At 57.4% G+C, this 57,671-nt stretch carries 38 protein-coding genes and 1 pseudogene; 23 read left to right on the forward strand and 16 right to left on the reverse strand.

Annotated features, from left to right (window positions below; translation table 11 throughout):
- Positions 1–604, forward strand: a pseudogene (locus AEAC466_RS44785) (ISNCY family transposase); the annotation flags it as partial.
- A gap of 29 nt (positions 605–633) precedes the next feature.
- Here AEAC466_RS44785 and AEAC466_RS38840 read toward each other — a convergent pair.
- The gene (locus tag AEAC466_RS38840) at positions 634–1,035 is read right to left on the reverse strand and encodes a DUF4279 domain-containing protein (protein WP_023459326.1); all 402 of its coding nucleotides are present in this window, start codon (positions 1,033–1,035) and stop codon (positions 634–636) included.
- Between the two features lie 642 nt (positions 1,036–1,677).
- Here AEAC466_RS38840 and AEAC466_RS45240 point away from each other — a divergent pair.
- The 7 genes from AEAC466_RS45240 (at position 1,678) to AEAC466_RS38875 (ending at position 11,298) form a co-directional block, all read left to right on the forward strand.
- Positions 1,678–2,211, forward strand: coding sequence for an IS30 family transposase (locus tag AEAC466_RS45240; RefSeq protein WP_162148963.1), 534 nt, complete (start codon positions 1,678–1,680; stop codon positions 2,209–2,211).
- 107 nt (positions 2,212–2,318) lie between these two features.
- Entirely contained in the window at positions 2,319–3,224 is a 906-nt protein-coding gene (locus AEAC466_RS38850) for a BadF/BadG/BcrA/BcrD ATPase family protein (RefSeq protein WP_023459329.1), read from the forward strand.
- On the forward strand, positions 3,221–3,994 hold the full coding sequence (locus AEAC466_RS38855; RefSeq protein WP_023459330.1) for a copper homeostasis protein CutC: 774 nt from the start codon (positions 3,221–3,223) through the stop codon (positions 3,992–3,994). Before AEAC466_RS38850 ends, AEAC466_RS38855 begins: the two co-directional genes overlap by 4 nt.
- Positions 3,995–4,520: 526 nt before the next feature.
- Positions 4,521–5,258 carry a GntR family transcriptional regulator gene (locus AEAC466_RS38860; RefSeq protein ID WP_023459331.1) on the forward strand — a complete coding sequence of 246 codons (738 nt, stop codon included), beginning with the start codon at positions 4,521–4,523 and terminating at the stop codon, positions 5,256–5,258.
- Positions 5,259–5,430: 172 nt separating this feature from the next.
- Positions 5,431–7,518, forward strand: a complete 2,088-nt coding sequence (locus AEAC466_RS38865; RefSeq protein ID WP_023459332.1) for an alpha-L-fucosidase — start codon at positions 5,431–5,433, stop codon at positions 7,516–7,518.
- A 110-nt stretch (positions 7,519–7,628) separates the two neighbouring features.
- Positions 7,629–9,761, forward strand: a complete 2,133-nt coding sequence (locus AEAC466_RS38870; RefSeq protein ID WP_162148964.1) for an endo-beta-N-acetylglucosaminidase — start codon at positions 7,629–7,631, stop codon at positions 9,759–9,761.
- Between the two features lie 25 nt (positions 9,762–9,786).
- Positions 9,787–11,298, forward strand: a complete 1,512-nt coding sequence (locus AEAC466_RS38875) for a tryptophan halogenase family protein (protein WP_023459334.1) — start codon at positions 9,787–9,789, stop codon at positions 11,296–11,298.
- 52 nt (positions 11,299–11,350) lie between these two features.
- Here AEAC466_RS38875 and AEAC466_RS38880 read toward each other — a convergent pair whose 3' ends face one another.
- The 10 genes from AEAC466_RS38880 to AEAC466_RS38925 form a co-directional block, all read right to left on the reverse strand.
- A complete protein-coding gene (locus AEAC466_RS38880) occupies positions 11,351–13,570 on the reverse strand; it encodes a hypothetical protein (RefSeq protein ID WP_235074327.1) in 2,220 nt (739 codons plus the stop codon).
- Between the two features lie 37 nt (positions 13,571–13,607).
- Positions 13,608–14,621, reverse strand: a complete 1,014-nt coding sequence (locus tag AEAC466_RS38885; RefSeq protein ID WP_023459336.1) for a N(4)-(beta-N-acetylglucosaminyl)-L-asparaginase — start codon at positions 14,619–14,621, stop codon at positions 13,608–13,610.
- Between the two features lie 10 nt (positions 14,622–14,631).
- Positions 14,632–16,923: a GH92 family glycosyl hydrolase gene (locus tag AEAC466_RS38890; RefSeq protein WP_023459337.1), complete on the reverse strand. Its 2,292-nt coding sequence runs from the start codon at positions 16,921–16,923 to the stop codon at positions 14,632–14,634.
- A gap of 9 nt (positions 16,924–16,932) precedes the next feature.
- A complete protein-coding gene (locus tag AEAC466_RS38895; RefSeq protein WP_031239230.1) occupies positions 16,933–18,363 on the reverse strand; it encodes a glycoside hydrolase family 125 protein in 1,431 nt (476 codons plus the stop codon).
- A gap of 9 nt (positions 18,364–18,372) precedes the next feature.
- The gene (locus tag AEAC466_RS38900; protein ID WP_031239232.1) at positions 18,373–20,235 is read right to left on the reverse strand and encodes a glycoside hydrolase family 35 protein; all 1,863 of its coding nucleotides are present in this window, start codon (positions 20,233–20,235) and stop codon (positions 18,373–18,375) included.
- Positions 20,236–20,247: 12 nt separating this feature from the next.
- Entirely contained in the window at positions 20,248–22,842 is a 2,595-nt protein-coding gene (locus AEAC466_RS38905) for a glycoside hydrolase family 3 C-terminal domain-containing protein (protein ID WP_031239233.1), read from the reverse strand.
- Positions 22,842–25,478 (reverse strand): beta-mannosidase, encoded by a 2,637-nt coding sequence (locus AEAC466_RS38910; protein WP_031239235.1) that lies wholly within the window; start codon positions 25,476–25,478, stop codon positions 22,842–22,844. The genes AEAC466_RS38905 and AEAC466_RS38910 overlap by 1 nt, the downstream gene beginning before the upstream one ends.
- A 9-nt stretch (positions 25,479–25,487) precedes the next feature.
- The gene (locus tag AEAC466_RS38915) at positions 25,488–27,812 is read right to left on the reverse strand and encodes a beta-N-acetylhexosaminidase (protein WP_023459342.1); all 2,325 of its coding nucleotides are present in this window, start codon (positions 27,810–27,812) and stop codon (positions 25,488–25,490) included.
- 83 nt (positions 27,813–27,895) lie between these two features.
- Positions 27,896–29,518 carry an alpha-L-fucosidase gene (locus tag AEAC466_RS38920; protein WP_023459343.1) on the reverse strand — a complete coding sequence of 541 codons (1,623 nt, stop codon included), beginning with the start codon at positions 29,516–29,518 and terminating at the stop codon, positions 27,896–27,898.
- A 357-nt stretch (positions 29,519–29,875) separates the two neighbouring features.
- Positions 29,876–32,746 (reverse strand): TonB-dependent receptor, encoded by a 2,871-nt coding sequence (locus AEAC466_RS38925; RefSeq protein WP_023459344.1) that lies wholly within the window; start codon positions 32,744–32,746, stop codon positions 29,876–29,878.
- Positions 32,747–33,308: 562 nt separating this feature from the next.
- On the opposite strand from AEAC466_RS38925, the gene AEAC466_RS38930 reads away from it, so the two are divergent.
- The 4 genes from AEAC466_RS38930 to secB all read left to right on the forward strand — a co-directional run bounded on the left by AEAC466_RS38930 (position 33,309) and on the right by secB (position 36,748).
- Positions 33,309–34,904 carry a tetratricopeptide repeat-containing sulfotransferase family protein gene (locus AEAC466_RS38930; protein WP_155913772.1) on the forward strand — a complete coding sequence of 532 codons (1,596 nt, stop codon included), beginning with the start codon at positions 33,309–33,311 and terminating at the stop codon, positions 34,902–34,904.
- On the forward strand, positions 34,901–35,617 hold the full coding sequence (locus AEAC466_RS38935) for a hypothetical protein (RefSeq protein WP_023459346.1): 717 nt from the start codon (positions 34,901–34,903) through the stop codon (positions 35,615–35,617). Before AEAC466_RS38930 ends, AEAC466_RS38935 begins: the two co-directional genes overlap by 4 nt.
- Before the next feature lie 79 nt (positions 35,618–35,696).
- Positions 35,697–36,305, forward strand: coding sequence for an aspartyl/asparaginyl beta-hydroxylase domain-containing protein (locus AEAC466_RS43890; protein ID WP_023459347.1), 609 nt, complete (start codon positions 35,697–35,699; stop codon positions 36,303–36,305).
- A gap of 41 nt (positions 36,306–36,346) precedes the next feature.
- Complete coding sequence (secB, locus tag AEAC466_RS38940) at positions 36,347–36,748, forward strand: protein-export chaperone SecB (protein ID WP_023459348.1); 402 nt, start codon at positions 36,347–36,349, stop codon at positions 36,746–36,748.
- Between the two features lie 90 nt (positions 36,749–36,838).
- Here the strand turns inward: secB and AEAC466_RS43895 are convergent, their stop codons facing one another.
- Both AEAC466_RS43895 and AEAC466_RS38945 read right to left on the reverse strand, forming a co-directional pair.
- On the reverse strand, positions 36,839–37,192 hold the full coding sequence (locus AEAC466_RS43895; RefSeq protein ID WP_155913774.1) for a hypothetical protein: 354 nt from the start codon (positions 37,190–37,192) through the stop codon (positions 36,839–36,841).
- Positions 37,193–37,220: 28 nt separating this feature from the next.
- On the reverse strand, positions 37,221–38,018 hold the full coding sequence (locus AEAC466_RS38945) for a DUF4982 domain-containing protein (RefSeq protein ID WP_081714695.1): 798 nt from the start codon (positions 38,016–38,018) through the stop codon (positions 37,221–37,223).
- Between AEAC466_RS38945 and AEAC466_RS38950 the strand changes: the two genes are divergently transcribed.
- Entirely contained in the window at positions 37,993–39,048 is a 1,056-nt protein-coding gene (locus tag AEAC466_RS38950) for a glycoside hydrolase family 92 protein (RefSeq protein WP_235074328.1), read from the forward strand. The genes AEAC466_RS38945 and AEAC466_RS38950 overlap by 26 nt on opposite strands.
- A gap of 103 nt (positions 39,049–39,151) precedes the next feature.
- Here the strand turns inward: AEAC466_RS38950 and AEAC466_RS38955 are convergent, their stop codons facing one another.
- Positions 39,152–40,132, reverse strand: coding sequence for a carbohydrate porin (locus tag AEAC466_RS38955; RefSeq protein WP_023459352.1), 981 nt, complete (start codon positions 40,130–40,132; stop codon positions 39,152–39,154).
- Between the two features lie 348 nt (positions 40,133–40,480).
- Between AEAC466_RS38955 and AEAC466_RS38960 the strand changes: the two genes are divergently transcribed.
- The 3 genes from AEAC466_RS38960 to AEAC466_RS38970 all read left to right on the forward strand — a co-directional run bounded on the left by AEAC466_RS38960 (position 40,481) and on the right by AEAC466_RS38970 (position 44,185).
- Positions 40,481–40,852, forward strand: coding sequence for a hypothetical protein (locus AEAC466_RS38960; protein ID WP_155913775.1), 372 nt, complete (start codon positions 40,481–40,483; stop codon positions 40,850–40,852).
- An 82-nt stretch (positions 40,853–40,934) separates the two neighbouring features.
- Positions 40,935–42,977: a methyl-accepting chemotaxis protein gene (locus tag AEAC466_RS43900; protein ID WP_023459354.1), complete on the forward strand. Its 2,043-nt coding sequence runs from the start codon at positions 40,935–40,937 to the stop codon at positions 42,975–42,977.
- A 245-nt stretch (positions 42,978–43,222) separates the two neighbouring features.
- The gene (locus AEAC466_RS38970) at positions 43,223–44,185 is read left to right on the forward strand and encodes an alpha/beta hydrolase (protein WP_031239245.1); all 963 of its coding nucleotides are present in this window, start codon (positions 43,223–43,225) and stop codon (positions 44,183–44,185) included.
- A 76-nt stretch (positions 44,186–44,261) separates the two neighbouring features.
- On the opposite strand, the gene AEAC466_RS38975 is transcribed toward AEAC466_RS38970, so the two are convergent.
- A complete protein-coding gene (locus tag AEAC466_RS38975) occupies positions 44,262–45,833 on the reverse strand; it encodes an alpha-N-arabinofuranosidase (protein ID WP_023459357.1) in 1,572 nt (523 codons plus the stop codon).
- A gap of 74 nt (positions 45,834–45,907) precedes the next feature.
- Positions 45,908–47,845: an NPCBM/NEW2 domain-containing protein gene (locus tag AEAC466_RS38980; RefSeq protein WP_023459358.1), complete on the reverse strand. Its 1,938-nt coding sequence runs from the start codon at positions 47,843–47,845 to the stop codon at positions 45,908–45,910.
- Positions 47,846–48,297: 452 nt separating this feature from the next.
- Here AEAC466_RS38980 and AEAC466_RS38985 point away from each other — a divergent pair, with 452 nt between their 5' ends.
- The 7 genes from AEAC466_RS38985 (at position 48,298) to AEAC466_RS39015 (ending at position 57,660) form a co-directional block, all read left to right on the forward strand.
- The gene (locus tag AEAC466_RS38985; RefSeq protein ID WP_023459359.1) at positions 48,298–48,951 is read left to right on the forward strand and encodes a response regulator transcription factor; all 654 of its coding nucleotides are present in this window, start codon (positions 48,298–48,300) and stop codon (positions 48,949–48,951) included.
- Positions 48,952–48,986: 35 nt separating this feature from the next.
- Positions 48,987–50,309, forward strand: coding sequence for an ATP-binding protein (locus AEAC466_RS38990; RefSeq protein WP_023459360.1), 1,323 nt, complete (start codon positions 48,987–48,989; stop codon positions 50,307–50,309).
- A gap of 317 nt (positions 50,310–50,626) precedes the next feature.
- Positions 50,627–52,915: a TonB-dependent receptor gene (locus AEAC466_RS38995; protein ID WP_023459361.1), complete on the forward strand. Its 2,289-nt coding sequence runs from the start codon at positions 50,627–50,629 to the stop codon at positions 52,913–52,915.
- A gap of 55 nt (positions 52,916–52,970) precedes the next feature.
- Positions 52,971–53,717, forward strand: a complete 747-nt coding sequence (locus AEAC466_RS39000; RefSeq protein ID WP_023459362.1) for an acid phosphatase — start codon at positions 52,971–52,973, stop codon at positions 53,715–53,717.
- A 109-nt stretch (positions 53,718–53,826) separates the two neighbouring features.
- A complete protein-coding gene (locus AEAC466_RS39005; protein WP_081714688.1) occupies positions 53,827–54,441 on the forward strand; it encodes a PepSY-associated TM helix domain-containing protein in 615 nt (204 codons plus the stop codon).
- On the forward strand, positions 54,441–56,633 hold the full coding sequence (locus AEAC466_RS39010) for a TonB-dependent receptor domain-containing protein (RefSeq protein ID WP_081714689.1): 2,193 nt from the start codon (positions 54,441–54,443) through the stop codon (positions 56,631–56,633). Before AEAC466_RS39005 ends, AEAC466_RS39010 begins: the two co-directional genes overlap by 1 nt.
- Before the next feature lie 22 nt (positions 56,634–56,655).
- A complete protein-coding gene (locus AEAC466_RS39015; RefSeq protein ID WP_023459365.1) occupies positions 56,656–57,660 on the forward strand; it encodes a YncE family protein in 1,005 nt (334 codons plus the stop codon).
- Positions 57,661–57,671 lie beyond the last annotated feature (11 nt).

Here is a 57,671-nt window from a genome sequence, read left to right on the forward strand (position 1 = left end):
GCTGAAGGCTCTGACGATCGAGATCATCTGTGCCAACTCCAGTCAGGCCAAGGGCCGTGTCGAGCGCGCCAACAAGACCCTGCAAGATCGGCTGGTGAAGGAGCTTCGGCTCGCCGGCATCAGCACCATGGAGGCTGGTAACGCCTTCCTGCCGACCTTCATGGCCGACTACAACAAGCGCTTCGCCAAAGCGCCGTTCAACGACAAGGATCTCCATCGGCCTATGACGCCCAGGGATCGGCTCGACGAGGCCTTCACCTGGCGAGCCGAGCGAACCCTTTCGCAGTCCTTGACGCTACAATACGACAACATCCTCTTCATGATCGAACCGTCGGAGTTTGCTCAGGCAGCGATCGGCCAACGGGTCGAGGTTGTGGACTTCCCCGATGGTCGATTGGAGGTCCGCTACAAAGGCCGGAGCATGCCCTACCGCACCTTCGACAAACTGCGCCGCGTTACCGAGACTGCCGTGCTCGAGAACAAGCGCCTGGGCGGCCTCCTCACCCTGATCCGGCAGAGCCAGCAGTCTGAGCCACCTGGCATGCGCACTAGCAAAGGCCCGAAGCGACGCGACCAGACCAAGCACATGTTCAGCGTGGGTTGATTGACTCTGCCCTGACCGGCTGACTTCGATCAGCTCAGCATTGTTGCCTCGAATAGATCGAGACCCCAGCCAATGCCACACGCCGCTAGGACAGCCATTTGGTCAGGGTCAAGCCAAACGCCCTGCTGTTCGTCTGAGACATAGAAGCCGCCGTAGATCGATATGCTTGCAGGCCTGAGCGTCTTGGCGAGTTCCGCGAAGAGGTGTTCGCGTCCTTTAAGTTGGTCGATCAGCGTACCGACTGCGTTCGCGTGCTCACGGCCATCGACGAGCGGCGCTGCATGCAATTCAAGATTCCACATGTTGAAATCATGCAGTCGCCCAGTCGGCCTGGGCTCACCACGCCTTGCAACTGATGTAGGTGTCAGGCCGAGAAGATTGGTGACCATGTCTGGGTCAGCGTCGAAGCGGGCGATTGTTAGAGTAAGCATGGAGGCGAACTTGGCACTTCACGCCGTGCTATCCAAGTCCGAAAACCACACTATTCTCTGATCTTTGGAAAGTCCGCAGCCGGCGCGCTCGGAAACCAAAGAGGCAACTAACCTGCCTGTGCGTCGGTCGGCGGTTGGGCGCTGCGCTCGCTTGAAAAGCTACGCGCCCGCCCGCCGCCCTACTCCACAGCCGGGGCCAGTGACATTTCTATCTGGCACAAACCGCGACATTTCTATTCGGGCTAGACAAAATGTGTAGCCGGGTGGATTCCAGGTTGAAGTGCGACTTGTCATAGATTTCAATGCCCTGCGGGTATGAAAGGACAAGCGCTATGGGAGCCTGTTATACGCATATCGACTTCAAGGAACGCGTGAAGCTGTTCGATCTTGCAGGTCTGGCATTTTATCCGTCACTGAACTTGCAAGGATGTTAGGTCGACATCGCACCACCGTCGATCGAGAAATCAGTCGGAATTTTCAAAACAATGTTTATGCGGAATTCCGTGGTTGGTTTCAGATCAATGCAGACATGCGGGCGCGTCGTCGCAGACGTAAGACGGCTAAGCCGGTGCGATACAGGGCTTTGCGAAGTTACGTGTTCGCCAAGCTCAAACTGGGCTGGTCCCCCGAGCAAATTGCGGGTTGCCTAACGCTAGATGTGAGCATCCGAGATTTCCCATAATTGGCTATGAAGCCATTTATCAGTTCATCTACTCGCGCGCGGGCCAGTCGTTAGACCTATATAAGCTCTTGTATCGGCATCGCCGCCGGCGACGCAAACGCGGTGGTCGGAAACCGGCAGGATCACACATCCCGTTGTATTGTAACATAAAACATAGACCTGAAAATATCGCTAAGCGAGACTCCTTCGGTCATTGGGAAGGCGATTTGATCATCTTTAAGCGCGAGCACGGGAAGAAAAATCTCACAAGCCTGGTCGAGCGAAAAACGCGTTTCCACATACTTTTGCCCAATCTGGACCGTAAGTCTGTCGATATCATCTTGAATATTGCGGAGCACCCGTCCCCCACCCCACATGGGCGCCAAACCATGACTTTCGACCGCGGGACCGAATTGATACCTTTGTGGCAAAGTGTGGTTACGTCCTCGGCCATGCAAGAACCGACGTTATTTTGCAACCAGTACGTTTTTCGTGGACAAATGGCTTTAGGTTGAATTATTTGATATGACAACAAACTAAATTGGTTAGCACTAATGCGCTTTCGTGGTGAGCAGAGGTGCCGCAAAATTATCCTAATTCCATCCTGACAATAGACATTGGCATGACGCAAGATTTTCCCGGTATCCTTTATCTTGGTGTGGACGGCGGAGGCACCCGCTCACGTGCCAGGCTTCAAGACTCAGACGGTAAAATACTGGGTGAAGGTCAAAGTGGGCCCGCCAATATCCGCCTCGGGCTCGACCTGGCATGGAACAATATTCTGGCAGCTATAGATGTTGCGCTCACAGTAGCTGGGTTGGACAGGAGCGTCTTATCCAGGACAGTCGCCGTCTTCGGCCTCGCGGGTATTGTCACAGAGGACGACGTGATCAGGGTCAAGGCACGCGCGAACATATTCAACACCATCGCAATATGGCCCGATTACCACATCGCCGCTATTGGCGCCTTTGAAGGCGCCGACGGGGGCGTGCAAATTGCGGGCACCGGCAGTTCGGGCTATGCGGTAATCGACGGTAAGGGACATACGCTGGGAGGCTGGGGGTTTTCTCTCAGCGAGAAGGGATCCGCGGCAGCTCTGGGGCGGGACGCCATTCGGACGGCACTCGAAGCCTCGGACGGGCTGGTCACACAAACGCCTTTCACCAAGGCTGTAATCGCCCATTTTGGCGATCCGGCCGCGATAGTCGACTGGTCGGAAACCGCCTTGCCGATGGACTATGGCGCGCTGTCCCCCTTGGTTTTCCGCTACGCAAAACTGAGGGATCCGGTTGCAACATCATTATTAAGGCATTTGGCTGCCGATTGCGGACGTTTCATTCAACAGTTGGTGTACATCGGCGCGCCTAAGGTTTGTTTTATGGGCGGCTTGGCGTCGCTGATCCGGCCATGGCTGCCGCAGACGGCGATTGACTGCCTGACCGAACCCAAGGGGGACGCCCTCTCGGGCGCCTTGCATCTGGCGAAGCAGCTTAGCCATGTTCACGCCGCACAGACGGTGGACGCATGACGCGCGCCATTCGACTGGAAGTTTGCGTAGACACGGCCGAAGGACTGGATATCGCGACAAAGCACGGTGCGGACCGGATCGAGCTTTGCGCCAGCCTCAGTGTCGGTGGCCTTACCCCCAGCGTAGGAATGATGCATCTGGCTGCGCAGTCCCAATGCCTGACGCGTGCCATGGTGCGACCGCGTGAGGGAGATTTCGTTTATGACGATGTCGAAGTCACATTAATGATGCACGACATTGACGCGGTCGCCGCAGTTGGGCTCAATGGGGTGGTGTTGGGCGCGAATAGGGCGACGGGCGAACTGGATGAACGTGTCCTTGGCAAGCTCATCGAACACGCAAAGTTGGCGGGACTTCAGATTACCCTCCATCGCGCTTTTGATGTGGCACCCGATTTGCCGGCCGCATTGACAATGGCCCAGTCATTGGGCATCGACAGTATTCTGACCTCCGGCGGTGCGGTTAATGCCCTTCAAGGCGCCGAGACCATTCGCAGACTTGTCCAATTGGCTGGTGCATCACCTTCGACTCGTGGCATCGAACTTATGGCTGGCGTGGGCGTCAGTGCGACCACCGCACCGGAAATTGTAACCCGTTCAGGCGTCCGTTGGCTTCATGGATCCTGTAGTATGCCGCGCTCAATTGACTCATCGGATGCAGCGCGCCTCGGATATAGCCTGCCTACTCATCGTCGTACTGACGCTGGAGCGATCGACCAACTCCGCGACGTCCTGGGGCACCTGGCACGCGACGCCGTCGCGATAGATTGACGGTCGGCACTGTCGTATTTTTTTGACCTTGCCCCCAGTTACGCAAGAGTAGGCCCATTCATTTTGGACGGAAGATTGTACTATAGCAACGCCCTGCCCTATCGAGCGCGATATGGTTTAAGGATAAATGATCTCTCGCTCGGCAATGTAAAGGCCCTGTCCAATCTCTAAAGCGAGGGGTTTCCGACGCAGCGTGAATATGCCAGATTCACGGTGGCGTTGCTGTCCCGATCGCTCAGGTCTTTGTAAAAAGCTGTGACCCGGTTCCATAGGCCCATATTTCGTTTCCTGTCTCTGTTTAAAGCGCTTGTCTAAAACGCGCCTTCCACTTCTTAATAAACGCAACAAATTACCTCACACACCTCCGAAAGCGATTTCCAACTCGAAATAAATCCGTGCGGCTTACCACGCTTAATGCCAGACAATTGGATTTGACGCGCTAGTCCATTCTCATATATGAAAACTGATCAACCCAAGGGTTGTTATTACGTTTCATTGCGATTGCTATGGGTGGGATGCGCATTATATGGCTGCGAGCAAGGAAGTTTCCCCGGCGGGAACCAAGTCGACTGTCCTTTACATGCAGTTGCAAAAATGGCTTCGCAACGCCATAAATGAGCGCGAGCTGGCTCCCGAAGATGCTATCCCCACCGAACGAGAGCTTGCGGAAAAGTTCAACGTTTCACGTATTACGGTCCGGAAAGCTGTTGATGGACTCGTCTACGAAGGCTTACTTACGCGACGTCAAGGGGCGGGAACGTTCGTTGCCGCCCGGGTGGAAAAGAGTTATTCCAAAATGTCTTCGTTTACGGAGGACATGATCTCGCGGGGTCGCGTTCCCAGCAGCAAATGGCTCTCGAAAACCTCAGGGACCGTAAACCCGCAGGAGGCCCTTTCGATGGGCCTTTCGCCGGGAACAGTCGTTTATCGGTTTAACCGTATGCGCTTCGCTGACGGCTTTTCCATGGGGCTCGACTATGCCACCGTGCCTGCCGATTGCCTGCCGTCTCTCGAAGCGGTCAATGACTCGCTGTATGAAGCTCTTGAGAAAAATGGCACGCGCCCAGTGCGTGCGCTGCAAAGGTTGAGAGCCGTGGCCTTCAATACCGAACAGGCGAAATTGCTCGACATCGCCGTTGGAGCGCCAGGATTGCTGATTGAACGTCGCGGTTTTCTGGCCGATGGACGGCCAGCAGAGTTTACGCAGTCATATTATCGCGGCGATGCCTACGACCTAATGTCCGAACTCACTCACAATTCCTGAAATTTTTACCAGGAAAATCATTTTTATCGTTGCCAATCCGAGTTGCGGATATAGAGTTGTCATAACAACTGTCTCGTAGTTTGGTTTCGCTTGCGTCGCACCGCCCTGCCCGGCCAATTCAGCCCACTCTGCCAGACCGAGACGACAAGCTGCAGAAGGAAACGACGCGAAGATGATCAATCGCCGATATCTTATTTCAGCCGGTGTAGCGGCAGCCTCCCTGACTGCGGCCGGGACCTCGGCGCTTGCCAAATCCGCTCCCTCTCCTTTCGGCGCAACACCATCGACGCGTCAACTGAGGTGGCACAAACGCCTTGCTTACGCCTTTATGCACTTCACCATAAACACCTTCACCGACCGTGAGTGGGGATATGGCGATGAAGCGGAATCCTTGTTTAATCCGTCCGATTTCAGTGCCGATCAAATCGTCGGAGCCGCGCGAGCGGGCGGTTTGACGGGTTTGATTCTGACCGCCAAACATCATGATGGCTTTTGCCTGTGGCCAAGCGCCTACACTGAGCACTCTGTCAAAAATTCCCCCTACAAGAACGGTAAGGGCGATATCGTCCGGGAAATGGCCGACGCATGCCGGCGTCAGGGGCTTAGTTTTGGGGTCTATCTGTCGCCATGGGATCGCAACCACGCTGAATATGGCCGCCCCGCCTATGTGACCTATTACCATAACCAGCTTGAGGAATTGACCACGCAGTATGGTCCGTTGTTTGAAGTCTGGTTCGACGGCGCCAACGGCGGTGATGGCTACTACGGTGGCGCCCGTGAAACCCGCCGGATCGACGGTCATACCTATTATCAATGGGATACGGTGCGCGCGATCGTCCGCAAGAATCAGCCGGATGCCGTCATGTTCGCCGACGCAGACATGGATATCCGCTGGGTGGGCAATGAAGAAGGTGTCGCCGGCGATCCTTGCTGGCCGACTGTCGATGCCACGCCCTATACTCAGGAAAAGGGCAATCACGGCGTGCGCGGCGGGCCAATCTGGAATCCGGCGGAAACCAATGTCTCCATCCGCCCAGGCTGGTTCTGGCATAGCGATGAGAAGCCGCGTTCGCCAGCCAATCTGACACGGATCTATTTTGAATCTGTCGGCCGCGGCACCACGCTTCTTCTCAACCTGGCCCCCGACCGGCGTGGTCAAGTGCCCGCAGAAGATGTTGCCGCCCTGAAGGCCTGGAAAGGCATACTCGACGCCGGTTTTAAAACCAATTTGGCGACAGGTGCCACGGTCCGCGCGAGCAGCGTCTTCAATACTGAATATAGCGCCCAAAATCTATTGTCCCTATCCGCTTTTTGGGCCGCGAAAGAGACCGATCGGGCCGGCGCATGGATTGAAGTTGCATTGAAAGGGCCAAAAACCTTCAATGTCATCGCCTTCTCAGAAGACATCGCACGAGGCGTGCGCGTTGATGATTACGCTGTCGACATCTGGCAAGACAATAAATGGCAAGAGGTGTCCCGCCACACCTCTATCGGCCCCCAAAGGCTGATCCGGCTGGAAGCGCCCGTCACAACGCAACGGGTACGTCTGCGCATACTGACCGCTGCCGCATCTCCTATTCTGAACGGATTTGGCCTGTTCCGCCTGGCAGATATCCTGGAAGAACCCGGCATTGGTCGAGATGCGAAAGGCATGGTTTCTCTGAGTCCGCCGGAGAAGGGACTAGAAATCCGGTACACGCTTGACGGTTCCACACCAAATGCTGGGTCCAAACTGTACACGACGCCCTTCCCGCTTCTGGATGGCGGCGTTGTCAAGGCGATAGCTCGAAACGCAGACTCAAACGTGTCCAGCAGCATGACGACCCGTGAGTTCGATGTATCACCTGCCGATTGGACATTGATCGCAGCAAATGGGGAACCGGCCGAAGCCCTGTTCGGCAACGGTCTGTTTACCGGGCACAGTGGAGAACCGGTAGACGTCACTATTGATCTTGGGCGCTCATACAGCCTGCAAGGGTTTACCCTAAAGCCCGCTGGCCAAAACATCTCGCTAGGGGTTGATGTCATAGCTCGAATTGGTCCGCCCGCAGGGTATGAGGTCTGGGTCAGTGCTGACGGTAAAACTTGGGGTGAGCCGATTGCCACCGGCGAATTTTCAAACATCGCGGCGAGCCGTGCGGAACAAAGGGTCCGGTTCAATAAGCCCTACCAAGCCAAGTTCCTGCGGCTGCGTTTTGCGCACGCCGTGCAGAACAAACCCATGATCGTCATTGGCGGTCTGGGGATCATTACTCGCTAGGCCGTAGGCCGTCATTCTTTGAATTCTTAGCAGACTGTTTTATCATGCACAGCCGCCGAAATTTTTTTGCTCTGACTGCTTCTGTTTCCTTGCTAGCTCTGGCGCCACATGTGGCTGCGGTCGCTCAGGCGCCGCGCGATATGGCGCCGCAATACCCCTTCTCCGGTCCGAAGGATCATTGGGAGGCGTTCAAGGCTTACGACCCGGTCAGCGACCCTGACGCACCGCATTTTCGGTCACATGTACCGAGAGCAAAGCGTATAACGCCTTTTTCGGCTACTCAGGCGCATCCGCGCCTGGATGCTGCCGTGTCCGGCGCCACACTGCTTGCCGCCTACCTGACTCTCAGCGATACCGATATTGATCTGAACCGCACGCGTTACGCCGTTGGCAGCCCAGATTGGGTCCACGTCGAGCGCTTCTGGCAGTTTCAGGACGTCGTTGTCGGATGGAATACAACCGGCCTTGTTCCAAATCCCTCTCTGATCGATGTCGCGCATCGCAACGGTGCCAGATGTCTGGGGACTATGTTCCAGCCCGATCCGCGTTTCTTCAATGAGGCCGAACTGTCCCGGCCGGCTGTTGCCGGTAAGCTGGTTGATTTGGCGAAATACTTCGGCTTCGACGGCTATTTCGTGAACTTCGAAGGCTATACAGAAAAGGACGCTTCGGCCGTCCAGGATTTGATTGCCGACATGCAGAAGGCGGCAAGACAGGCCGGATTGGTCGATTTCCATATTCAATTTTATAACGGATACACCGACGCACGCGATGTGTGGCCGGGCTTTCCTCATCCGAACGGTACGCCCCGCGGGGCGTCCGAAGATCGCGCCAACTCCATGATGATTGATCAGGGGTGGAGCAATTACGCCATGACTCGCGGATGCTGTTCGGGGCCACCACTGGCAAATCTGCCAACACCGACGGAGCTGGGTCAGAACTACAATCCCTTCGACGTCTACTATGGCCTGCAACTGTACCCCGGTCCCGGATATCTAGGACTGATAGGGCCGACGGTTATCGAGCCGAACGGCGGTAAAGCGTCGGGCGGGCTGCAGATCTACAGTGTTGAGGATGGTTTGCGTAAAATGCGTCGCGCCAGACTGGATGCGTTACGCGCAGCAGCGCCGACCGAGACCGTACTGGCGGAGATAAAGCATCTTACGAATACCGCTACGCGGCGATCGGCGTGGTATGATCTTCATCGTAAATTCTGGTCCGGAAAATCGGGCAATCCCGCCATGGACAATGCGCCCACTGCCGCCGAACAGGCTATTTATGGTCCCGCCGCCGCACGCAAGCTATACACGGATTACCAGGCACCGGGAAAAGAGACAGACCAGATTCGTCTGCCTATCACCTACGGGGTCGCCAACTTCATCGCCGAGCGTTCCGTGATCGGTAGCCTACCGTTCGTCAGCCATTTCAATACCGGCGATGGCGATCGTTTCTTCGTTGGCGGCGTCAAGGTGGCTGAAACGCCGTGGTATAACCTGGGCATCCAGGATATTTTGCCAACTTGGACGTGGTGGAAACAACCAATGCAGGGCGGTAACACCGATACACTGCTCGACGTCGACTACGACTTTACGGACGCCTATGATGGCGGTGCCTCCATCCGCATTTCCGGTGACAAGAACAGCGGGACGGACATCCGTCTCTACAAGACGCATATTGCCGTAGATGCCGCAACCACTCTCGGCCTGATCTACAAATCCGAAACCCCGGGCGATCTCAAGGTCGGCCTGGTATTTGAGGACGCTCCGAATGTCACCGAATGGCTGCCGGTCACGAAAACCACAGCCCTTAAAGGCGGTTGGCGGCGATGGCGCCAAGGCCTGAAGGCTTATAAGGGCCGTACCTTGGCTGCTCTGTCTCTGGGGGTGGCGCGCCCTGCGAAGCCGCTTTCCTATGCCGTCAATATTGGCCAGATTGCCCTGACTACGGCCGCTGACAAAGCGTTACAGGCGCCAAAGAGCCTTGCCATCACCGCCACCCAGATTCACCCCGGCGGGCAGACGGCGGATCTGCGCCTGGCGTGGACGTTCGATGCGGGTGTCGCCTATTACGACCTGTTCGCCGCAACCGGTAAGTCGCGCACCTGGCTTGGTCGTGTCGCCAATGACACCTATTATATCAAGGGGTTGAGGCGTGATAGCGCTTCAACCGTGCTGCAACTGGTGCCATATGGCCGTGATGGCCAAGCGGGTGAGCCGGTCGCTACAAAGTTCAACTGGACCTGACCATTCGGCTGCCGGGGAGGCGGAAATGAATACGGCGGACAATAAGACTTCGGCTCATCGCCGACAGGTCGTGATCGTGGGGGGCGGGACAGCCGGGTGGATGTCGGCTGCCTTGCTGGCCAAGATTACTCAAGGCAAGCTGGGTGACATAACCCTGGTGGAATCTGAGGAGATCGGCACCATTGGGGTTGGTGAGGCAACCATTCCGGCCATCAAGCGCTTCAATCGCCTGCTGGAGCTTCACGAACTGGATTTCGTCCGCCAGACCCAGGCCAGCTTCAAATTGGGTATAGAATTCGTCAATTGGGGTCAGGTCGGCACGCGTTATTTTCACCCCTTCGGCGCGATCGGCGATCCGATTGGACGCGCCGCCTTTCATCACTTCCTGACGCGACGACGACTGGCTGGCGAAGCGGAATCGTTTGAAGACTATTCGCTGAACGCCATGGCTGCCCGACAGAATCGTTTCACGACGCCGCCACGCGATGACTCGCCTCTGTCCCAGTTGAGCTACGCCTACCATTTCGATGCCAGCCTCTATGCCGCCTATCTGCGCCGCCATGCCGAAGCCAATGGAGTGAAACGCGTGGAAGGCAAGATCAGGCATGTCGGTCAGAATGCCGAGACGGGCTTTATCGAACGCCTGAGCCTGGAAAACGGCCAGACGGTTGAGGGAGATTTCTTCATCGACTGTTCGGGTTTGTCGGGCCTGCTGATCGAGAAGACACTGCATAGCGGCTTTGACGACTGGAGCGCGCTTCTCCCATGCAACAGTGCGGCCTTTGTACCTAGTGAAAAAGTGGCGGATGTCACGCCGTATACGCGCTCGACCGCCCATACCGCCGGCTGGCAGTGGCGCATTCCGCTTCAACACCGAACAGGGAACGGCCACGTGTTCTGCTCGGACTTCATTACGGATGACGAGGCCGCTCAAACCCTGGTCCGTAATCTCGACGGCAAGGCTCTGGCCGACCCTAAATTCGTACGCTTCAAAACCGGCCGCCGGCGACTGAGCTGGAACCGCAATGTGGTCGCCATCGGTCTGTCCGGTGGCTTCCTGGAGCCGCTGGAATCGACCAGCATCCACCTTATTCAATCCGGTCTGGTCAAGCTGCTCGACTATTGGCCGGGTGAGAGGTTCGCCCCCTTATTGGCCGAACAGTACAATCGCGCCATGGCCAATCAGTATGAATCGATCCGCGATTTCATCATCCTGCATTACAAAGCAACTCAACGGGACGATTCTGCATTCTGGCGGTACTGCCGCGACATGCCGGTACCAGATTCCCTAAGCTATCGTCTTGACCACTTCCGTTCGTCGGCGCGGATCGTGCTAACTCCCGGGGAATTGTTCCAGCCGAATAGCTGGCTGGCGGTCATGCTTGGTCAGAATATAAACCCTTTAGGCTATGATCCGCTTGCCGATGTCGTCGACACGGAGCGGGTCGCCGCACAATTCAGCCGGATGCGCGGAACTATCAGTCGCGCCGTTCAGTCGATGCCGTCACATAAGGCCTTTCTGGATGCCTTGAGCTAGATGTGAACGTCCGGCTTGATGTGCGTTCTGGCGATGGCACACCGTTTCCAGCTTAACGGGGCAAGAGCCAGACCTGCGCCACCTGATGCCCGCGTCCGCTGCCACCAAGACCATCGGGCCGAGTCCATTCCAAGGTCAGCCCGCCATGGTGTGTCAGGGTTTGCGGTACGTCCAGTTCGACGGTCATCGGATTGGAGGTTCGGTCGCTGAAATCGCGCAAGACCACGCCATTCGCCGTAAGCCGGATCGGCAAGGCATAGCCTTCACCGGCATAGACGATTTTCAAACGGTAGGCCGTTCCAGGGTCTAGCCGGTCATAGCGCAGGGTGATCGGGACTTCGTAGAGGGTTTCGGCATAGCTCACCCAGGCCATGCGCCAGCCGTCATCGGGCGTCATATCGGCTATACCATCGATGGCGCTTTCATACATTTCCGGATCGGTGGCAAAACCGGGCCCGCGCACCAGATGCGGTTCACGGGCCGGATCACCAAGATCATCGTAAAAACCACCCTGTGGCGGGGTGTCACCGTCTACGAGGACTTTGAGACGCGCTGCCCGTTGCAAGGGGTCTTTCAGCGCCCCGATCTCATCCATTTGCCGCGTCAACCAGACACGGTCATTCAACGACGCATCAACCCGGTCTAAATTGGCGCCCCGCTCGATCGCCGAGGCGCCATAAAGTTTGACACTGAGTTGCAGGCCGATGTGGCTATAAAGCTTGCCCGCAAGGTCAAAAAGCCTTGTCCGCAAAGCGCTAATATCGGCTGTATCGGTCGCCGCCAGCGCCAGACGTGCCGCGGACATGTCGCCTGTTGTGAGGGCCGCATAGGCTTGCGCCTCGCGCATCCGCTCCGCAATGGCGCGGCGGCGGACATAGGCGTCATAGGTGGCGCGATACCAGGCCATCTCAAACCGCCAGTTGTCTGGGTGCGATGGCGCCATGCGCTCGAAAAACGCCAGGGTCTGTTCGATACCGTCATTTCCGGCCGCTGGCCCGTCCCAGTTTCGCTCCAGTGCCGTCAGCCCATTTGCAAACCCTGAATCGCCGATAAAATACCGGCCATAGTCGGCGAGAATGGCATCGGTGTTTGTATTTATGTTCCAGCCCAATTGCGACCACAGCATCTTGTTGACGTCGTCATTCACCCCTTCGGAATAGGTGACGAAGCCGTCGATATCGTCGGCGAAATGGCGAACAATATGGCTCTGTGCGCGCGGCTGCGGATTGATCGGTTCGCGACCTTCGGTGAGGGCGAAAGCCGGGTCCCACCGGGGCACCGGAAACTGGGCATGCATCGTATGGGCAATGTCGGGGTAGAAGATAAGCTTGTAACGCGCCGGGATGCGCGCGCGCTGCGCCGGCAAGGGATCGCGCGATTGCGGTCCGAAAAATACGCCGGTCAGCCAGTCCGGTTCCTTGGCCAGAAGCGCGTAAAACCGCTCATACTGCGTCTTGTCGAACCCTTGCGCCGACAACCAGACCGTCGCCCTGGGATGATAGCGATGAAGAATAGCCGCTTCGGCCGCCACCACGGGAAACAGCACGTCCGGTTGCGTATGGCCAGGATCGCCACCGGGAATATACAGCGCATCCACCTTGGGCAGGTGCTTCACCAGGTCTTCAAAGCGTGCCAATTCAGCGGCGCGGGTGGCGGGTTTTGTGTAGTCGTCACCCATCTGGGGGTAATAGAGGTCGAAATCGAGCCCGTATTTCTTCATCAGTCCCGACACACCGATCGCCATATCGAATGGGGCGGCGGTAAACAGGGGACTTTCCGCCGCATCGTCAGACACCGGGGCGATCCACTGGACGCCGTTGGCACCGAAAACTGCCAGATCGCGCACCTGTTGCTCGAACATGGCGAGCGTGAAAGCGTCATAGCTGTTGTTCTTGAAGCGGTAGCCGATCTGATGCGCCCTGAAAGCCATCTGCGGCGCGGCATGGATATCCGGCGCATCAGGCCCTTTACGGAGAAGATAACCAACGCCAAAAAGTATGCCGCGATCGTCGTCGCCGGCAATGATCACACGATCACCGATGCACATGACCGTATAGGCTTCGGGCGTCGGCGGCGGCAGGTTTTTAAGCCTTTTGTTCCATAGCATCTTATCGGTGCCAGACAGTAGACCTGCCATCTCATCGCGGCGTGCGACCACGACCGAACCAGCATAGTGACGTGCATCTAGCAGTGTCACCGCTGCGAGAGCCTGCGATGTGGCGTGCGGCACGGTGATCACCCCACTATCGTGCGACAGAGCTGGCTGGGCCATCAGCAACACAAGCAGGATTAGGCCACGCCACATTCGCTTAGCCAAACACACTTCTTGCCGGGACGACCCGATCGGTTTTCGTTCCATCACATTGGGCGTAGACAAAGCCCTTCTGAATGGCAAAGGCGCCGACATCGCCCTTGGTATTCAGGGCCAGGAACCCGACCTGAAGCGTCTTTGCGGCCTCTGGCCGGCGTTTGACGATACGCATGACCGCCTCTTCGCATGCCTGTTGCGGCGACCGGCCCTGGCGCATCAACTCGACGACCAGGAAGCTGCCGGCATTGCGGATAACCTCTTCGCCCACGCCGGTCGAAGTGGCGGCGCCAATCTCGCCATCGACATAGAGGCCAGCGCCGATGATGGGGCTGTCGCCAACCCTGCCGCGTAGTTTCCACGCCATGCCGCTGGTCGTGCAGGCCCCCGACAGACGGCCCTGCGCATCCAGCGCCAGAATGCCGAGCGTATCATGGTTATGGACGTCGCCTGGCACAACGCTGCCCGGCGCATGGCCGTAGGTTGACATTTCACTATTGGCAACCGGCTGGTATTTTGCCGTTTTCAACCAGTCTTTCCACGCGGCTTCGGAGTCCGGGGTCAACAGTTCTTCCGGTTTGAATCCCTGCTCAACGGCGAATTGTAACGCGCCTGCCCCAACCAGCAGGACATGCGGCGTCTTTTCCATGACCAGCCGGGCAACCGAAATCGGGTGTTCGATATGTTCCAATGCCGCGACGGCGCCGCAGCGCCACTTTTCATCCATGATGCTGGCATCCAGAGAGACGTGCCCGTCGCGGTCCGGGTATCCGGCTCTGCCAACACTGTGGTTCTTTAGGTCAACTTCGGGAATGCGCGCCCCCGCTTCGACTGCATCCAGCGCATAGCCGCCGCCTTTTAGCACGTCCCAGGCCGCTTGATTGGCCGCGACGCCGAAATCCCAGGTGGAGACGACAATGGGCTTTGCCGCCGGCGCGGCGGTTGCCGCCCCGGAAATGGCGGCGAGCGAGGTAAGTGCCAGGGTATTTTTGAAGACATCGCGACGATTGGGCATGGCTTTGCTCTCAACTAAAGGAGGGTGGTCTGTCGACCATATTCGCACCGAAGGCTGGATTGGGTCGGGGGGCCATCTCGAAAATCAGTTCCCCGCCACGCATCAGGTCGGCGTGGTGTATCCAGCTCTTAGTATAAGGTTTGCCATTCCAGCGCACCCTTTGCACATAAATATTGTCTGCACTGTTTCCTGGCGCTGCGATGATCAGCTTGCGCGCACCGCCTATAGTGATCTCGGCACGCTGGACGAGCGGTGATCCGAACACATAGACCGCTGTGACCGGATCGACGGCATACAGGCCCAAGGCACTCATCAGATACCAAGCACTCATGGCGCCACAATCCTCATTGCCCTCCAGGCCGTCATACTGGTCGCGGTACATGTCCTTCATCAGCTCGCGGACACGGCTTTGCGTCTTCCATGGGGCTCCGGTGTAGGCATAGAGATAGGCGACGTGGTGGCTCGGCTCATTGCCATGAGCATATTGGCCGACCAGACCGGTGATATCCGCCAGGCTTTTCTCTTCGGCATTCGACTTTTCGCTGAACAGGCCATCAAGCTTCGCCTCATAAGCCTTAAGCCCGCCGAACAGTTTGGCGTAGGTGTAGATATCATGCTGGTTGAGGAAGGTCGCCTGCCAGCCATTGGTTTCGGTAAAATCGCGCCATTTGGCCTGATCATGGCCGAGCGAATGGGGATTGTAGGGTGTCACCCATTGGCCGTCAGCCTGTTTGCCGCGCATAAAGCCGATACAGGTGTCGAAGACGTTACGGTAATTTTGCGAGCGCGCTCTGAGCGCCTTCGCCGCCTGGCTTTCGCCGACATGGGCCGCCAGTTTCGATGTACACCAATCGCTGTATGCGAATTCGAGCGTACGCGAGACGGACTCGTCTACCTTGTCTGCTGGTATATATCCCAGCTGGCGGTAGAACCCAAGACCATGCACGTCATCGACAAAGGCGCGTTTGGCCAAGACCGCGTAACCGGCTTTGTAATCTATGCCCTTGATACCCTTGGCGGCGGCCTCGGCCAGAACGGAAGCGCAGTGATAGCCGATCATGGTATCGGTCTCACGCCCTTGCAGCGGCCATATCGGCACCCCGTCCGGGCTTTGCTCGCCCATTCGCACCAGCCCGCCAATCATTCCTGGCAAACGCGCCTGTTGAGTGATCGTGAAAAACGGATGGACGGAACGGTAGGTATCCCACAGGCTGTAGGTCGAATAATTGGCCTCGCCGGCTTTCAGCATATGGACCGCATTGTCCATGCCACGGTAACGGCCATCGACGTCTTGGAAAATCGTTGGTGCAAGCAGAGTGTGATAGTGAGCGGTGTAGAAGATCTTCTTATCGGTCTCACTGGTCATCTCGACACGGACCTTACCCAATTCGTGGTCCCAAGCGGTGCGCGCCGCGCCGCGGACACGCTCGAAATCGAAATCGGGTAGTTCGGCATCGAGGTTTTTCACGGCGCCCTCGATATCGACCGATGAAATTCCGACCTTTACCAACAGAGGCGCATCTCCAGCATCGGGAAAATGCAGGGCAGCCTTGAGATTTTTGCCCTCCATGTCCGTTCCGCCGACCCGTTGATCGTCGCTATAGAGATCGGCACTGGCGAACGGGCGCGACAGTTTCAGGGCAAAGAAAATCCAGCGCCCCTTGGCCCACTGGAATACCTGCCGGCCACCGACAACGGTGTCGTTACCGACGAGTTTCAGCGACACATTGTCGAGGATCAGGTCGTGTTCGCCCCACCATTTGATCGCGCCGTGCGCCAAATCGAGCAGGACATGACCGCCCTCGCCTTTTGGGAAGGAGTAACGATGCAAACCCACGCGCGTCGTGGCTGTCAACTCGGCCCTTATGCGGCTGTCGATCAGATCGACGCTGTAATAGCCAGGCGTCGCCGTTTCCGTTTTGCGGTCATAGCGCGAGCGGTAACCGGCATCCGGATCGCTGAGCGGACCCGGCTTTAGCTTCACTGGCCCTGTGGCCGGAACCAGCAGTATATCGAGCATGTCGGGGCAGCCGGTCCCGCTCAGATGTGTATGGGAAAAGCCCATGATCGAGCCGTCGGCCTGATGATAGCCGGAGCAGGAATCCCAGCCCTCATTGCTGGTGTCGGGCGACAGCTGCACCATGCCGAACGGCAATGTGGCGCCGGGGTAAAGGTGTCCGTGACCACCCGTCCCGATAAACGGATCGACATGGTCACACAGCGATTCCCCGGCAGCGAAAGCGACCTGCGGCAAGCTCCCAAGAGCGACCGTTCCCGCCAAAACCTGACGACGCGAGATCATGTCATGTCCTTAGCTTATCAGGGCCGGCTTTTGCGCCAGCAGGGTGAGGATCAGTTCGCCATACAGGCTGTTGGCCCAGGCAAACCATGACCGGGTGAAGATTGCGGCGTCGTCCTTACCGACCGACTCGTTCATGAAGCCGCGTGGCACCGCCGCCGTTTTTAGCTCGGAAAGGCAGGCCTTGATCTCGGTGTCATTGGTACTGGTCAGCGCCTGCATCATCAGGGAGATCGGCCAGACGGTGTTCAGGCCGGAATGCGGGCTGCCGATACCCTGGAGCACCGAACCCTTATAGTAGTAGGGATTACGATCACTTAAGACCGCCGCGCGGGTGCGCAGGTACAGGGGATCATCCTTGGCGCAAAAACCAAGATAGGGCAGGCTCAGGAGGCTTGGCACATTGGCGTCATCCATAAAGAGCACATTGCCATAGCCATCGACCTCATAGGCCCAAATGTCGTTGCCCTGCGCATCCTTCATCTTGCCATGAGCGTGCATGGCCGCCTCTACTTCGGCAGCGAGCGCAAGACAGCCGGCTTTGACGTCCGCGCCAAGACCCGTCGCCTCGGATATCTCTGCCAATTGGCGCAACGACACCACAGCGAAGGCATTGCCGGGAATAAAGTACGGATAGGTGCACGCATCGTCCGAAGGCCTGAAACCCGAATGGATCATTCCTGTGAAACGGGTCGGCCAGCCATAGCCACGCGCCAGGGTCTCGGTCGGCTCGGAAGCGGTGCGATTAAACTTGTAGGGTCCGTCGCCATCCTTGCGTTGCTGTTCGCGGAAGGTTTTCAGGATTGTGCGCATGGCCGCGCGCCAGGTCTCATCGAACGGCGTCGTGTCCTTTGTCACCGTCAGATAGCTGTGCGACAGCCGGATTGGGTAACACAGGCTGTCTATTTCCCATTTCCGCTCGGCGACGCCCGGCTTCATATCGGTCTGGTCCGTCAGGGACCAGGACAGATCGGTCATCGCCTTCGGATCACGCATATAGGCGTTGGCGTATGGATCGATCAGGATACAACGGGCCTGACGCTGGATCAGGCCGTGAAACAGGGTTCGCAAGCTCTTGTCGTTCGCCGCCAAGGGCAGATATGGCGATACTTGCGCCGAGGAATCCCGCAACCACATCGCCTTGATATCACCGGTGATGATGAAGCTGTCAGGCTTGCCGTCGATCACACCGGTTTCGACCGTGGTATCGAGCGTATTAGGATAACAGTTGGCGAAGAGCCTGGCCAGTTCGTGATCCTTCAGGCGCTTAGTCGTTGTCTTGATCACCGCCTCGACAGCAGCGCTCTTGAATTTACGCATGCCCAAAGGCGGACGCACGCCGTCGGCGACGATCGGTGACATGGCCGGTATATCGGCCATTGTCCGCGACGCCATCAGGGCCGCCAAGGCCGCGCCACCCCATATCAATTGCCTACGCTGCATCACATACTCCTAAAGTTGGACGAGGCCCGGCCGGTCCCATATCTGGTTCTTGCCGCCGGCCAGTGATCGCTCAGCGCCTTCATGCAAATCAAGCACGATCACTTCGTTGACCCCGGCCTTAAGGTAAGGCGCGGGCACGAAGACAGCATGTTGCGGGCCTACCGACCAGTGACGGCCAAGATTATGGCCATTGACCCAGACATAGCCCTTGCCCCAACCGCGCATATCCAGGAAGGTGTAGCCGACCTCTGTCAACTCGATCGTACCACGATAAAAGGCAGGACCATTGACGTAGGCCGTGCTGAATTTCAAAGCGCTCAGGTCATCGAGCGGTAAGCTGTAATGCGCCCAGCCAGCGAGCACGGTGTCGCCGATCTTCGCCGCACCGACCAAGCCCTTCTGGTCTTTCCCGATCTGGTCGCCGTAATTGATACGGCCCATAGTATCGACCAGAACCTCGACGATATCGCCCTTTTTGACGCTTACATCGACGCTCGTCTCATGGTAGCGGCGGTCCAGCGTGCCTGCGGGCACGCCGCCCACCGATACGAGCGCGTAGTCCCGCAACTCGCCGAAGCTGAGGGCGCCCTTTAGCGCAGTCGCCGCCTTGTGGCGGTAGACGACTATACCGTGCGGCTGGTTCAATTGTTCCAGCGTGCGGGGCTGGGATGCGCTTACAGGTTTGCCGAGAAGCTGGCTAAGGGGAGCCGCTTCGCTCAGGCGAAACCGTTTGATGTCGATGGCCTTTTCCGGTTCCGGCAAAGCGGTGAAACGCTCAGCTGGCAGGTACTTCTGGAACAAAGCCTTGGCCGCCTCATATTTCGGCGTCGGACGGCCGGCTTCATCGAGCATGGCATCGTAATCGTAGCTCGAAATATCCGGCTGATAGGTTTGGGTGGCCTTGTCGAAGTTGGCGCCCGCATCGAAGCCGAAAGAGGTGCCGCCATGCAGCATGTAGAAGCTGATCGAAATCTTGTTGTCGAGCATCCATTGCAGGCTGTCGATCAGCGGCGGGATCGGCATGGACGAATGCATCTCGCCAAAATGGTCGAACCAGCCGCCCCACAGCTCCGTGCACATGCGTGGACCGCCGGTCTTGAACTTGTCATAAGCAGCGAATTCGTTTTTCGCCTTATCGTGCGTGCCGAAATTGATGCCATTGAACAGCTCCGGCAGAGCGCCATTCTGAATGACGGCGGCGCCATCGACCGTATAGAGCATCCCCTGGAAACCGGCGGCGCGCACCTGATCCTTTACCGCACGCATATAGACCAGGTCGTTGCCGTAAGAGCCATATTCGTTTTCGACCTGGGTCATCAGAATAGGGCCGCCCTTGTCGATTTCAAGATGCGCAACCTCCTGACCGATGCGCTTCAGCCATTCACCCGATGGCTGCATGTAGCGCGGATCGAGCGAGCGCGGCCTGATATCCGGATCGTTCAGGACCCAGCCAGGATAGCCGCCGCTGTCCCACTCCCCGCAACTATAGGGCCCCGGCCGCAGAAGCACCCACAGGCCTTCTTCCTGAGCCGTCTTGATCCAGGCCGCCAGGTCGAGATTGCCGGAGAAGTCGTATTCGCCCTTGCGGCGCTCATGGGCATTCCAGAAGATATAGGTGCAGAGCGTATTGAGGCCCAGCGCTTTCAGCTTCTTCAGGCGATCGCGCCACAGCTCGCGCGGGATGCGGGGATAGTGCATCTCACCGGCCATTAAGTGGATCGGCTTGCCATCGAGCACAAAGTCATTACCGACGATACCAAAGCGGGCATTGGCGGCTAGGGCCGCACCGGTGGGTATCAAACCCCCAATGGCCGCAGTGGCGCTCATGGCCGCCAGAAAATCTCTGCGTGTCGTGTTTGAGCGTGTCGTCATAGATGTAACTCTCTACTTCGGTAAGGATTGATGACCGGTGAGGGTCAGTGTCAGTTGGGAATCGGTCGGCTTCGGCTGGCCGCCGCCGACGAACAGGCGATAGTCACCGGCCGCCTGGGCCCGATTGCCGCGGCGATCGACCATACTCAGATCGCGCGGGGTCAGGTCGAACGTTACCTGCCGGCTTTCACCTGGCTTCAGATGAACCCGTGTAAAGCCAACCAGACTGTGTTGCAGGCCTTCGTCATTGGCCGGTGGCGTCAGATAGACCTGGGCCACCTCGTCGCCTTCCACCTGGCCGGTATTGGTGACGACGGCGGTGAGCGTGACACCTTGCCCCGCTGCGACCGACGCATTCGACAGGCGTACATCGCTGTAGCCGAAGGTGGTGTAGCTCAGGCCATAGCCGAAGCCATAAAGCGCTTCGCCCTTGAAATAGCGATAGGTACGACCCTCCATGCGATAGTCGATAAAGGGCGGCAGGTCCTGAACCGATTTGTAAAACGTCACCGGCAGGCGGCCTGACGGATTATTTTGGCCAAGCAGGGTTTGGGCAATGGCTGTGCCGCCGGCTTCGCCCGGATACCAGCCTTGCAGCAAGGCGTCGGCGTTATCCTTTGCCCAGTTGAGCGCCACGGCTCCGCCGGATAGATTGACGACGATCAGCGGCTTGCCCGTGGCTTTTAGCGCTTTCAGGAGCGCCGCCTGGCGCGCTGGAAGGGCCAGATCGGTACGGTCGCCGCGATCGAAGCCCGGGACCAGAATCGACAATTCTTCGCCTTCGATATCCGGCGACAGGCCGACAAAGGCCACAACGGCATCGGCGTTTTGCGCCGCCTTCACCGCCTCAGCCACCTGCGCTTCAGGCGGGGCCTGCCATTGCAAGCGTACACCCCAGTCCTGACCCGTATGTTTGAACTCCAGTCTCACCTTACGCGGCTTTGTATCTTCGAAACGCAAGTCGGCGCTTAAGGACTTACCGTCCCCCTTATCGCTGATCACCGGCTTGTCATCGATAAACAGGGTCACCGCATCGTGCTGATTATCGCATTCCCAGCAGCGTTCCGTGTAGATTTTGAGCTGATAATCACCTGTGGCGGGCGGCGTCAGATATCCACTCCAACGCACGCCATAGGCTTTGTTCTCGAACCCCTTCACTGGCGCGACGTTGTACAGGTCGAGATTGACTGTCGTATCGATCCGCGTCAGCACGGGCTGGCCGACAAAGTCGGGATTGTCGAAGTACTCGCCGGTCAGGCCGGATTTTTGGCCTGAGCCTGTACCGGTAGACAGCGCCGTCTCCGGAATCGGAATGGCCACGCCGTCAGCGATATTGGCGCCCTGCGCATACATAACGCGATCAGCACCCAGCTCGGTGCGCAGGCCTTGCAAAGGGGTCACCGGGGCTACGGCAGTGCCGTGATAATTGGCCTGAAGGATCTCCAGCGTATCGGCATTGGGACCGACTACAGCGATCTTCGCACTGGCTTTCAGAGGCAAGACACCGTCATTTTTCAGCAGTACGATGGATTCACGCGCCGCTTTCAGCGCCAGGTCGGCGGCTGCGGGTGTGTGAAGCTGATCTGCGCCAATACCACTATAGGGGCTGGCCATGCCATCCAGTCCGAGTTTGGTACGCGCATCCCATAACCGCGCCACGGTTGTGTCGAGTTGAGCTTGCGTGACCAGCTTCTTCTCGACGGCGGTTTTCAGGTGCTTGTAATAGGTGCCACAGTTGAGATCCGTGCCGGCTTTGAGCGCTTCGGCGGCATTTTCTTCCGGCGTATCGCGGTAAAAGTGGAAGGCATACATATCCTCGACCGCATCGCAGTCGGTCACGACATAGCCCGTAAAATGCCAGTCCTTGCGCAGACGTACGGTGAGCAGATCGCTCGAGGCACAGGCCGGAACGCCGTGCAGCGAATTGTAGGCGCACATCACCGATTGCGCCTTGCCTTCCGTCACAACCTGCCGGAAAGCCGGCAGATAGGTGGCCTCGCGATCATACGGCGAAGAATCAACGTCGAAGCCATGGCGGCCAGCTTCGGGTCCGGAATGGACGGCAAAGTGCTTGACCGACGCGATGGTTTTGGGGTGCAGAGGATCTGGGCCTTGCAGGCCCTGGACGAAGGCGGCACCAAGCGCACCGGTCAGGTGCGGATCTTCGCCATAGGTTTCCTGTCCCCGCCCCCAGCGCGGGTCGCGGAAGATATTGATATTGGGCGACCAGATGGTCAGACCGAGATAGCGGCCGTGATCCTTGTCGGCGCCCACGGTATTAAACTTGGCGCGGGCTTCGGTAGAAACCACATCGCCGACGCGGTGCAGCAGATCGACGTCCCAGGTCGCCGCCAGCCCGATGGCCTGCGGGAATACGGTCGCCTCGCCGGCGCGGGCCACGCCATGCAACCCCTCGTTCCACCAGTTATAGGCCGTAACACCCAGGCGTGGAATGGCGGGCGCGGCAGCCTGGGTCTGGCTGACCTTTTCGTCTAGGGTCATTTGGGCGACCACGGGCGGTAAGCCAGCCTTGGCCGCCGGTTTCGCCGCGACGACAGCGGGGATACCCGCCGCCGTCAGCATAAGAGCTATGGAGAGCGAACGCACTAGTTCGCCACCGGGCCAGCGGAGCCATAGTAGGAACGCACTTTCAGCGTCTTCTTCAAGGTCGCCAGGGATGTATCCGTCTTAACGTGAACCGTCACCGTCTCGCCGCCGGTCATATCGAAGCTGTTGTCGGACAGGTCCGCCTTAAGCGCACCGATATCGAGCCAGACGCCACGGGCAGCCGCCAGGGATGTCACGGAGATATCGAATCCGCCGCGGGCTGGCCGTATGATGGTCTTCAGTTTCGGATCGCGCCAGTCGAGCGCCTTGGTCGCGCCGGTATAGCCGAACACCTTCGCCACCACCTTGCCGCCATCAAGAAGTTCAAAGACGGCCTGGGTCGTCTGCGAATTGCCGCCAGCCAAAAGCTCTGCGTCGGTATAGGTGGCGACAAGCGGGCTGGAGAGCGGCTCAACCGTGGTCGAACCGGTCTTTTCGCTCAGTATCCTGCCGGAAAAATCAAGCGTACGCAGCCGCCAGGTCAGAGTCTCTTTCGTCGTCAGGTCAGACAGGATACGGGCCTGCGTCACCCCGTCCTTGCGCAGCAGGCTTACCGTAAGCGGTGCGTAGAAGCGTTTGGCGCGGAATTGTAACGCTTTCCAGCGACCGTAATAGTCGACGCTCGCCCAGGAGGCGCCCGGCCAGACGTCGTTAAGTTGCCAGTACATGGACCCCATGGTTTGCGGGCGGCTGGCGCGATGATGGGACGCGGCCAGTTCAATACCATCGGCCTGCATCAACTGACTGAGATAGACAAAGTCGCTGAAGGTTTTCGGTTCGCCGTAATTGTTGCGAATATAGAGCAGAAGACGCTTGTTGCCATTACCCTTGTCATACTTCTGGTGGGCGCGCATGACCGGGGCTTCCGGTTCCATATCCTTTTCCGACGCGAAGGCCTTGATTGTGGCCATGACCGGGAAGGACTGAAGGCCATATTCGCTCATGAAGCGCGGCGTGACATTAAGATATTCTTCGACCGGCTTGCCGCCCCAGACCTTCCAGTAGTGACGGTCGCCGTCCGTGTCCTGATCGGCGGGGCCATCATAGTCGGTAGACGGCGATGACGCCCAGTAAGGTGTGCCGGGTGCATTTTGATCGACCGCGCCGCGCAGGACCTGATCGAACATGCGCACCATGCCGGTGACGATACGGTCCCGCTCTTCCGGCGAGACGCTCTTTTTCAGTTCCTCCGTGCCGCCGCCCCAGTTTTCCCAATCGGTCTGGACCTCGTTATTGCCCGCCCAGATGACCACGGACGGATGGTTGCGCAGGCGCTTGACCTGCTCGATGGCTTCAATCCGGGTGTTTTCGCGGAAATCACGGTCGTAGGGGATAATGGCGCCGCCGAACATGAAGTCCTGCCATATCATTAGCCCCAGTTCGTCAGCCTTGTCATAGACGTGGTCGTCCTGGTATGTGCCGCCGCCCCAGATGCGCAGGATGTTCATATTGGCGTCGACCGCCGATTGCAGCATGCGGTCCTGTTCCGCCGCCGTGACGCGCGTCGGGATCACGTCGAACGGAATCAGGTTGGCGCCCTTGGCGAAGATCGGCACACCATTGATGACAATCTCGAAGCTTTTGCCCCACTGGTCTTTTTCGCGGCGGATTTCCGTGGTGCGCAGACCGATCTTTCGCGTCATTTCCCCAATCACGTCAGACCCTTGCGTGACGGTTGCCTTGACCGTGTAGAGATTGGCCTTGCCATAGCCCGCTGGCCACCAGCGCTGAGGGGTTTTGATCTGCACCGGCACGCTGACCGGATTGAGCCCTGCGAACAGCGCCACGTCTTGCGTTACGGTTTGGCTCGTACCGTCCGGCCCGGTAATATCCGCGCGGACAGTCACGGTCTGCGCCTTGTCGGACTGAATATCGAATGAAGCGTTGAGCGCGGCCACCTGATCGTCGAGATGGACCTGGGCGACGTGAAAATCCGCCAGACGGGCATCATCCCAGGCCTCCAGCTTGACCGGCTTCCAAATGCCGAGCGCCACGACGCGCGGGCCCCAGTCCCAGCCGTACTGATAACCGGCCTTGCGGACATAGGTCGAGGAATTGCGACCGAGCGGTTCATCGCCCCACAGGGAATCGTAGGCGCCGGGCATCACATAAGGCATGTCCGCCACCAGCGGCTTCATCTTTTTAATGGGCGACTCCAGATCGACCGTGATGATATTGCTGCCGGCTTTAAGAACGCCCTTTACCGGCACGCGCCAGGTGCGGAACATGTTGTCCGACGACAACAGGTTTTGACCATTTACAGACACCTTTGCGAATGTATCGAGCCCCTCGAAAATGAGATCGATATGATCCCGCAGGAGCATCTCTGGCAAAACGGTGATTTCTGTCTGATATTGCCAGTCGGATAGACCCACCCATTGCACCTTGCCTTCATTGTCGGAGACATAGGGGTCGGGCAGTTTCTTAAGCGCCATGAGATCGCTTTGCGCAGTGCCAGGCACCGTCGCCTTGAGCCAAGCCGCCATGTCCGGGTGCGTCTTGAGGGCCTCATCCCCCGGAGCCAGACGGAACGTCCAGCCACTATCGAGCGCCTGAATCTGAGGGGGAGCGGAAAACGCACTCGTTGCGAAGCACAGGGCTGACAGGCAAAGGCCCTGGGTTATAGATTTTAGCATGGCAGTTTCCTACTTCTGGTTCAGCCGGACTGTGTCGATGGCGTAGTACGGCCCATCAAGCGGTGCGGTGAAAATCAGGCACAAGGCGTGGTCGCCCGTTACCGACGGCAATGTGGCATTCAAAGTCGTGACATTCGGCGTCGTAGCTGGATTAGTCAGCGGAATGCGCGCTTCCTCTGCTCCCGCACAGGTGTCGCGATAGACGACCAGTTCACCAAACGGCGTATTACGTGGATGTGTGAGCACCTTGCTGGCTTCATTGGCCAGACCGTAGTTGCGCGCCAGGCGGGCAATATCAATCGTAACGCTTGTAACGCCATCTCGGCGCACCTCTGGATACATCCAACAGCTATCAAAGATATCGATATTATAGACTGGGGCCTTTGCCGGTGAATCCGGGGTCAAAGGCGTGCGCAAACCCAACGCGCCCTTGCCACAGGCGGTCAGTTCCTGGCTTGTGCGTGTGAGCAGGCTAGCGGCTGTAAAATCGTAGCGGTCTGGCCCGGCCAGTTTCAGGTCGTCCTTTGTAAAGGCCGTCGCAATAACCGTTTGCCCCAAGGTCACATCGATCGGTTTGTTATAGACCTTCGAACTTGCTGTCGGCTCCGATCCGTCCAGGGTGTAGCGAATCACGCCGGAAGCCACCTGATTGCTCAGGGCCAGTTTTGCCTTGCCTGAGGCAAGTGCTACGTTGCGGCCATCGACCGTAGTGAAGTCAACGGCGAAGGCGGCGTCCGAAGCACCTATGTTTTGCTGGCGATAACGCACCATTTGGACAGGCAGACGTGTCAGAAAGCTTTTCCAGTTGCGTGTCGATTTCGGTGACCACAAGGTTTCAGCCAGGGCGTCCGTCCGCGGGAAGGCCGCATGCTGGACATACCAGCCCGACATCAGATATTCGCTCCAAAGATTGGCCTGAGCCCCCATCACGTGCTTACCTTGGTCCGCTGTCAGCACCGCCGGCATGGCGTCAAACTTGTAGACGTCTTCCAACGGCACAACCCAGCCACGGGCGGCGGGTTCATCGTTGCGCCGGCTTTGCTGATTGTCGAAATAGAGCGGATTTGTCGGAGACAGGACCACGTCATGACCGGCCTGCGCCGCTTTTATCGCGCCATCGGTACCACGCCAAGACATGATGGCGGCCGTCTGGGGAATGCCGCCTTCGAGGATTTCATCCCAGCCGATCAGTCGGCGTCCCTTACTATTGAGATAGGCGCCCAACTGGTCAATGAACCATGTCTGCAATTCATGTTCGTCCTTAAGGCCCAACGCCTTGATCTGAGCCTGAATAGCCGGAGATTTTTCCCACTGGTTCTTGACCGCTTCATCGCCGCCGACATGGATATAGGTCGACGGGAAGATCGCCATGATCTCGTCCAACACATTTCGAATGAACGCCAGACTGGTCTCATCGGTATTGAACAGATAGGGGTTAACCCCCCAGTCGGTCGAAACGGTAGGCTGGTCGCCTCCGTTTCTCAAATCGCGGATTCCGATTTCGGGATAAGAGGCGACTGCCGCCTGTGCATGCCCGGGCATATCGATTTCTGGCACAATGGTGATGTGACGGGCGGCGGCGTAGGCGACAAGGTCGCGGATATCGTCCTGGGTATAAAAGCCGCCGTAGGGCTCGGTCGGGACGCCTGGACCTCCGTTGGACGGGGGCGTCCGCCAGGCGCCAATGCGTGTGAGATTTGGGTAACGTTTGATTTCAACGCGCCAGCCCTGATCGTCACTCAAGTGCAGATGCAGGCTGTTTAGCTTATGCTGCGCCATCTGGTCGATCATGGTCTTGACGTCGACCACTGGCAGAAAGTGACGGGCACTGTCGATCATCAGGCCGCGCCAGGCATATTGCGGATAATCCTTGATCGACAGGCCTTCCAGAGTAACCGGTTGACCGAAATGATCATCGGGACTCAGAAGTTGGCCCAATGTCACTGCACCGTAGAATAGACCTGCCTCGGCGCGGGATTGAATAACGACTCCCTTGGCTGTGACCGTAAGGCTGTAGCCTTCGGCCGCTTCGACCGGCGCCGTCGCATCGAGATCGAGCGTAATCGTCGAGGTGCCGCAGGCTCCGCTCGCCAAATCGATACCGCGCAGGGCCTTTACCAGGCCTTTCAGGTAATCCGCCGTGCCTTGCGAGGACGGGTTGGTGACGCAAACCACAGTCTGATTGCCTACTTGAAAATGCCCCCTCGCCATCTTCATTTCAGCCGGCAGAGGTATCAGGCCGGACGGCGCTGCCATTGCATTGGACGCCACACACAGGGCGGCGATCGCGCCAAAAGTTGTAATCAGGCTTTTGGTGGTTCGCGACGTCTTCATAGTTTACTCCCGTTAGTGTGGTTTTGCGTCTTCTCGCCACAGATCCAGGCGGTGCGCAGGAAATTGCGGTCACGACCGCCGTATCAGCGGGTTTCAATCCGCCAAACATAAGCCAGTTGCTCTGAAGCATCGGGCGGCAAGGTTAAGGTCAAACCCGCATCTGACTGTCGAAAGGCGATGGATGCGCTACTGCCCAGAAGCGTGACTCGTTTCACAGGATAGTCGCTGCGCACCGACGTAATGGTCACCTCGCCCGCGGGGCGCGCCATCTCAATGGCATACAAGACACCGTCATTCACAGTAAACCGGAAGTCGTTAGCTGTATAAGGCTTTGCCTTACTTTCGGCAAAGGTACCCGATGCGGTCTCCGTTGGACCCTCGCCGAAGATCACCCAAGGACGCGAACCGTAGATTGCGTCACCATTGACCTTCAGCCACGCTCCCATTTTTAACAGGGTATCCTTAGCGCCATCTGGGATGCGACCATCGGCATGAGGGCCGACATTGAGCAATAGATTGCCGTTTTTTGACACGACGTCGGCAAGCAGATGGATCAGTTGTGCTGGCGATTTATAGGTATCGTTTTCAATATATCCCCACGACTTATCGCTGATCGAGGTACAGGTCTGCCAGACGTCCGGGCGAATACCCGGCGCTTGGCCGCGTTCGATATCCAGCACGCCCGCACCGTCAGCGAATTCGCCGAGTTTATAATTGACGATAGCTGACCCGTCTTTTTTCGCCGCACGGTTATAGTACCAGGCCAGAAATTTCGGCAGGGTGTTACGGAAAGAGGGCTGACCAATCCACCAGTCGAAATAGATTAAGTCCGGATCATAGCGCGCGGCGAGTTCCGCCTGACGCGCGAGCCAGTCATCCAGCCAGGCTTGCGATACGTAGGTGTAGTCGCCGAACAGGTCTTCGTCGCCCTTTCCGGCCATACGGTCTTGCGCAGGCCCATAGAGGCCGGCATTGGCCGGATCGGAGACGTCGGAGGGAAATTTGCGCCCCTCGTCAAAGAACCAGTCATGCTCAGCGCGATGCGACGATAAAGCGAAATGCAGGCCTTGATTGCGAACCGCCTGCGAAATCTCTCCCAGAAGGTCGCGTTTGGGCCCCATCTTCACAGCCGTATAATCGGATAAACGGCTGTCATACATGGAAAAGCCGTCGTGGTGTTCTGCCACAGGCACCACGTAACGCGCGCCCGCCTCGCTGAACAGCTTGGCCCAGGCGCCGGCGTCGAATGCCTCAGCCTTGAACAGCGGAATGAAATCCTTATACCCGAACTGGGTTTGCGGCCCATAGGTTTTAATATGGTGCTCGTAGGCGGCGCTGCCCTTGATATACATATTACGCGAATACCATTCACCGCCGAAGGCGGGGATGGAGTACAGACCCCAATGGATGAAGATGCCGAATTTGGCATCAGCATACCACTTCGGTGTTTGATAGGCCTGAAGTGCCGCCCAATCTGGCCGGAAGGCGCCATCGAAACCACCCGCGTCAACCTCAGCCAGCCAACGCTTTCGTTCGGCGGCGTATTTTTGCGTGGCCTTCAGCCATTGCCGGTCGCGCTCGACCGGCGTCGTGTTGTCGTTTGACGCCGCCTGCGTGACCGTGGGCAAACCAGCAGCCACAACGACTCCCAGGGCCCCACGCAACAGACTACGGCGTGACGTCGGATAAGGGTCGAAGGGGCTCATAGAACAGTCTCCAGCTAGGCAAGGCAGAGCTCACGCGTTTTACCCAATCGTCTTACAGGTACTTATATGACATGCAACGGATAGGGCGCGTGTCGATCGATATACGCAATACAAAAATAGGCGTTGTGTCCGGCCGCTATATAGGCGCCGGACACAACGCAAGGTGCTCTCAGGCGGGAAAGCCACATCGCCCTCATCATTTCGATGCACACAAACACAGTATCGAAACAGTGGCGCGACCGAACATTCGAAAGGTCAGGGAGACGACGGATCGTGGGTCGGGCCACCGGCAGGACAGGAGAACCTGAGAACAAACCAGGCGCCCTCGCCCCGCTAAGCGGAACGAGGGCGACTATCTTAGTGCATCTTATAGGTCACGCCGAACGTAATGCGGGTGCCGTACTTAGCCCATCCCAGAGGCAGGCCGCCATTGGTATAGGGATGCTGCAGATCATCTATGATGTTCTGGGCCGACATGTTCAACGACAACTGATCGTTAATATTGTACGACGCCGATGCATCAAGTTGGCCCCAGCCATCGACATAGGTCGGAGGCGTCAAATCGCTGCCGATGGAGGTGTTATACTTGCTGCGGTAGGTGTACGAAACACGCGCCTGGATGGGCCCCTTTTCGTAATAGGGCGAGATGGTATAGCTCCACCGCGAGAGATACGGCATAGGCAGCTTGCCGCTCCCGGTATTGTAGGCGTCGGTATAGGCGCCATATTGCTGATCCAAGAAGGTCGCATTGGCCTGGATACCGAAGCCCCACCAAAGGTCGCCCTGATAGCCGACCGAGATGCCCGGAATCTTCGCATTGCTGCCGTTGAAAGGCGCGTAGATGAGCATGCGCTCAGTCCGGTTACAGACGCGTCCGACCGTGCCTAAGCAGTAGTTTAGCGCGCTGGCCGGCAGGGTCACGTCGACGAAGGTGTACTTCTTAACGATATAGGACTCAACATCCTTGTAGGTCAGGTCGACGTTGAACAGGCTATTCGGCGCAAAATACCATTCATAGGATGCCGAATAGTTGGTCGCACGGTAAGGCTTGAGGTCCGGATTACCACCTGTTCCGCCGAACACTTGCGTTCCACCACTGGTGCCGACCGTGCTGTAGCGGTCAAGGCTATATTCAACCTGACCAGACATGTCAGCAAACGTCGGCCGCGACATCACCTTGCCCGCCGAGAAGCGGATCATCATGTTGTCCGACAGATCATAAGCCGCGTTGAACGACGGCAGGATATCATCGTAGCTCTTGTCCAGCTTGATCATTTCCTCGTCCCAGGGATAATAATCCATGGTCGAACGATAGGTCTGCTCGTTCTCTGTCTTGGCGTAACGCACACCGACATCGCCATGCCATTTACCCGAGCGGAAGTTCGCCTGGACATAGGCTGCATTGGTGGTTTCTCTGGTATCCCAGAAGTTTCCAGCGTCGCGATAGTCGCCCGATGCATTGCCCGGATTTTTATTCGCTACCGAATAGTCGATGACGGCCTGCTGTGTCATGGCGACGTAGGTCAGCAAATCGCCACTGGCGCCCAGACCCGCGACCAGGCCTGGATCACTTTGGTAGGTTTCGAAGTCAGCCATGGTCCCGGTAACATCGAACACCGTATTGTAGAAGTGCGGACGATTGACGTTTGAGTGCTTTTGATAGCGATAACCAAACAGGATTTCGTTGACGGGGCCCCACTCGACCTCACGTTTGAAATCAAACTTGCCATAATCGATCGTATCGGTAGTGACCGCGGTCTTCACGAAACCCGCTTGATCGCCCTTCTTGCGCGTGGCGAATAACGTTGGATCGGTAGCCGGCTTGCTCAAATTCAAGCTCGCACCATCCGGACTCATGGACCAAGTGCCGGAATCCGTGCCGTAGAAGCTCAGGTAATATTCCGGATTAGAACCACCCGTTGCCTTGGTGGTTCCGATATTGCCTTCGATTGTCCACAGGCCGGGCGTCCAACGACCTTGCAGATTATAGCTGGAAGTGTCGAGGTGGGACCGCTTGTAGTATTCATCCATGCGAACGGCAAAATTTCCGCTACCGCCCGTAACCCCAGATTCGTTCGTCGTCACCGACGTCATCTTGGTTTGGTAGAGATTATTACCGTTGGCCGCTTTGATAACATCGCCTACGTTATGACCGCCACCTGCGGTCTGATATCGCGTGTAGTACGGATTGGTTTCATTCCAGTTGACGCTGAGGTCAGTTTCAAAGGTTTGGGAATAGCTGGAAAAATCGCTTTGGATACCCGTGCCAGTGAGGTTGAATTCAAGATCATCACTCGGCTTGAACTGCAACGCCATCTGATAGGTCTTGCGCTCACGCGTTTCGAGGCCAGACGACAAGGCCATATAGGTTGGCACCAACATGTTCTTATTCAGTGCCGGCCCGTTCGTAACGGTCGGCAGAGCGGCGGCATTGGTGAAATTGCCATTGTTATCGCAAGCTTTGTCTCCACCCGTTGGCCCGCCCCAGTTCGCGGCATTACACACATTTTGATAGCCGGCGACTATCGAACCACTGCCCAAAACTGACTTATTATAGTCGTAGCTAACCAAGAAACCAAAGCGGCCGCTATCGTCTTTGGTGCTATAGAAGACGGAGTAACGCGGATCTTTTTCCTTGTTACGCTCATTGATATTGTAGCTATAGGTTACCGTGAAGGTATTGATCGGGAGCGACAGAGGCCTACGCGAGTTGACGATAACGCTGCCACCCACGCCACCTTCTTCCAGACGCGCTTCGGTCGTTTTGTAGACTTCAACATTGCCGATCAGTTCAGGCGCCAGGTTGGCAAAGTTAAAGCTCCGGCCATTGTCATGGTCGTTGGCACCCGCATCTGCGGTGGCAAGTGGATTGCCGTTCAACGACACATTAATAAGGCGCGAGTCGATGCCATTGATGGCGATCTTTTCGCCTTCACCGCCGCCGGAGCGGTCAACCGTAATGCCTGGCAAGCGCGACAACGATTCGGCCACATTCACGTCGGGAAATTTGCTGACGTCTTCCGCTGTAATCACGTCGATATGCGCCGACGCCCTGCGCTTAACACTCAGCGATTTTTGCAAACTTTTGCGCACACCGACGACAATGACCTCTTGGGCCGTGTCCGCGCTCGGTGCGGTCGCAGGCGCCGCGTCTTGCGCCAAAGCCACCCCCGACATCATCACGCCGGTCAGAGCTGTTGTGAGCAACGCATATGTTTTTCTTTTCATTCCCTATGTCCTTTAACTTTCCGTTCCCGGAAATGTTTCAGTTCGTCTGTACTTAATTGTCGCGAACCCGGTAATACCTGTTCAGTACCAAAACGTCCCTGGTCAGCTACCCACTGGTGAAACAATTCTTACATATAAAATAAGAAATGCGTCAAACCCTAGTTTGGACATGATGCTGAATTTTCAGGGTTGAAAATACCAAAGTCCAGCGTTGTCATTATCTTTCAGCCGCGCAACGGCGCGGCCAACACTGTGACAAATCAAAGATTTGAAAAAAAAGCGGCCGTTCATACGTGATTTTGATGGTTTCCGCTCGAGACGATCCAAATTTAAAATTAAACTACGATCTGTTGCTTTTGGATCACTATTGCGACGCCCCAGAGGATAAATCATAACGGACGCGCTCACTCCCGTGCCGGATCGTCCAGGCCATCAACGCCCACTTGCACCATAAAGGTCATGACACATTATTACCTTTTAATAATCTGACGGGCCGTATGTTCTGTATCCTATCCATGCCTGAGTTGTTCAAAGTTCAGTCGATCACCACTGGGAGCCTGAGTTGGCCCGTTTTGACACATCGTTAGAAATCGCACACGCTGCAGTTCGCGCCGGCGACATGGCACGTGCCTTGGCGGCCGCCGAGACAGCAACCCGCGCAAATCCGACCTCGTCAGAAGCATGGTGGCTTTTGGGCACAGCGGCCTGCGCGCTTGATGACATGCCGCTGGCTGAGCGTGCCTTCGCTCAAGCCGCCCAAAACGCGCCCGTCGGGTCTCGGGTTGCGGCGCAAATGCTGGCCCTGCGAGGCAAGCCGCTGATTAGCGACGGCCGTATGTGGGAAGCTGTTGAAAGCGCACGGATGGCGATTAAGGCTGGACTGAGCGACGTATCCAGCCTTGTGCGCGTCAGCTACACCCTTACACATGCCGGCTGCCCACAAGAGGCATTACCGAATATAGTCAAAGCCACCGAGATTGCCCCCGACCATGCAGAGGCGTGGTATAGCTTGGGAAGTGTTCGGCGGGCGCTTGGGGACATCGCCGGTGCCGAATATGCCTTTAATACAGCCATCCGGCTCTCCCCCACCCCACCTGTGCCTGCCTATTTCAATCTCGCCTATCTGCGACGCTGGAAGGCCGACGATAATCACATAGCCATACTCGAAGGCCTGACTTGCCAAAGCAGCCTGGAAGCTTGCCGTGTCGCCTACACGCTCTTCAAGGAGTTCGACGATATTGGCGATACCGATGCCGCCTGGGACTGCCTACAGGTCGGCGCCGATCTTGCCGCAAAGATAGAGCCGTGGACCGAAAGCGAAGAGGCCGAAACGGTCGCTGCCTGGAAAACCTATTTTCCTCTGAGCCGTCTCGCCGGCATCGATGACCGACGGCCGCGTAGCGGTCCCAGACGCATCTTCATTCTGGGTCTGCCGCGTTCGGGCACCACCCTTATCGAGCGCGTGCTGGCAGCCCATAGCCAGGTACAGGCCATCGGGGAACTCAAAACGTTTGGAATTGCGACCCATAAACTGGCCGGTATCAAAGGTGTAAGGCGCCTGGCGCCTGACGTCATTGCTGCCGCCGCTCAACTCGATCCGCTCGACATTGCCGAATTTTATACCCGCGAGTCGGCTTTCCTGAATGACGGGAGCGCGTACGTGATCGACAAGCTGCCTTCCAATCATGAGTATGCGGGCCTGATACGGCTAGCCTTTCCCGATGCCATCATCATTGCGCTTGATCGCAATCCGATGGACGCTTTGTTCGGCGCCTATAAGGTTCTTTTCACCGGAGCCTACGGCTGGTCCTATTCCCAGAAAGATCTGGCAGCGCACTACCACCAGTTTCGCGATCTGATGCGCTATTGGAAACAAGGCCTCGGGGACGGCATCATTGACGTGTCTCTCGAAGCCGTTATCCGCGATCCAGACACAGAAATATGCCGCTTGCTTGACGCCTGTGGCCTGCCCTTTGAAGAGGCGTGTCTGCGCCCGCATGAGGCGAAAGGCGCCGTGTCGACAGCCAGCGCCGTTCAGGTGCGCAGCCCTATCAATTCGCAGGGAGTAAATGCGTGGAAACGGTATGAAACCTATTTACAACCACTGCGAACCCACCTGCAACAACTGGGCTATCTGGAAGGAGACGTGACGCCATGATCGTTTGTGACGCGTTCGTTTTCCCGCACCTGCACAAATCCGGGGGCACTTTCGTAGGACGGATGATGATGACGTGTATTGCCTCGGCGAAGCGCGTCGGCTACCACCTGCCCTATGCTGAGGTTCCGGCCAGCTACCGGGCCCTCCCTGTCATTGGAACGGTGCGTAATCCTTGGTCCTACTATGTCTCATGGTACCATTTTCAACAGGGCCAGGCCAAGCCGAACCCCTTGTTTATTATATGTAGCGAGGACAGGTCGCAGGGATTCGAAGGGACGATTACCAACCTGCTTACCCTGGAAAATGACAATGCGCGCGTGGTTCGACTAGCTGAGGCATTTCCTGATCATTTTGTGAATTATGGCCTCAACGTCACAAGGTCGTGCATCCGACGCATTTCCGGATCGGGCCTTGGTTTTTACAGTTTCCTCTACAACAGACTATACGCAGGCGCGCCGACACCCCGAATCCTTAGGATGGAAGAGTTACGCCAAAACCTGCATCACGCGTTGCCTGGGCTGCCTCGCGAAGAGCTTATGAAATGCCAGCACTTTTTGCAGTCCTCCCCAAACCTGAATGTCAGTGAGCATGCCCCCTATCACGAATATTACACCCCGGACTTAGCGGCGCTTGTCGCGAAGATGGATCGCAATTTGATAGAGGCGTACGGCTACAGATTTGACAATCCTGACCAGTCACGGCGCCAATTGTAATGATCTATCTAGACATTGGTATGCATAGGCATATAGCGTCTAGCCAACGCCCGTTCTCTAATTCTACGGTCCATCGTCCATGAACCTTCCCTGCGACGCCCTGAAACTTGGCAGCTTCGATATCACGGAGTTGAAAGCCATAGTGGAACGTTTCGACGAGGCCGCATGGAATGCAGATGCCAGCCGTCAGACGGCATTTAACGCGCACATAAGCACCCAGACGATCAAACTCATTGCGGACACTGATTTCCGGCACACCAATCCGACTTACCACGCGACCTTTACGATGCTTGAAGCGCACCTAAAGCCCTTTATGGACCATATTCGCCGCGCTTACCTCCAGACTATGCGTCAACGTCGCACTGCGCAACAACATGGTGCCGGCTACTTTATTCGCGCCCTGCTGACGCGGCTGCCACCGGGTGCCGAGATTAAACCGCATATAGATGACGGTGAATCTCTGAAGCGTTGTCACAGAATTCATATCCCACTCATTTCAAACCCAGATAGCCTGTTCTGGGTGGGCAGCCTGAAATTTCACATGCCGGAAGGCGAAATGTGGGAAATCAATAATCGTCGGACGCACGCCGTCCGCAATGACGGGACCACTGCGCGCGTTCACCTCATACTCGACTACGTGCAGCCGGGCGAAACCGTATTTGATCTGGATGGTCCCTTGGTCGCGTAAGGCGCAGGGGTGTTGAAATTTACGCAATTGAAAGCAAAATCATGACGCAACACTTTTCTATACGGCAAATCTATTTAAAGGATTTGTCATTCCAAGCCCCCTCAGGCGCGGCCATTTTCACGCGCGAATGGGCGCCGGAAGTCAAGGTCGACATGAATGTGACGCATGAAGACATTCCCGGAGGGCTCACTGAGGTTGTTCTTTCCATCTCAACGGTTGCCATGAGCTCAGGGAACGGCGCATACGCGATAGAGGTATTGCAGGCCGGCATCTTTCAGTTGTCAGGCTTCTCGGCGGCAGAGCGTGAGCGCGTGCTGATGACCAAATGCCCGACCATTTTGCTCCCGTATGCGCGAGAAACGATAGATTCCCTGCTGATGAAGGGCAGATTTCCGGCATTGATACTCGACCCGATCGATTTCGAAGCAAACTACCGCCCTTAACAACCACGCAACTCGGCGGCGGTGGCGATCGCTAGTCCATCCAGGCAAATGGTCGCTATTGACCGCCGACGCGCGCATCTAAGATGGCAATTATCCGCTATTCCGGCCATTACTGCTTCCACCGGCGTTCTGACGTACAAAGACGTTCTGCTTAAAGGCAAAAGGTTTGCCTGTCTTGGTCCGGAACAGCAGGTTGATACGGCGCTCGCCCTTTCCGGGCGCTATAGGCACGCTCAGCGCGCCTTCGGCGCTATCCGTCTTGCGGCCGACCAGCGTGTCGCCGTCGAAAACATCGACCTCACCAGTGATACTGGGAAAGTCGATACTACCGCCTTCGACCTGAACCTTGGCATGGGGAATATAGTGGTGCGATATCAGGGTATAGCCGTCTCTGGGCTGCGGATCGTGCAGCCATCGCGGACCAAAATCGTCCCAGTGCGTCATGTCGACCCTCATGTTGGCTTTTGCGGCCTCATAGCTGTCGGCCTCTGGCGCAATACCAATAGTCGAGAACCTGGATTGACGGCAGCCCGGCCTGACGTGCGGGCGGCGCCTTGGCTAGGACCTTGAGGGTCAGTACGGCGGATTCCAATCCGGGAGCGGTCGCGGTCAGGGTCACTTGCTTTGCCTGGGCGCCGACCTGAACGATGACCTGGGCCAGGCCGTTGAACAGCGAGCGCGTCGTACCTTTTTCCGGCTCAAGACTGTTCGGATCGCCGTTGCCCAAGCCGATAATGTCGCCACCACTGATCTGGAAATTGAGCCTGTCTTGCGCCAACGGCACGATCCGCCTGTGAGCATCTATCGCCTCGATACGCATCGGCACCACATCCAGTCCGTCACCGAACACCGTATCGCGATCAGACACGATACGCAGGCCTACCGCCGGCCCAGTTGTCTCCACCTGGGTACGGTCAACCACCTGGCCGGCGCGATAGCCAACGGCCTCAAGCCGGCCGGGGCTGTAGACAACGCGCCATTCGTTCATCTCATAGGGATCGGCCTTTTGCCGACCCAAGGATTGACCATTAAGGCGTAGCTCAACCGCGTCGAGATTGGTGCACACCATGACCTTTATCGTCTGCCCTACCCTGTCGGGCCAGTTCCAGTGCGGCTCAATACGCAGGACGGGCCTGACGGTCGCCGGCACCCACTGCGCCTGATGAATCGAGGCTGCTGCCTTGTCGAAGCCGCACAGATCCATGATGCCGTACATCGACGAATTGGTCGGCCATCCCCACTGCATGATCGGTTGGCATAGCGATTCCATTATCGCCGAAGCCTTGAGCAAACATCTTGCCGGCGTCGACGCCCAAAAGGCATGGGGCGTCTATAAAAAGCTGGCCTTTGAGACCCAGAGCTTGTCGCTGAACGACTATCGCACCCTGGGCTATGTTTCGGCGGACAAGTCCGATCAATCGGTCAGCCGGATATTGGAATATAGCCATGACGACTGGTCGATGGCGCGGATCGCCGAACTGGCCGGAGACAGCGATAGTGCTGCGCGGCTGCGTGCACGATCAAAAAACTACAAAAATGTCATAGACACGAAGAGCCAATTCGCGCGGCCGCGCCTGGCTGACGGCTCATGGGCCGAACCGTTCCTACCGAACGCCATGGGGCATAATTCGCTGAAATGGTGGGACTTCACCGAAAGCAATTCATGGCAGGCCACCTTCCTCAACCAGCACGACATTTATAACTTTATCGCCCTGTTCGGCGGAGACGCCGGCTTTGAGGCCAAGCTCGACGCCCTTTTCGCGGCGCCGTCCGATCTGCCGCCCGATGCACCGCCCGATATGAGCGGCCTGATCGGTCAATATGTCCATGGCAATGAACCGTCGCACCATATCGCTTACCTCTATGCTTACTGCGGCGCTCACCACAAAACCCAGGCGCGCGTGCGCATGTTGTTGAAGACTCAGTATCGCCCAATGCCAGACGGACTGTCCGGTAATGAAGACTGCGGTCAGATGAGTGCCTGGTATATCATGTCGGCCCTGGGCTTTTATCCCGTCGATCCGGTCAGCCTCGTCTATGTGTTCGGGTCGCCCCTATTCCCCAAGGTGGAAATTCCCCTGGCGGACGGCAAGATGCTGCGTATTCTGGCGCCCAAGGTCAACGACAGCAATATCTATATCCAGAGCATCACTTGGAACGGCCGCCGCTACAGCAAGAGCTGGATATCCCATCACGACCTGATGAAGGGTGGCGACCTTGTCTTCAACATGGGGCCTGCGCCCAATCTCGCCTTCGGCGCCGATCCGGCGGATCGCCCCCCCTCCTTTGTCACCTTGTAGGCAGTGGTCGGCGCTTATCGCACAAAAGCGGTTCTGTTTATTTGGGCGGCCAAGCTATTGGCCTGTCTGAAAAGCGTCAATATCATATGTCGACCGATGACGATCACGATCCACCCAAACTGACGCGACAGTTGAGGCCCAACACCAGCGCATTGTGCAAAGCCGGATCCCCTGAGGGGTGCACGACGTATTGCAGATCCGGCTGAAGCACCACGCCGGGCGTGACCTCATAGGCATAGGTAATCTCAACGCTGGTTTCGCGAGCCGTCATTGCATAGGTAGCGCGATAAGCCCGGCTAAACCCCACACTGGCTATGGCCACGCCGATCGTATCCTGGTCGCGTCCGTGCAAGGGGCCGTCGTATGTCAAGCCGCCGCCAAGATAATCGCCGACCGAAAAAAGCTTGTCGTCTGCCACCCCGGCTCGAAGCCAGCCGCGCAACCCCACATCGTCCTTTTCGCCTTTAGGCAGAAGTGTCACCAGGATCTGACCATAGGTCCCGGCCGGTCGTCGGGCCTGGCCGGATCCGTCGATCATGTCCGCGGCGACCGTATTTGCCCAGTGACCGATTTTCACGTAGCCGCCCTTGAAATCGGATTCGACTTCGAATTGATATTGCAGACCCTCACTGCGTCGTAATTTCACAGCCACGAAAGATCCCGGATGCTCCGGATCGCCGCCGATCGCGTCGAATACGCCAAGCCGCACTCGAAGGGTATCGCTAACGTTCCATTCCTCGATAAGGCCAAAGGCCGGCAGCGGCTTGGCCGAGGCACCGGATTGCGCAAAGTCGTAACCAAAGCCATGCGACGCGTTAAGGAACAGCGCGCCGGCATCCTGAACATCAAAAACGTTGTTAAGGTTGATAAGGCCTACAGTACTGGTTAATTGGTCCGCCAGCGCCGATTTGCGCAGCCATAACTCCCCCAGATGAATTCCAGTCGGCAGATCAATATTGGACACCATCTGGATGTCGCCGGAATAGTTGCCGGAGAAACCCTTCCCCTGAACGATCTGAAGGTCGCCGTACGCGCTCCAGCCGTTCTCACCTGTCCAGGTCGACGTCAATTCCAGGTCTGACAAGAGGCCCGCACCCGTTTTGACTCCACCACCAACATTGTCCAGAAGATGTCCTGTCCAGACGGCGTTGAAGGCTAACGCAGGCGGAGCCGGCTCCGCTGCGTGACTTAAGACCGGTATGGTTAGACAACAGACGACGGTCGCGACAGTAAAGGCTCGACCAAAACGTGAAACTACGCGCACACATACTCTCCCTATATTTCGGAAGAGTCTAACTTAAAATAACTTTGTTATCGTGAATCAGCAGGGTTAACGCCATCTTACCATCGTTTGGCGGCATCGCACTTGCATTGTTGCGTTACGAAGGTGCAAACTGTTTCAAATCGATCAGCACCGGCACGGAGCTTAACTATGAAAATTGTATGGGCTATGCCTGCCGCGCTATTGATTTTGGCCGCCCAAACGGGCAGTGTCGGGGCCGCCGCAATGGATCAAAGCCGCGCGTTGGCGCAGTGCCTGACCGAGGCGCAATGGCCGGCGCGGGCTTCCGCCGCCTACCAGGACGGCAGCGCGACGCGCAAGCAACAGATATTGAACGCCTATAATGCCGACGTCTCCAAGGGCCGGACCCTGTGCCGGCGTCTGAACACAGATGCACCAGGCGCCGTTACCGATGCGCATGCCTTTCTGGATACACAGGTCAAGCGCTATGGCCACGCGGCAGATAGCCACGTCGAACGGATGACGCGCCTGTTCGATGCGCTTTCAACCTCTCATCAATGATGACTTACCCCATTAACGTGAAGTTAACCCCAGCATAACACTGTTCTTACACCCTTAGTTGAGTGTGAGTGACAGTATTTCCATGGCGAGAATTGACGTTGCGAGCAAGACATTTAGGGGCCTGGCGGGCTACGGACTGATTCTCGCGGCGGCGATCGCCCTTGCCGGAGGTGTGGCGCTCAAAAGCGCGGCCGACCAGACAGCCGCCCTTAAGCACTACCGCCAAACCGGCCACGATCGGCTGGCAGTCGATGCAGCACGGGTGTCGCAGTCGTTCAACGAAATTTACCAGGGACTGCGCACAATTGGACAATTACCCGGTGTGCGCGCCATCGATCGCCACGGCAAGAATCTCGATGCCAATGCAAACGCGGCGATCGACCAACTCTATTTCAGCATGACGGCCAACGTCAATGTGTCCGAGATCTATATCGTCCCGGTCACGTTACAACCAGAACAAATCGACAAGGAGACGGGCAGCCTCGAGATTCCTATTCTGATGTTCGACGGCAATATTGCCGGTGCGGGCGAGGCAGAGGACGAAGAGAAGATCACCACGATCGACCAGGCGGAACACGCCAAGGAAGTCGAAATCTACGAGTATCGCCTCCTTCGTGATCAGATGACATTCTTGCGCCGCAACTATCCGACACAGAGCAAAAATCTGTCGTCCCTGCCCATGATTAGCGGTCCCACCGTCCTTACCTGTGACAATTCGGTATTCGACCACACCCATAATGACATTGACCGAACCGGAATCATCCTGTCCGTGCCGTTTTACGGGCCCGATGGCCAGCTAAAGGGCACAGTATCGGCGATTCTTCGCAGCAAGGTTGTCGAGGCACTTCTGCCCGACAAAAACTATGCACTCGTCAATCCAAAATATAATGTCGGCTTGCTGACGGCGGGGCAGGCAATCGCATCATCCCGATACGCCCTTAAAAACCGCGCCGATCCATCGCTACTTTTCTCCGGTTCGCAAACGCTGGCGATTCCGGACCCTATAGGGCCGTGGTCGCTTTGGACCGCGCTTCCCAATTCGACGTACTATATGAGCAGCGATTACCGGGCGATTTTGGCGTTCCAATGGATGGGCTATGCCGCCGTCGCCCTCCTGACCGTGGCGGCCCTGTTTGTGTACGGGCTGATCCGACGGAACATGCGGCTTATGTCAGAAAGCCAGTCGAGACTGGAAGCTGGCCTCGCGGCCGAACGCGCCAATGTCGAGAAGCTGCATGCGGCTCAAGACCGGGCACGCGAGGCCGATGAGGCCCGCCGCCGCCAAGATATTACGTACGTCGCCAAGAACTTCGAAACCTCCGTGGGCGGGATTATCGCGCTTGTCGCCAGCGCAGCGACAGAAATGCAGACAGCGGCCGCCGAGTTGAGCGATACGGCCGGCAAGACCTCGATGCAGTCTTCGGCCGTGTCTGAGGCCGCCGTAACCGCTGGCAACAACGTAGCCTCAGTTGCGGCTGCCGCCGAGGAGTTGGGTGCGGCGGTAAAAGAAATCAGTCGCCAAATTGAGACCTCTGGGGCGATAGCACGAGAAGCTGTGGTCGATGCGAAAGCGGCCAGCCAGATTGTCATCGACCTGAATGAGGTCGCGTCATCGATTGGTGGCGTCGTCGATCTCATCGCCGGCCTCGCCAGCCAAACCAATCTCCTTGCCTTGAACGCGACAATTGAATCGGCGCGCGCCGGCGAAGCGGGCCGCGGCTTTGCCGTAGTTGCCTCCGAGGTCAAGGCCCTGGCGGCGCAGACATCGAACGCGACGACAGATATCTCAAGCAAGATCGGGCATATTCAGGCCGCGACGGCGCGCGCCGCTGCCGTTATGGAGAAAATTACGTCGACGATTCACAATATCGACCGATCTTCCATGGCGATCGCATCGGCGGTCGGTCAGCAGGCCGCCGCGACCAATGAAATTGCCAAGGCCGTCCATATGGCGTCCAACGGGACACAGGAAGTCACCGCCAATATATCCGGCGTTGCCGTCGAAGCGGAACACACCGGCGCCGCCGCCACGCGGGTGTTACACGCTGCCAACGAATTGGCGGCGGACGCGGACCGTCTGCACAACGAAATGGACACGTTCCTCGCCAACGTTCGGATGGGATAGGTCCGGAATCCTCAGATCGCCGGACATATTTGCGGGTAACATTCAAATCTACTCATTTGAGCAGCGCGGCCGATCAATAGTCAGTCTAAATTCCTTGCTCTTAGCCTCGTTTATGGTAGCGTTATCACGGCTGACACATAATCCTGGGCTGCACGATTTAGGGACTCATTTACCCCTAAAATCGCCCGTGCTCGGTGAGCATTACCGTCGGCCGTTTATAACCAAATAAAATAACAGGAAACGCCATGATCTTGAACCCCAGGGGGGCAACGCACCCACTCCTCAAAACCGTGAGTACGGCAACGGCCGCGCTGGTCATCGCTCTGACATGCACCTTCGCCTCGTCGGCGATCGCAGCAGATAACAAGATGACACCCATCGCCACTCCAGCGCAACCGGACGCGATTGTGCTAGATACCGGCCCGCTACCGGGCGCGACCGCTAAGGAAGCATGGCACAGCCAGTATGGCAGCGTCTTCGCTCGCAACGTCACGGTTGCCACCCTGACCCCTTTCCTGCCTGATCCGGCAAAAGCGACCGGCGCCGCCGTCATCGTCGCGCCCGGCGGCGGCTTCATGACACTTTCAATGGAAAATGAAGGTTGGGATGTCGCCCGCGCGCTGGCGGCCAAGGGGGTTGCGGCTTTTGTATTGAAATACCGCCTCAATCCAACCCCGGAAGATATGGCTGGGTTTGAGCGATCAATGACAGAAATGTTTTCGGGCACGGCGCGGCCACGACCGGCGCAGCAAGACCCTTCGGTCGCTCTGGCGCCTCAGATTGCCGATGCCCGCGCCGCGTTCGCCCTCGTTCGCGCCCGTTCCAAGGCCTGGCACGTGGATGCGGATCGTATCGGAATGGTCGGCTTTTCCGCCGGGGCTATGCTCACCCTGTCGACGGCGCTTTATGGTCAGGACGCAAAGCCTGCGTTTATAGGTGACATCTATGGCCCCCTAACCGCCGTAAATGTGCCGGCCGATGCACCGCCCCTATTCATTGCGCTGGCCAGTGACGATCCTTTCTTCGCCAATAGCGGGTTCGGCCTTATCGACAGTTGGCGCGGCGCAAAACGTCCGGTGGAGTTTCACCTCTATGAACAGGGTGGACACGGGTTCGGCATGTATCAGAAAGAAACCACCAGCACCGGCTGGTTCGATGCCTTCACGCGCTGGATGGGCATGCATGGCTTCCTGAAACCTAAAGCCTAAGACGGATCAATACCTTTGGCGGGTCGTGATAAGCACGACCCGCCAAAGGTCCCTCAATAAGAAACCAGGCTTCGGGTTAAGGCTCCAGTGATACGACCGTCACAGACGCCGGCGGCAGGGTGAGCACAATAGCGCCATTCTTCAGTTTGCCGCTAATCGCCTTGGGCGTGACCGCGTCAGGGTGTTCAAACGTATTTATGCTGTCAACCTTAGGCGCGCTCAATGTCTGGCCGGTCGCCGACTTTGCCTTGAAACCCAGTGCGGCGGCATCGACCACAAGCGGTGCATTCGGGTCCAGGTTCGTCAGGGACAGCCATATCTTGCCGTCGATGCCTTTTGCCGCAATAGCGTCAAGGCGCGGCAAGGTGGTGTCGCCATGAACATAACTGTTTGCATCATAGGTCACAGGGATAAAGGTTGCCCCCTGGAAGGGCACATACATCTTGAAGACATGATAGGTCGGCGTCAGCACCATTTTCGGCCCATCAGTCAGGATCATGGCCTGTAGCACATTGATCATCTGGGCGATGTTGGCCATGCGCACCCGATCGGCACGCCGGGAAAAGATGTTGATGTTGAGCGCGGCAATAATGGCATCGCGCTGGGAATTTTCCTGCATCAGGAAAGCCGGGTTGCTGCCCGGCGTCGGCGCAAGCCATGCCCCCCATTCATCAACGACCAGTGCAATCTTCTTATCCGGATCGTACTTATCCATGACGGCCGATTGCTTGTCGATCAACGGCCCCATCTTGAGCGTTTCTTTCAACACATGCGCATAGGCCGATTCATCAAAGCCGGTTGCCGGCATATGCGGAGGCCAGCCGTCATAGACTGTGTAGGAATGCAGTGACAGGCCTTGGATATCGAACGACCAGCCGCGGCGTTCCTTCCAGGTCTTCATGACCGCTTCGGTCCAGGCCGTATCTTCGGTTCCGGGGCCTACGGCGATTTTTAAGGTCGGCTCCTTAGAGTTATAGCTACCGACAAAACGGGCGTAGCGGCGCAGTTCAGCCGTATATTCATCCGGCGTCATAAGACCGCCGCAGTCCCAGCTTTCATTGCCGATGCCCATCATGGCCACACGATAGGGCGCCGGATGGCCGTTAGCCGCGCGTTCCTGCGCCAAGGTTGTTGGCTGGTCCGCCGTCATATACTCCATCCAGTCCTGCGCCTCAGCGACGGTGCCTGCGCCCACATCAAGCGAAACATAGGCTTCCGAGCCGATCTGGGCGATGAAGTCCATATATTCGTCCGTGCCGAAGGCGTTGGAATCGACCACATTACCCCAGGCCGTATTGACCCGTGTCGTTCGCTTTGCCCCGACGCCATCGCGCCAATGATAGCTATCTGCGTAGCAACCGCCCGGCCAGCGTACGTTCGGCACCTTAATCGCCTTAAGCGCCGCCACCACGTCGTTGCGGATACCGCGCGTATTGGGAATATTCGAGTCCTTTCCGACCCAGATGCCACCATAAACCCCGTGACCGAGTTGTTCGGCAAACTGGCCGAAAATATGACGATCTATTGTGGCGCCCGGCTTTGCGACGTCCACCGTGAGCTCTATCGTCTTATCCGCAGGGGCCGCCCCAACCGGAACGGCGAAAGCAGTTGCCAGCACGCAGAGGCTGGCGCTCATCAAAAGGCGCATGAATTAAATCCCTGTCTGGTTGATCTCAGTCAATTAAACTATATGCCGTTCCATCCGGCCTGCATCTTAGATGGCTAATGGATCAGTGCGGCGTCGCCCCACGTCACCGCTGTCGGCTGCACGGTGTCGGCACCACCCCCGCGGGCAACCAGCTCCAAGATCTTGATCCCTTGAATATCAGCGGCCAGGTGCTCAGGCGTCTGCCCGAAACGCATAGGCTTGGACGTCTTCAGAAGTTTCCCATCGCCATAGATATAGAAGGTGACCGGCTGAGAGGGGTTTAGGGTCGAATCGTCAACCCCGACGCTGGTTTCGAACCGCCGTTCATCGGTGATACGGACTTCAAGACGCGACCCCGCCAGAATGCCTATACCATTTTCGAATACATGCCCGGCGATCTGCAGAGTCCGGCCATAGGGCGTGGTGTCGGCCTGAGCGCCACCCCATCCGGCATACATAGGCAGATCGCCCCGCCCCTGGGTGCCGCCCCACGGGTTGACCATACGGTGAATGAACGGATCGGCCTGTGGCACAATAACGCCATCAACAGCCGGGTTTACACGTCCCGGCAGTTCAGACAGATACGCACCGCCGGCAAGGGCATGCTTGCCCTGTGCATCGAAAATAAGCGTCTGGTGCGGCTCAACCCGCAGCTTTACCTCGCCCTTGAAATCAGGAAGCGTGGCCTTGGTCCACAAATCCTTGAGCCGGATGTCGCCATCAGCCGCATATTTCAGGTGTGCGGCGGTCAGATTGAAGTCGCGAGCCACATCGCCTCGATTGAATATCGCCACGGCCTTATGCGCCGGATCCGTCCCCAGCGTCTTGACGAAAATCTGCACATCATCGGTATCATAGGCCAGAACGGCCTGGTTGCCGGCAGGATCCTGGTCGATGGCGATGATGTCGGTATTGCCAAAAATATCCATTAATTCCGGCGGCGCCTTGCGTAGATCGTAACCGATTATCAAAGGTGCGTTGATCATGGCCCAGAGCGCAAAATGGGATTTCGCTTCGGTCAGATGATGTTCGTCGAAATCGCCATGGCCGACGAACAACATGTCCGGATCGTTCCAACTTCCCGGATGCGCATACAAGGCTCGGGTTGCGGCGCTGTCGAAATTGGTCAGCATGCGTGCCCAGGTCGGCGTCAGATCGTCGCTGGTCCGTGACAGATTGCCGACATTCTTGCCCCATGCCCGCACATCGGCCGATCCCCATGCACAGATGGAAAAGACAAAGTCACCATCCGGATTGTCCCGTTTCAGCGTATCGGCGATCTCGGCATACAGCTTTTTGACCTCTGCAACGTCGGTACGATTTACGGATTGAAAGTCGATTAGTGGCCCCAGGGCGCGATAGTGACCGCTCTTCACCTTTTCCGACTCTGGCGTAAACGCCCGAACGCCACACCCATCCACCTTGATGAAGTCGAAACCCCAGTCATCGAAGTAGAGCTTAATGTCCTTTGACATATGACCGTAAAGACCGACCTCGCGCTCGGCGACCGACCCTTCTGGCAGATTTGGCGTACCCGGCCCGCCATAGGCCTGAGAGCAAGAATTCCGACCAAGGTCGGAGTAGATTCCGGCTTTCAGGCCCATGGAATGGATCCGATCGGTGAAGGGTTTAAAACTGGTTTCGTTCGCGCCACCAACCTGGGCGGATGGGAATATCTGACTGCGGACCTGCATCCGGCCGTCCGTCTGTCGACGCTTTAGCCACCAACCGTCGTCAATATTGATATAACGATAGCCTTTAGCAGCCAAACCGCTTTCAACAATAGTGTTGGCCGAGTCGAGGACGCGCGCTTCGTTGACATCCGTGCCGAAGGCGTTCCAGGAACTCCAACCCATTGGCGGGGTTGCCGCGCGGCCGGCCGTGTAAGCGCTCCAGCGACCGGTTGGCGCCAAGGGGTCGGATTTGGTTCCTTTTGCCTCGGCAGACAGGGCCGACAGCGAAAAGACAAGAGCGAGTACGCAGCAAGAATGCAGCAAGGGCAAAGATTTCATAGGCACCACATTTCAAATTTTCGGAAACTTTAAAGCGAGTCGCGTCGGTCTCAGCCGACCACCAGGGCCGGCGGCACTACTGGAGTACTGCGGCGCCTACGGGCATGACACCCCCGCCCCAAGACCATTAGCAGCACGAAAATATATAAAACGGGCGATGAAAAATTCGCAAAACCCTTTGCTCGTATGAGAGCGTCTACGACTAGTCATATATCCTGCCCGTTTTTATATTTGTCCGACTATTGTTAACGCTACCATGGATATATGGAGCCCACAAGACTCATTTCGGACCTTGGAGGCCACCTCATCGTCCTCCCACCGGGTAAGCCGGCCCACTTATGAGCACTCTCGACATTTCGTCCGAAATGACAACTGCCGTTGGCTGTCACAAAACTGGAACATTTCGAGCCGATAGAGGACGCCATTCGTTTCCGAGATCGGCTCCGTGGATCATGCGTATTTTATTGGTGGAAGACGACCTGTTGCTAGGCCAGGCTCTGGAGACCGGCATCCAACAATTCGGATACACGGTTGACTGGGTGACCGGAGGCGAAAGCGCGCTTGAAGCCCTCAATCTCGTGCCGTTCTCAGCCGTGGCGCTCGACATAAACCTGCCCGATCTCTCCGGCTTTCGCGTCCTTAAACAATTGCGGCGCACCTCAAAGGTGCCCGTTGTCATAATGACGGCGCGCGACGCGCTGGACGACCGGATCGAAGGGCTGGACCTCGGCGCCGACGACTATATCGTCAAGCCCTTCGACCTTAAGGAACTCCTCGCCCGCATGCGTGCCGTCGTGCGGCGTAGCCACGGCCGGGCCGAGGCCCGCCTGACCCATCGCGATATCGAACTCGACAGCAATGGCCGCACGGTAAAGAAAGCGGGAGAGTGGGTCAGACTCACAGGGCGCGAATATCAGATTTTGGCCCTGCTCATGGAGCGCACGGGGCGTATCCTGAGCCGATCCGATATCGAAACCCGGATTTACACCTGGGACAATGACACTGAAAGCAATACGGTAGAGGCCGCAATCTATACTCTGCGTAAGAAACTGGGGCGCGACCTCGTCACCAATGTGCGTGGCGTCGGCTACGTTATTCAACCGTGATGGTCCGGTCGATCGGCAAAGCGCCCAGGCTATCGATGCAAATCATGAAAGGGGTCGGCGTCCTCGTGACGCTTGTCCTGCTGGCGGTCGGCACCCTGGCGTGGCTAACCGCCGATGACGAAATCGTTGAGATATACGATTCCCAGCTCGTCAATTCGGCGACGGTCCTGTGGTCCCTAACCCGCGACGGTGCGCCTCATTCCGCCGTCGCATTGGAAGAGAGCGACCTGCCCCTCAATAAGGCCGATCGAAAAGCACTGAAGATTTATGCCAAATGGCGCAGCTTCAGAGTCTGGCGGGATGACCAGTTGGTGCGCCGCTCCGGCTATTTGCCCAACCCCGCTGCCCCTCCCCTGCCAGCAGGATTTGTCGACCGGTACATCAACGGCATATACTGGCGCACCTATACCCTCTACGTCCCAGACGATAAGGTCGTCGTCGAAGTCTCGGAAATGGCCAGGGCGCGCAATCTTCTTATCGAAAGGGTCGTGCGCGACCTGCTCATTCCATTGCTCATTGCCTTGCCATTGCTGATGCTAGCCATCTGGCTTGGCATAAAATGGGGATTGCGCGATCTGCAAGACTTTGCCCGGGCTGTCCGGTCGCGCTCATCCCGGGATCTGTCGCCAATTCACTTCGTCAAGACGCCGGCCGAAATCCTGCCTTTGGCGATATCGCTCAACAACCTACTCACCGATCTCGGTCGTTCGCTGGAACAGGAGCGGCGCTTTACCGATAGTGCGGCCCACGAAATGCGCACCCCCCTGGCCACGCTTAGCGCGCAAGCCAATGTCATCCTGAACGCCCGCAATGCCAGTGAGCGGACGACAGCGGCCATACAGTTGTCGAAAGGCGTTAAGCGTGCCTCTCGCCTGCTCGACCAACTGCTCATCCTGGCCCGCATCCGCCATGCCCCGACGGCCAACATCCCGTTCAACCTCTATGACCATGCCCGCGACGCGATCCGGGACATTTTTCCGCTTGCCGCAGAAAAGGGCATAGACCTATCCCTGAGCGGCGATGAGGCGGCGATGTTAACGTCGAAATCGGCATTGCTGGCCATCCTGCTCAACAACCTGCTCGATAACGCCATCAAATATTCACCTGAAGGCAGCGCCGTCACACTTACTGTCTCCAAGGGCGTCATAACCCTTTGCGACCAGGGACCGGGTATTCCGGAAGCGGAGCGGGAGCTTGTCTTTACGCGCTTCTACCGCGTCCAAGGCGTTACCCAGACCGGTAGTGGCCTCGGCCTGTCGATCGTCAAAAACATTGCCGAGCTGCTGACGGCCGACATCTCGCTTGCCGCACCAGCCCAAGGCGGCGGGCTGTGTGTCACGGTCGCCTTCCAACCCTAAGCGCATACGCTTCATTTTCCATTCAGTTTCGATTGCTAACGGAGGTGTTCGTGCGCGGGCTCACGGCCGCCACCTCCGCACGCCTGTATGTAATTTTATAAGACCTGAAACTTCATGCGTTATTTCGCGCGTGAGGCTTTTTTACTTTTATTTACTTGAAATTTAAAAGTACAAACTTCTAATTTGATAATTAAAAACTAAAACGTCACATAACAATAACAGCATCGTCACAATCGATTGCTATTGCCCGCCGCAAGACACCGGCCGCCCCTCCCCATTTAGGCGGATCAGGATGTCGTAACCAAGGGGCATTACACATGTACACGAACCTGCGTCATCGCACGCTGCGCACCGCTTTCCTGACCACCACCCTGCTCGCTACCGCCATGGGCGCGCACGCCTACGCCCAGGAGGCCAAGCCTCAGGACAATACAGACGTTTCCGATGAACAAGTGAAGACCGTCATCATCCGGGCAGAACGGTCGCGCGCCGCCGCGACGTCCCCGTCCAAGGCATCACTCGATCAGGGCGAACCGCAGTCGATTGTTTCGCGTCCGTTCATCGAAAATTCCGTCGCAGAAACCGGCGACTTCACCACAATCGCAAACATTACTCCGTCGGCAGCGTCGGCTGGATCGAATAACGGACCGGGCTTCGGCGAAAGCAAGGTTACCCTGCGCGGCTTCAAGGACGGCAACTACAATGTCACCTTCGAAGGTATACCCTGGGGGGACAGCAACAATCCGACCCACCATTCCAATTCGTTTTTCCCCGCCTCGACAGTGGGCGCCGTGATCGTTGATCGCGGTCCGGGCTCAGTCGGTGACATCGGCCAGGCCAACTACGGCGGCAATATCAAGATGTTTTCCAACAAGGTCGCCGATGACTTCGGCGTCACCTTGCGCGAAACGGTTGGCTCGTGGAATTCGTGGCAAAGCGTCGCCGTCGTGCAGACCGGCAAGATCAAGGCCCTTCACGACCTCGCCGGTTTCGTCAACATTCAAATGAACGGCTCGGACGGCGCCCAAACCTATTCATCCATGCATTCCGGCAATGCCACGACGAAATGGACGCTGCCGATCAGCGAGACATGGAATTTCACCGTATTTGCCATGTATAACGCCAACCTCTGGCACGTGTCGGACAATCCTGGCGGCACCCAGGCCCAGACCGCTCTGTACGGCAAGGATTTCGCCCTATCGAACGATCCGACCAAGGCGACCTACTACGGCTACAACCAGTTCAACAAGCACACGGTATTTTCCTATGCCAAGCTCGGTGGCGACCTGCCGGCCGGCTTCAAACTGGAAAACACAACCTATAACATCTACTACGACAACACGACCAATACTGCGACCAACCTGTCTTCTGCCGACGGCACAAGCAACTCCGCCGCAGCAATTGGCGCCTATGTGACCAATTCCCTGACCGTCAACGGCGTAGCCACCAAGGCCAAGCCATCGAATCCAAACGATATCCTGGGCTACGAAAAACTGAACCACTACATGACCTGGGGGAACATAACCCGCGTCAACCGTGATTTCGGTTTTGGTGTGCTACATACCGGTCTGTGGCTCGAAACCTCGTCGACCAACCGCCACACCTACGACTACGACGCTACCCTGGGCCGCACGGTGTTCGATAATCGCGAAAAGCCCGTCTGCCTAGTCTACAACGGCGTGACCTGCAAGACGACATCGACCGACGCAATGCTGAACTACAAGTCCTATGAGGAACGGTCGTCCTGGTGGCAGGTACAGACCTTCGCTGACTTCGAATGGCACGTCACGGACGCCCTGACCATAACGCCGGGCATCAAGGCAGTGTCGATGAAGCGCAATGTCAACGCCGACGTGATCAAGTCGCCGCGCATGGCCCAAAACGCCGGCAACAAAAACACCAAGACTCTGAGCAACCTATCGGTGAACTACAAGCTGGCAAAGAACTGGTCGGTCTACGGCCAATTCGCCGAAGGCATGTACATGCCCGATATCGCGGCCCTTTATGTCATCAATGCCGCGTCAAACAGCGCTTCGCCGTCCCTGTCCACCAACTACCAGCTCGGTACGGTGTACCAGTCGCACCACGTTGCGGTCGATGTCGATGTCTACCGCATCGACCTGACCAATCTTCTGGCCGCCGACAGCGCTCAGAACACCTATATCAACATCGGCAAGGCCAAGGCCAGCGGCCTCGAAGGTCAGGTTTCCTATGCCTTTGATAACGGCGTCACCCTATTCGCCAATGGATCGAGCAACCGCTACATCAATGCCGTGACCCGGATGCAGGTTTCCGGAGCGCCACTGACAACCACCGGTGCAGGGGCCCTTTACCATCACGGTCAATGGTCGGGTTCGCTGCTCTATAAGCAGGTCGGCAAGCAATATGCCGACAATGCCCAGGCCATTCCCATCAATGCCTTTGATACGGTTGATCTGTCGGTCAACTACGAATTTGGCCGCTATCGGATCAAGGCGCAGATCAACAACCTGATGGACAATCGCGACCTGACCGGACTCAAGACGGACAAGACGTCGGCGCTGCTTAATACCTACACCTATCTGGTCGGGCGCAACGCCCAACTGACCCTCATCGCCAAGTTCTAAAATACCAATCCGATGCCGGGACTCACAGAGTCCCGGCTTTTTTCAAGGACATCCCATGCGCCTGATTCACGCCTTAACCGTTTCGCTGTTCCTGAGCACGTCGGCCCTGACCGGCGCCGTCCATGCTGAAACGGCCACTCCCGCCCCTGCCGCAAAAGCAACGCTCAAGCCGATCTTCATTTCCCCGGACCGTCTTAACCCGGCAACCTTGCTGCCTGCACCGCCGAAGGTGGATTCGGCCGAAAGCCGCGCTGACCTCGAGATCGTTCGCGCCGTGGTCAAGGCCAGTTCCCCTGCACGCATCAAGCAGGCGGCCGAAGACGACGAAAACGAGTCGATCAACCTGTATTCCTCTGTCTTGCCTGGCTTTGACCTCTCCAAGTTGCCGGCCACGGCCCTACTGTTCAAGCACGTCGAGAACGACCAGAGCTATGCAACCAAGAAGGCCAAGACCTTCTTTGCCCGCAAACGTCCGTTCGAACTGGACCAATCGATCCCGACCTGCGTCCCCTCTCCTCTCGGCAAGGCGCCAACCAGCTATCCGTCCGGCCACTCGACCCTAGGCTTCACGGATGGCATCATCCTGGCGCACCTGATGCCAGCTAAGGCCGATGTCATTTTCACCAGAGCGCAAGACTACGCCCATAACCGCGTCGTCTGTGGTGTTCATTTCGTCTCAGATACGGTCGCCAGCCAGGCGCTGGCCACCGGTATCGCCGTGGAAATAATGGGCAGCCCGCAGTTCCAGCAAGAATTTGCCGCCGCCAAGGCTGAACTGGTTGCCGCAGGCCTGACACAGTAAGACGACTATCACAAAGAATGGCGCAGATTCCTCGTGAATCTGCGCCATTTCATTTTGCCTTCAGTTTGATCTGGCACGTCTGCCACACCTCCACTTGCCACGGGTCCTCATGACTATTCCTTCCGTATTCAAGCCCTGGCGTATGTACGTCCGGCAAATCCACTGGATCACGGCGGCCTTTTCCGTAACCTGTCTGTGCCTTTACGCCCTGACTGGCTTTTTCCTGAATAACGAAGGCCTGCTCGCACCTGCGCCGGTGACGACGCGCGTCGAACGCCCCCTGTCTTCGGCCCTCGCGGGCGAACTTGACGGCCTGACGGATGGCTCTGCCCTGCCCGCGCGGGCGGCCAATGACATCAGCCATTTATTCGGGCTGGATATGCGCGGCGCCAAGATCCGCGTCGCCGGCGAGAAGGTGACGATAAACCTCCCCGATCCAGGCAAACGCACGACCGTCTCGGTCGACCAGGCAAAATCTCTAATCGTTCTGGATCGAAGCGATCGCGGCGCGATGGCCTTTCTGACCGATCTGCACAAGGGCAAGAACGTTCGTCCTGCCTGGCATTATTTCATCGACGTCTTTGCGATTTCGGTTCTGATCTTTTCGATCAGCGGCTTCGTATTGCTCGTCATCCAGGCCAGGATGCGAAAAATGACGTGGCCTCTGGTGGCGTCAGGCGTGGTCCTGCCGATCGCGTTCCTCATCCTCATTCTGCATCTATAATGTCTCGCTCTGCCGTAGTGCGTTTCGCAAGCTTCAGACGTCTGCCCATTGTCTTGGGCGTCACGCCTGCGGTTGCGGCACTGTCCCTTGCGATGCAGCCGGCCTATGCCCAGACACCCGCCGCGGATACCGACACCGCCCAAACCGTTGTCGTCCAAGGTAAACGCGCGCCAGTCGTGCGGCGTATAGATCGAAACGTCTACAAAGCCGACAGCGATATCCAGAGTACCTCCGGATCGGCGGCAGACCTGTTGAATACCCTCCCATCGGTTGACGTTAATTCTGACGGTCAGGTCAGCCTTCGCGGCGATGCTGGTGTGACGATATTGATCAACGGCAAGCCGTCCAGCCAGGTAAAGGGCGCCTCCGGAGCCGACGGTCTGAGCCAGATTCCGGCGTCCGATATCGACCGGATCGAGATCATCACCAATCCATCGGCTGAGTTCAAGTCGGACGGGTCGGCAGGCGTCATCAACATCATCCTCAAAACCGCCCGTAAACCCGGAACAACCGGATCGGCACAGGCCTATCTCGGCGCCGGCGGCCGCTATAATCTGGGTGGGACCTTGGCTTTGAACACACGGAAATTGAGCCTGTCCGGCAGCGTCACTCTGCGGCGCGACAAGCGGTTGCGTGAGATCATAGACGATCGCCACCAGATCGACCCCCTCACCGGGCAAACGGTGGTCAGTCATCACGATCTGGCCGAACATGTCAGCCGCCAGATCGCGGCCGTTAAAACGGCGGCGGCCTATGATGTGACCGACCGGGACAAGATCGGCGCCAGCCTGTCGTGGATGGAACGCCATGGCGATCGCTATTTCCAGCAACAGGACGAAGCCTACGATTCCGCAAGCGTGCTCGACAAGGCCTCAACCCGCCACAGCGACGGCAAGGAATGGCGACTGGACCTCGATCAGGGCCTGAGTTACGACCGACGTCTGGCCCGCGACGGGGAAACCCTGAGTGTCAATCTACGGCGCACCATAACACGTGAGCGGGAAAACTACGCCTATCGCAATGTCTACACCCAGCCCCTGGCCGCGGACAGCTACGACACCTTGCATCTGGGCCTGGATCTGGTGACGACCGACCTGAGCGCCGACTACGTACTGCCCATGCCCAATGGCGGTGCGCTGAAACTGGGCTACGATTTCACGCGCGACGATAACGGTTACGATAATGCGGGCACGCGCCTGGACCCCGCGACTGGACGCTACGAGAGCGATCCCAACATTACCAACCATTTTCGCTATTATCAGGCGGTTCAGGCCTTATACGCCACGTACGAAACACAATCGGGTCCGTTCGACGTACTCGGCGGCCTGCGTGTCGAAAGTGCGCGGGTACGAACCCATCAGATCACCGGCGAACTGGCTAATAGCTCCGCCTATACACATGCCTATCCATCGCTGCATGTCAGTTACAGCCTGTCCGAGGCCGACAAACTCTTGGCCAGTTACAGCCAGCGCGTAGAGCGCCCCGACCCTGAAGATCTAAATCCCTTCTCCGATCATCAGGACACCCACAATCTGCGCGCCGGTAATCCTAACCTCAAGCCCGCCGAAATACAAAGCCTGGAAGGCGGTTACAGTCACGAAGCCCCGGCACTGACCTACACGGCGACCGCCTTCTGCCGCGACACACACAATGCAGTAAGTGATGTTATCCAGGTCATCAGTGAGGACGTCATTCTGCTGACCAAGACCAATATACCGCGCACCCGGGCCGGCGGTCTGGAAGGGACGGCAAATGGCAAGCTTTCGCCGAAACTCAGCTACAATTTGAGCGGTAACCTGTTCTACAACGAACTAGATGTTCAGGCCTTCGGCGCCAGCCGTCCGCGATCCAATATCGCCACCAATCTGAAAGCCAGCCTGGATTTCAAGCCGACCTCAGCCGATACGTGGCAGGTCAGCAGCAACTACACCGGAAAGCGGTTGACGGCACAGGGCTACCTCCTGCCGGTTCTGACGGTAAATATGGGCTATCGCCGTCAGATCAAATCGGGCCTGGCTATGGTCGTAACCGTGTCCGACGCCTTTAACGGTCAGAAATTCCAGCGCGTTATAGACACACCGGCTGTACAGGACCGCTACACCCGCCGACTTGCGGGACAGGTGGTCTATGTCGGCATCACCTATACCGGTGCCGGGGCGAAAAAAGCCAAGACGGCCTTCGACTATGAATAACTCCCCGCAGAAAGATTCGCATATGACCAAGACATCCGGCCTCGTCATCGGCCTGGCAGCCGTTCTATTTTCCACGCCCGTCATGGCCCAAACATCCGGGCTAAAGGTGATTGACCAGTTCAAGATCGGCGGCGATGGCGGCTGGGACTACATCACCCTGGATCCCGCAGCGGGAAAACTGTACGTCGCACACGGTACATCCATTTCCGCATTCGCCATGAAAGCCGGCCAGGCAACGCCTCACCTGGCGGACGCAAAAGGGGCCCATATCGCCCTGCCGGTCCATAGTGGCGCCGATCTTCTGGTTACGCACGGCAAAGCGGACATCGTTACGATTAACGACGCCAATACCGGCGCGGTGAAGGCCACCATCAAGACCGACACTAAACCCGACGCCGCCATCATCGAACCCGTCACGGGCAAGGCGTTCGTCATGGCAAACGCCGGCGGCGCTATGGACGTTATCGATCTGGATACCCAGACCCTATCCGGTCGCGTGGCCATCGGCGGCGCAGCAGAAGCAGCCGCCGTAGACGGTGAAGGCCTGGTTTTCAGCCATCTTGAGGACAAGAACGCCTTTGTCGTTGTCGATGCGCGTACCCTGACCCTTAAGGCAACCCATGTTATCAAGGATTGCGAGGAGCCGTCCGGTATAGCCTTCATTCCGGGGCAGCGTCTTATTCTCTCCGCCTGTCAAAACGGCATCGCCCGTATCAGCAAGGCCGATACAGGCGAAGAGGTCGCCACCGTGCCCGTCGGTCCTCGCCCGGATGCCGCGCTTTATGATGCAACGGCCAAACTGGGCTACGTCCCCAGCGCCGATGGCAAACTGACGGTCATCAGCTTCGATGGCGTGCCCCATGTCATTGATGTCGTCGCTACCAAGGCCAGCGCGCGTACGGCGACGCTGGATGCGGATACCGGCCGCATCTATCTGCCGGCGGCGGACTTAGGCTCGGTTGACGCCAAAACCGGACGGCCGACCATTTCGCCCAACAGCCTTGTCGTGATTGTCGTCGGTCGCTGATCTACCCCGAT

It is taken from the genome of Asticcacaulis sp. AC466, assembly GCF_000495815.1.
GTDB lineage: Bacteria > Pseudomonadota > Alphaproteobacteria > Caulobacterales > Caulobacteraceae > Asticcacaulis.

Bases quoted from the DNA above. Each gene is read 5' to 3' on its own strand.
- AEAC466_RS38860 (WP_023459331.1), top strand. From the start codon at position 4,521: ATGGCTGCGAGCAAGGAAGTTTCCCCGGCGGGAACCAAGTCGACTGTC.
- AEAC466_RS38915 (WP_023459342.1), bottom strand. From the start codon at position 27,812: ATGAAGACGTCGCGAACCACCAAAAGCCTGATTACAACTTTTGGCGCG.
- AEAC466_RS38975 (WP_023459357.1), bottom strand. From the start codon at position 45,833: ATGCGCCTTTTGATGAGCGCCAGCCTCTGCGTGCTGGCAACTGCTTTC.
- AEAC466_RS39005 (WP_081714688.1), top strand. From the start codon at position 53,827: ATGACTATTCCTTCCGTATTCAAGCCCTGGCGTATGTACGTCCGGCAA.
- AEAC466_RS38855 (WP_023459330.1), top strand. From the start codon at position 3,221: ATGACGCGCGCCATTCGACTGGAAGTTTGCGTAGACACGGCCGAAGGA.
- AEAC466_RS38890 (WP_023459337.1), bottom strand. From the start codon at position 16,923: ATGATCTCGCGTCGTCAGGTTTTGGCGGGAACGGTCGCTCTTGGGAGC.
- AEAC466_RS39010 (WP_081714689.1), top strand. From the start codon at position 54,441: ATGTCTCGCTCTGCCGTAGTGCGTTTCGCAAGCTTCAGACGTCTGCCC.
- AEAC466_RS38985 (WP_023459359.1), top strand. From the start codon at position 48,298: ATGCGTATTTTATTGGTGGAAGACGACCTGTTGCTAGGCCAGGCTCTG.
- AEAC466_RS38910 (WP_031239235.1), bottom strand. From the start codon at position 25,478: ATGCTAAAATCTATAACCCAGGGCCTTTGCCTGTCAGCCCTGTGCTTC.
- AEAC466_RS38880 (WP_235074327.1), bottom strand. From the start codon at position 13,570: ATGGCCCAGCCAGCTCTGTCGCACGATAGTGGGGTGATCACCGTGCCG.
- AEAC466_RS38950 (WP_235074328.1), top strand. From the start codon at position 37,993: ATGATCGGTTGGCATAGCGATTCCATTATCGCCGAAGCCTTGAGCAAA.
- AEAC466_RS38900 (WP_031239232.1), bottom strand. From the start codon at position 20,235: ATGACGACACGCTCAAACACGACACGCAGAGATTTTCTGGCGGCCATG.
- AEAC466_RS38925 (WP_023459344.1), bottom strand. From the start codon at position 32,746: ATGAAAAGAAAAACATATGCGTTGCTCACAACAGCTCTGACCGGCGTG.
- AEAC466_RS43890 (WP_023459347.1), top strand. From the start codon at position 35,697: ATGAACCTTCCCTGCGACGCCCTGAAACTTGGCAGCTTCGATATCACG.
- AEAC466_RS38895 (WP_031239230.1), bottom strand. From the start codon at position 18,363: ATGCAGCGTAGGCAATTGATATGGGGTGGCGCGGCCTTGGCGGCCCTG.
- AEAC466_RS39000 (WP_023459362.1), top strand. From the start codon at position 52,971: ATGCGCCTGATTCACGCCTTAACCGTTTCGCTGTTCCTGAGCACGTCG.
- AEAC466_RS38875 (WP_023459334.1), top strand. From the start codon at position 9,787: ATGAATACGGCGGACAATAAGACTTCGGCTCATCGCCGACAGGTCGTG.
- AEAC466_RS39015 (WP_023459365.1), top strand. From the start codon at position 56,656: ATGACCAAGACATCCGGCCTCGTCATCGGCCTGGCAGCCGTTCTATTT.
- AEAC466_RS38885 (WP_023459336.1), bottom strand. From the start codon at position 14,621: ATGCCCAATCGTCGCGATGTCTTCAAAAATACCCTGGCACTTACCTCG.
- AEAC466_RS38850 (WP_023459329.1), top strand. From the start codon at position 2,319: ATGACGCAAGATTTTCCCGGTATCCTTTATCTTGGTGTGGACGGCGGA.
- AEAC466_RS38865 (WP_023459332.1), top strand. From the start codon at position 5,431: ATGATCAATCGCCGATATCTTATTTCAGCCGGTGTAGCGGCAGCCTCC.
- AEAC466_RS38945 (WP_081714695.1), bottom strand. From the start codon at position 38,018: ATGGAATCGCTATGCCAACCGATCATGCAGTGGGGATGGCCGACCAAT.
- secB (WP_023459348.1), top strand. From the start codon at position 36,347: ATGACGCAACACTTTTCTATACGGCAAATCTATTTAAAGGATTTGTCA.
- AEAC466_RS38840 (WP_023459326.1), bottom strand. From the start codon at position 1,035: ATGCTTACTCTAACAATCGCCCGCTTCGACGCTGACCCAGACATGGTC.
- AEAC466_RS43900 (WP_023459354.1), top strand. From the start codon at position 40,935: ATGGCGAGAATTGACGTTGCGAGCAAGACATTTAGGGGCCTGGCGGGC.
- AEAC466_RS38995 (WP_023459361.1), top strand. From the start codon at position 50,627: ATGTACACGAACCTGCGTCATCGCACGCTGCGCACCGCTTTCCTGACC.
- AEAC466_RS43895 (WP_155913774.1), bottom strand. From the start codon at position 37,192: ATGACGCACTGGGACGATTTTGGTCCGCGATGGCTGCACGATCCGCAG.
- AEAC466_RS38960 (WP_155913775.1), top strand. From the start codon at position 40,481: ATGAAAATTGTATGGGCTATGCCTGCCGCGCTATTGATTTTGGCCGCC.
- AEAC466_RS38920 (WP_023459343.1), bottom strand. From the start codon at position 29,518: ATGAGCCCCTTCGACCCTTATCCGACGTCACGCCGTAGTCTGTTGCGT.
- AEAC466_RS38990 (WP_023459360.1), top strand. From the start codon at position 48,987: ATGCAAATCATGAAAGGGGTCGGCGTCCTCGTGACGCTTGTCCTGCTG.
- AEAC466_RS38970 (WP_031239245.1), top strand. From the start codon at position 43,223: ATGATCTTGAACCCCAGGGGGGCAACGCACCCACTCCTCAAAACCGTG.
- AEAC466_RS38935 (WP_023459346.1), top strand. From the start codon at position 34,901: ATGATCGTTTGTGACGCGTTCGTTTTCCCGCACCTGCACAAATCCGGG.
- AEAC466_RS38980 (WP_023459358.1), bottom strand. From the start codon at position 47,845: ATGAAATCTTTGCCCTTGCTGCATTCTTGCTGCGTACTCGCTCTTGTC.